The organism is Flavimaribacter sediminis (assembly GCF_019492055.1).
Classification (GTDB): domain Bacteria; phylum Pseudomonadota; class Alphaproteobacteria; order Rhizobiales; family Rhizobiaceae; genus Flavimaribacter; species Flavimaribacter sediminis.
On the sequence record NZ_JAICBX010000001.1, the window covers coordinates 1 to 56849 of the forward strand.

Annotated in this window: 54 protein-coding genes, 1 tRNA gene, 2 rRNA genes and 1 pseudogene (1 of these 58 running past the window's edge); 31 read left to right on the forward strand and 27 right to left on the reverse strand. The window is 58.1% G+C overall.

The window, feature by feature from the left end; translation table 11 throughout:
* From K1W69_RS00005 to K1W69_RS00015, 3 genes are all read left to right on the forward strand, one after another.
* Nucleotides 1-105: ribosomal RNA gene (locus K1W69_RS00005) — 23S ribosomal RNA — on the forward strand; the annotation flags it as partial.
* A 319-nt stretch (nt 106-424) separates the two neighbouring features.
* Nucleotides 425-539 (forward strand): 5S ribosomal RNA (gene rrf / locus K1W69_RS00010).
* 111 nt (nt 540-650) lie between these two features.
* Nucleotides 651-727, forward strand: a tRNA-Met gene (locus tag K1W69_RS00015).
* A 207-nt stretch (nt 728-934) separates the two neighbouring features.
* Here the strand turns inward: K1W69_RS00015 and K1W69_RS00020 are convergent.
* From K1W69_RS00020 to K1W69_RS00035, 4 genes are all read right to left on the reverse strand, one after another.
* Nucleotides 935-1174: a hypothetical protein gene (locus tag K1W69_RS00020; protein ID WP_220226287.1), complete on the reverse strand. Its 240-nt coding sequence runs from the start codon at nt 1172-1174 to the stop codon at nt 935-937.
* On the reverse strand, nt 1174-1830 hold the full coding sequence (locus K1W69_RS00025) for a ParA family protein (RefSeq protein ID WP_220226288.1): 657 nt from the start codon (nt 1828-1830) through the stop codon (nt 1174-1176). Before K1W69_RS00025 ends, K1W69_RS00020 begins: the two co-directional genes overlap by 1 nt.
* Nucleotides 1831-1890: 60 nt before the next feature.
* Entirely contained in the window at nt 1891-2355 is a 465-nt protein-coding gene (locus K1W69_RS00030) for a replication/maintenance protein RepL (protein ID WP_220226289.1), read from the reverse strand.
* A gap of 485 nt (nt 2356-2840) precedes the next feature.
* On the reverse strand, nt 2841-4847 hold the full coding sequence (locus K1W69_RS00035; RefSeq protein ID WP_220226290.1) for a type IV secretory system conjugative DNA transfer family protein: 2007 nt from the start codon (nt 4845-4847) through the stop codon (nt 2841-2843).
* 517 nt (nt 4848-5364) lie between these two features.
* Between K1W69_RS00035 and K1W69_RS00040 the strand changes: the two genes are divergently transcribed.
* Together K1W69_RS00040 and K1W69_RS00045 are read left to right on the forward strand one after the other, a co-directional pair.
* Nucleotides 5365-6273, forward strand: a complete 909-nt coding sequence (locus tag K1W69_RS00040) for an ArdC family protein (RefSeq protein WP_220226291.1) — start codon at nt 5365-5367, stop codon at nt 6271-6273.
* Nucleotides 6274-6471: 198 nt separating this feature from the next.
* Nucleotides 6472-8433, forward strand: a complete 1962-nt coding sequence (locus K1W69_RS00045) for an AAA family ATPase (RefSeq protein WP_220226292.1) — start codon at nt 6472-6474, stop codon at nt 8431-8433.
* A gap of 251 nt (nt 8434-8684) precedes the next feature.
* On the opposite strand, the gene K1W69_RS00050 is transcribed toward K1W69_RS00045, so the two are convergent.
* The gene (locus tag K1W69_RS00050; RefSeq protein WP_220226293.1) at nt 8685-9881 is read right to left on the reverse strand and encodes a DUF3644 domain-containing protein; all 1197 of its coding nucleotides are present in this window, start codon (nt 9879-9881) and stop codon (nt 8685-8687) included.
* A gap of 300 nt (nt 9882-10181) precedes the next feature.
* Between K1W69_RS00050 and K1W69_RS00055 the strand changes: the two genes are divergently transcribed.
* Nucleotides 10182-10412: a DUF2958 domain-containing protein gene (locus K1W69_RS00055; RefSeq protein ID WP_370688152.1), complete on the forward strand. Its 231-nt coding sequence runs from the start codon at nt 10182-10184 to the stop codon at nt 10410-10412.
* A 370-nt stretch (nt 10413-10782) separates the two neighbouring features.
* Here K1W69_RS00055 and K1W69_RS00060 read toward each other — a convergent pair whose 3' ends face one another.
* The 3 genes from K1W69_RS00060 to K1W69_RS00070 all read right to left on the reverse strand — a co-directional run bounded on the left by K1W69_RS00060 (nt 10783) and on the right by K1W69_RS00070 (nt 13177).
* Nucleotides 10783-11274, reverse strand: coding sequence for a DUF1993 domain-containing protein (locus tag K1W69_RS00060; RefSeq protein ID WP_220226295.1), 492 nt, complete (start codon nt 11272-11274; stop codon nt 10783-10785).
* A 127-nt stretch (nt 11275-11401) separates the two neighbouring features.
* Nucleotides 11402-12259, reverse strand: a complete 858-nt coding sequence (locus K1W69_RS00065) for a nuclear transport factor 2 family protein (protein WP_220226296.1) — start codon at nt 12257-12259, stop codon at nt 11402-11404.
* Between the two features lie 39 nt (nt 12260-12298).
* Nucleotides 12299-13177 carry an SDR family oxidoreductase gene (locus tag K1W69_RS00070; RefSeq protein ID WP_220226297.1) on the reverse strand — a complete coding sequence of 293 codons (879 nt, stop codon included), beginning with the start codon at nt 13175-13177 and terminating at the stop codon, nt 12299-12301.
* Nucleotides 13178-13267: 90 nt separating this feature from the next.
* Between K1W69_RS00070 and K1W69_RS00075 the strand changes: the two genes are divergently transcribed.
* From K1W69_RS00075 to K1W69_RS00110, 8 genes are all read left to right on the forward strand, one after another.
* Nucleotides 13268-13873 carry a TetR/AcrR family transcriptional regulator gene (locus K1W69_RS00075; RefSeq protein ID WP_220226298.1) on the forward strand — a complete coding sequence of 202 codons (606 nt, stop codon included), beginning with the start codon at nt 13268-13270 and terminating at the stop codon, nt 13871-13873.
* Nucleotides 13870-14142, forward strand: a complete 273-nt coding sequence (locus K1W69_RS00080) for a hypothetical protein (protein ID WP_220226299.1) — start codon at nt 13870-13872, stop codon at nt 14140-14142. Before K1W69_RS00075 ends, K1W69_RS00080 begins: the two co-directional genes overlap by 4 nt.
* 367 nt (nt 14143-14509) lie before the next feature.
* The gene (locus K1W69_RS00085; protein ID WP_220226300.1) at nt 14510-14737 is read left to right on the forward strand and encodes a hypothetical protein; all 228 of its coding nucleotides are present in this window, start codon (nt 14510-14512) and stop codon (nt 14735-14737) included.
* The gene (locus tag K1W69_RS00090; protein WP_220226301.1) at nt 14734-15096 is read left to right on the forward strand and encodes a DUF2958 domain-containing protein; all 363 of its coding nucleotides are present in this window, start codon (nt 14734-14736) and stop codon (nt 15094-15096) included. The genes K1W69_RS00085 and K1W69_RS00090 overlap by 4 nt, the downstream gene beginning before the upstream one ends.
* A 67-nt stretch (nt 15097-15163) precedes the next feature.
* Entirely contained in the window at nt 15164-17002 is a 1839-nt protein-coding gene (locus K1W69_RS00095; RefSeq protein WP_220226302.1) for a ParB/RepB/Spo0J family partition protein, read from the forward strand.
* A 75-nt stretch (nt 17003-17077) separates the two neighbouring features.
* Entirely contained in the window at nt 17078-17263 is a 186-nt protein-coding gene (locus tag K1W69_RS00100; protein ID WP_220226303.1) for a hypothetical protein, read from the forward strand.
* 464 nt (nt 17264-17727) lie between these two features.
* Entirely contained in the window at nt 17728-18024 is a 297-nt protein-coding gene (locus K1W69_RS00105; RefSeq protein ID WP_220226304.1) for a DUF736 domain-containing protein, read from the forward strand.
* 75 nt (nt 18025-18099) lie between these two features.
* Nucleotides 18100-18606, forward strand: a complete 507-nt coding sequence (locus K1W69_RS00110) for a hypothetical protein (protein WP_220226305.1) — start codon at nt 18100-18102, stop codon at nt 18604-18606.
* Between the two features lie 219 nt (nt 18607-18825).
* Here the strand turns inward: K1W69_RS00110 and K1W69_RS00115 are convergent, their stop codons facing one another.
* Nucleotides 18826-19089, reverse strand: coding sequence for a hypothetical protein (locus K1W69_RS00115; RefSeq protein WP_220226306.1), 264 nt, complete (start codon nt 19087-19089; stop codon nt 18826-18828).
* A 498-nt stretch (nt 19090-19587) separates the two neighbouring features.
* Here K1W69_RS00115 and K1W69_RS00120 point away from each other — a divergent pair, with 498 nt between their 5' ends.
* The 4 genes from K1W69_RS00120 to K1W69_RS00135 all read left to right on the forward strand — a co-directional run bounded on the left by K1W69_RS00120 (nt 19588) and on the right by K1W69_RS00135 (nt 23616).
* Nucleotides 19588-19818 carry a hypothetical protein gene (locus K1W69_RS00120; RefSeq protein WP_220226307.1) on the forward strand — a complete coding sequence of 77 codons (231 nt, stop codon included), beginning with the start codon at nt 19588-19590 and terminating at the stop codon, nt 19816-19818.
* Between the two features lie 574 nt (nt 19819-20392).
* Entirely contained in the window at nt 20393-20962 is a 570-nt protein-coding gene (locus tag K1W69_RS00125) for a plasmid mobilization protein (protein ID WP_220226308.1), read from the forward strand.
* Nucleotides 20952-22643 (forward strand): relaxase/mobilization nuclease domain-containing protein, encoded by a 1692-nt coding sequence (locus K1W69_RS00130; RefSeq protein ID WP_220226309.1) that lies wholly within the window; start codon nt 20952-20954, stop codon nt 22641-22643. The genes K1W69_RS00125 and K1W69_RS00130 overlap by 11 nt, the downstream gene beginning before the upstream one ends.
* A gap of 34 nt (nt 22644-22677) precedes the next feature.
* Nucleotides 22678-23616 carry a hypothetical protein gene (locus tag K1W69_RS00135; protein WP_220226310.1) on the forward strand — a complete coding sequence of 313 codons (939 nt, stop codon included), beginning with the start codon at nt 22678-22680 and terminating at the stop codon, nt 23614-23616.
* 69 nt (nt 23617-23685) lie between these two features.
* Here K1W69_RS00135 and K1W69_RS00140 read toward each other — a convergent pair whose 3' ends face one another.
* Both K1W69_RS00140 and K1W69_RS00145 read right to left on the reverse strand, forming a co-directional pair.
* Entirely contained in the window at nt 23686-24024 is a 339-nt protein-coding gene (locus K1W69_RS00140) for a hypothetical protein (RefSeq protein ID WP_220226311.1), read from the reverse strand.
* 12 nt (nt 24025-24036) lie between these two features.
* The gene (locus K1W69_RS00145) at nt 24037-25500 is read right to left on the reverse strand and encodes a type IV secretory system conjugative DNA transfer family protein (protein ID WP_220226312.1); all 1464 of its coding nucleotides are present in this window, start codon (nt 25498-25500) and stop codon (nt 24037-24039) included.
* A 464-nt stretch (nt 25501-25964) separates the two neighbouring features.
* Here K1W69_RS00145 and K1W69_RS00150 point away from each other — a divergent pair, with 464 nt between their 5' ends.
* The 5 genes from K1W69_RS00150 to K1W69_RS00170 all read left to right on the forward strand — a co-directional run bounded on the left by K1W69_RS00150 (nt 25965) and on the right by K1W69_RS00170 (nt 32581).
* The gene (locus K1W69_RS00150) at nt 25965-26516 is read left to right on the forward strand and encodes a recombinase family protein (RefSeq protein ID WP_220226313.1); all 552 of its coding nucleotides are present in this window, start codon (nt 25965-25967) and stop codon (nt 26514-26516) included.
* Nucleotides 26517-26666: 150 nt separating this feature from the next.
* Nucleotides 26667-26879, forward strand: coding sequence for a ribbon-helix-helix protein, CopG family (locus K1W69_RS27365; RefSeq protein ID WP_220226314.1), 213 nt, complete (start codon nt 26667-26669; stop codon nt 26877-26879).
* A gap of 51 nt (nt 26880-26930) precedes the next feature.
* Nucleotides 26931-29066, forward strand: a complete 2136-nt coding sequence (locus K1W69_RS00160; protein WP_370688153.1) for a site-specific DNA-methyltransferase — start codon at nt 26931-26933, stop codon at nt 29064-29066.
* Between the two features lie 3 nt (nt 29067-29069).
* On the forward strand, nt 29070-31664 hold the full coding sequence (locus tag K1W69_RS00165; protein ID WP_220226315.1) for a DEAD/DEAH box helicase: 2595 nt from the start codon (nt 29070-29072) through the stop codon (nt 31662-31664).
* A gap of 26 nt (nt 31665-31690) precedes the next feature.
* A complete protein-coding gene (locus K1W69_RS00170) occupies nt 31691-32581 on the forward strand; it encodes an abortive infection family protein (protein WP_220226316.1) in 891 nt (296 codons plus the stop codon).
* A 152-nt stretch (nt 32582-32733) separates the two neighbouring features.
* Here the strand turns inward: K1W69_RS00170 and K1W69_RS00175 are convergent, their stop codons facing one another.
* From K1W69_RS00175 to K1W69_RS00205, 7 genes are all read right to left on the reverse strand, one after another.
* Nucleotides 32734-34428, reverse strand: coding sequence for a hypothetical protein (locus K1W69_RS00175; RefSeq protein WP_220226317.1), 1695 nt, complete (start codon nt 34426-34428; stop codon nt 32734-32736).
* 586 nt (nt 34429-35014) lie between these two features.
* A complete protein-coding gene (locus tag K1W69_RS00180) occupies nt 35015-35236 on the reverse strand; it encodes a helix-turn-helix domain-containing protein (protein ID WP_065702215.1) in 222 nt (73 codons plus the stop codon).
* Nucleotides 35237-35288: 52 nt separating this feature from the next.
* The gene (locus K1W69_RS00185) at nt 35289-36410 is read right to left on the reverse strand and encodes a site-specific integrase (protein WP_220226318.1); all 1122 of its coding nucleotides are present in this window, start codon (nt 36408-36410) and stop codon (nt 35289-35291) included.
* 707 nt (nt 36411-37117) lie between these two features.
* Nucleotides 37118-37795, reverse strand: a complete 678-nt coding sequence (locus K1W69_RS00190; RefSeq protein WP_220226319.1) for a LysE family translocator — start codon at nt 37793-37795, stop codon at nt 37118-37120.
* A 22-nt stretch (nt 37796-37817) separates the two neighbouring features.
* A complete protein-coding gene (locus K1W69_RS00195; RefSeq protein ID WP_220226320.1) occupies nt 37818-38834 on the reverse strand; it encodes a DMT family transporter in 1017 nt (338 codons plus the stop codon).
* A gap of 331 nt (nt 38835-39165) precedes the next feature.
* On the reverse strand, nt 39166-40902 hold the full coding sequence (locus tag K1W69_RS00200; RefSeq protein ID WP_220226321.1) for a bifunctional helix-turn-helix transcriptional regulator/alpha/beta hydrolase: 1737 nt from the start codon (nt 40900-40902) through the stop codon (nt 39166-39168).
* Between the two features lie 164 nt (nt 40903-41066).
* Nucleotides 41067-41366 carry a rhodanese-like domain-containing protein gene (locus K1W69_RS00205; RefSeq protein WP_220226322.1) on the reverse strand — a complete coding sequence of 100 codons (300 nt, stop codon included), beginning with the start codon at nt 41364-41366 and terminating at the stop codon, nt 41067-41069.
* 498 nt (nt 41367-41864) lie between these two features.
* Between K1W69_RS00205 and K1W69_RS00210 the strand changes: the two are divergent.
* Nucleotides 41865-42044: pseudogene (locus tag K1W69_RS00210) on the forward strand (IS3 family transposase); the annotation flags it as partial.
* Nucleotides 42045-42124: 80 nt separating this feature from the next.
* Here K1W69_RS00210 and K1W69_RS00215 read toward each other — a convergent pair.
* The 4 genes from K1W69_RS00215 to K1W69_RS00230 form a co-directional block, all read right to left on the reverse strand.
* On the reverse strand, nt 42125-43237 hold the full coding sequence (locus K1W69_RS00215) for a zinc-binding dehydrogenase (RefSeq protein WP_220226323.1): 1113 nt from the start codon (nt 43235-43237) through the stop codon (nt 42125-42127).
* 129 nt (nt 43238-43366) lie between these two features.
* Nucleotides 43367-43570, reverse strand: coding sequence for a hypothetical protein (locus tag K1W69_RS00220; RefSeq protein ID WP_220226324.1), 204 nt, complete (start codon nt 43568-43570; stop codon nt 43367-43369).
* A 274-nt stretch (nt 43571-43844) separates the two neighbouring features.
* Nucleotides 43845-44063 carry a tautomerase family protein gene (locus tag K1W69_RS00225; RefSeq protein WP_220226325.1) on the reverse strand — a complete coding sequence of 73 codons (219 nt, stop codon included), beginning with the start codon at nt 44061-44063 and terminating at the stop codon, nt 43845-43847.
* A gap of 398 nt (nt 44064-44461) precedes the next feature.
* Nucleotides 44462-45388: a LysR substrate-binding domain-containing protein gene (locus K1W69_RS00230; RefSeq protein WP_220226326.1), complete on the reverse strand. Its 927-nt coding sequence runs from the start codon at nt 45386-45388 to the stop codon at nt 44462-44464.
* Between the two features lie 128 nt (nt 45389-45516).
* On the opposite strand from K1W69_RS00230, the gene K1W69_RS00235 reads away from it, so the two are divergent.
* Genes K1W69_RS00235 through K1W69_RS00260 form a run of 6 tightly spaced genes read left to right on the forward strand, consistent with a single transcriptional unit; the run spans nt 45517 to nt 51142 of the window.
* On the forward strand, nt 45517-45987 hold the full coding sequence (locus K1W69_RS00235) for a TRAP transporter small permease (protein WP_220226327.1): 471 nt from the start codon (nt 45517-45519) through the stop codon (nt 45985-45987).
* Nucleotides 45984-47282 carry a TRAP transporter large permease gene (locus K1W69_RS00240; RefSeq protein WP_220226328.1) on the forward strand — a complete coding sequence of 433 codons (1299 nt, stop codon included), beginning with the start codon at nt 45984-45986 and terminating at the stop codon, nt 47280-47282. Before K1W69_RS00235 ends, K1W69_RS00240 begins: the two co-directional genes overlap by 4 nt.
* Nucleotides 47283-47310: 28 nt before the next feature.
* Nucleotides 47311-48303, forward strand: a complete 993-nt coding sequence (gene dctP / locus K1W69_RS00245) for a TRAP transporter substrate-binding protein DctP (protein ID WP_220226329.1) — start codon at nt 47311-47313, stop codon at nt 48301-48303.
* Between the two features lie 59 nt (nt 48304-48362).
* Entirely contained in the window at nt 48363-49463 is a 1101-nt protein-coding gene (locus K1W69_RS00250; RefSeq protein ID WP_220226330.1) for an NAD(P)/FAD-dependent oxidoreductase, read from the forward strand.
* Nucleotides 49456-49746, forward strand: coding sequence for a (2Fe-2S)-binding protein (locus tag K1W69_RS00255; protein WP_370688154.1), 291 nt, complete (start codon nt 49456-49458; stop codon nt 49744-49746). The genes K1W69_RS00250 and K1W69_RS00255 overlap by 8 nt, the downstream gene beginning before the upstream one ends.
* Entirely contained in the window at nt 49739-51142 is a 1404-nt protein-coding gene (locus K1W69_RS00260; protein WP_220226332.1) for an NAD(P)/FAD-dependent oxidoreductase, read from the forward strand. Before K1W69_RS00255 ends, K1W69_RS00260 begins: the two co-directional genes overlap by 8 nt.
* A gap of 26 nt (nt 51143-51168) precedes the next feature.
* Here the strand turns inward: K1W69_RS00260 and K1W69_RS00265 are convergent, their stop codons facing one another.
* The 3 genes from K1W69_RS00265 to K1W69_RS00275 form a co-directional block, all read right to left on the reverse strand.
* Nucleotides 51169-52167 (reverse strand): serine hydrolase domain-containing protein, encoded by a 999-nt coding sequence (locus tag K1W69_RS00265; protein WP_220226333.1) that lies wholly within the window; start codon nt 52165-52167, stop codon nt 51169-51171.
* A gap of 160 nt (nt 52168-52327) precedes the next feature.
* Nucleotides 52328-53323 (reverse strand): LLM class flavin-dependent oxidoreductase, encoded by a 996-nt coding sequence (locus K1W69_RS00270; RefSeq protein ID WP_220226334.1) that lies wholly within the window; start codon nt 53321-53323, stop codon nt 52328-52330.
* 86 nt (nt 53324-53409) lie between these two features.
* The gene (locus tag K1W69_RS00275) at nt 53410-54591 is read right to left on the reverse strand and encodes an alpha/beta hydrolase (protein ID WP_220226335.1); all 1182 of its coding nucleotides are present in this window, start codon (nt 54589-54591) and stop codon (nt 53410-53412) included.
* Nucleotides 54592-54732: 141 nt separating this feature from the next.
* Between K1W69_RS00275 and K1W69_RS00280 the strand changes: the two genes are divergently transcribed.
* On the forward strand, nt 54733-54957 hold the full coding sequence (locus K1W69_RS00280; RefSeq protein WP_220226336.1) for a hypothetical protein: 225 nt from the start codon (nt 54733-54735) through the stop codon (nt 54955-54957).
* Here K1W69_RS00280 and K1W69_RS00285 read toward each other — a convergent pair.
* On the reverse strand, nt 54936-55424 hold the full coding sequence (locus tag K1W69_RS00285) for a hypothetical protein (RefSeq protein WP_220226337.1): 489 nt from the start codon (nt 55422-55424) through the stop codon (nt 54936-54938). The two genes, K1W69_RS00280 and K1W69_RS00285, sit on opposite strands and share 22 nt — an antisense overlap.
* Before the next feature lie 167 nt (nt 55425-55591).
* Nucleotides 55592-56849 carry the 3' portion of a DHA2 family efflux MFS transporter permease subunit gene (locus tag K1W69_RS00290; RefSeq protein ID WP_370688207.1) on the reverse strand. Its footprint extends 263 nt past the window's final position, so only the last 1258 of its 1521 coding nucleotides appear in the window; its start codon lies off the right edge, out of view; the stop codon is at nt 55592-55594.

A 56849-nucleotide genomic window follows, 5' to 3' on the forward strand; every position in this document is an offset into this window, starting at 1 on the left:
TAGTCCCCATAGAGCCGTGGAAGACGACCACGTTGATAGGCTGGATGTGGAAGTGCGGTAACGCATGAAGCTGACCAGTACTAATCGCTCAATCGACTTGATCGTTCCCATTGATCAATGCGTATCATTATATCAGTCCTCACGCCGTGAGCGCCCAATGGGCGCTCGCTGCGGACGGCGCGCCGCACAAGCGGCGACGGCCAGTCGGCCTTGCGAAGCTCTCAGAGCTTCGAATTCCTTTCCCTTGCAGACTTTGTATGGGAAAAAAGGACGGCGCGAAGCGCCGCAAGTGCGACTGCACGTCGGGCCTGATGGCCCGCCCAGTCCGGAGGTTAGTCCCGACAGTATCCCAAGGATGCTGGCGCGTACGCTCAACCGTGAGGACATAACAAATCTCCCAGCTTCTCAAGTTGCTATTCTCCGACCTGGTGACTATAGCGGGGTGCCCCCACCCGTTCCCATGCCGAACACGGCCGTGAAACACCCCTGCGCCAATGGTACTTCGTCTCAAGACGCGGGAGAGTAGGTCATCGCCAGGTCTGAAAATAGCAACACATAAAATATCTTCTCTTTACACATGCCCGAACTTCGAGGCTTCGCACATCGTGCGGCGGCCCAACCGTAACGGATCGTGCAGAACCGCGTGTTGACGCGGGGTGGAGCAGCCCGGTAGCTCGTCAGGCTCATAACCTGAAGGTCGCAGGTTCAAATCCTGCCCCCGCAACCAAATAAGACACTGAAAACGCTGATTAAATCAAAAAGCCCTGATCCTCACGGACAGGGCTTTTTACTGTTTTGGCACACTCTTGGCACACTCAAAACCAACCGACTGCCCCAAGGGGCAACAAATCTCAACAACGGAAACGCTCTGGAACTAGATTCGCAACATGCCAGCATGCGAGGTGGCCAGCATGCTAGCAGTCTGGCATGCCTGTCACTGAGGACCGTTTCTGCGGTAGTGTTCCCAGATGATCCGGAAGAGTTTATTCAGCTCAAGATCATGATCTGCGGCAAAGGCTCGATACTCGCGTCGAAGCTCCGGTGAAATCTTCAGCTGTAGAGGCACGTTCGAACCCCCGTCAGGTTTATGAAGGTTTCCCACTCGTCGCGGCTTGGTTGGTGGCTCGGGAAGACGCTTAGGGCGCTTTGGCTTGGCCAGCTTGATATCGACCATCACGCTACCTCCCGGTCCATCACCAAGCCTGCCAATTTGTCGGCAATATCCTGGGCTACAGCTTCCGCCTTTTCATTCAGTGAGCGGTGCGTCGTCTCAGTTGCGGCAAATCCGGCGTCCATGGCCCGCTGATAGCCTATGCGCTCCGGCAACTCCGCAACACCGACGGCGTAGCCCGCCCGGTTGATGAACTGTCTCGCGTCTTCTATGGCGGCGAGGCTGTCGCCGACCCGTGTCAACACGAAGACCAGCTTGTCAGCCTGAACCCCCTTCTCGACCAGCTCATGGGCAAGCATCACCCCAGGACGCAAATCATCCAACGCCAGCCCTGTTGGAATGATGACCAAATCACTCGTGCGGGCAATCTCAAGCGTGGCTGCCGTGGCATGCGGTGCTCCATCGACGACTACGAGATCGAACCGATCCGAATCCGATATCGCTTGCGCGACGCGCCCAAAGGTCTCGACGCGGATGTCCGGCTCTATGCCGTGCTGTTGGCGTAGGCGGCACCATTCAGCACAGGTGCCTTGTGACACGTCCATGTCGGCGATTTTCACGGCCCAACCTTGCCCCGCAAATTCACAGGCGATTAGCCGCGAAAGTGTGCTTTTGCCGACCCCGCCCTTTTGAGCGATAAGTCCAATAATATGCGCCATTTTAGGAAACTCCTTTGGCGCATGCCAGCATGCGAGCATTCCAGCATGCTGGCATGCTCGTTAATCTGTTGGGAACAATTCCACCTGTTCAGCCTGCCCAACAATATGTGTCAGGCGCTTGCGAAAACCCCGGTTCTCGGCCTTGCCAATCAGTGCCCGAGCCGTAATCGCATGATAATTCTTGAACTCTTCGCTCGCCTTCCAAGTCTCATGCGGGTTCAGGATATAGACGTTCGCCGTCCCCATTTTCGCGACGATGAGCGCACCTTGCTCGGAGAGATATTTGATCTTCTTGGATATGGTCTTCCGATGAAGGCCAAGCTCTTCTTCCAAGACCGTCATGCCACATGCCAGCACATTGTCATGTCCGGCATTCTCAACGAGGAAAACCCACACGCGGGCGGCGGTTGCGTCACCCGACAATAGGTCTTTGATCCGATCCCAGCCGGGACGATAAACTTTGGTGAAGGGTGGGTTCTTTTCGCGCGACGTTCTTTCGTCGCTAAAATTGGTAGCGGTTTGCATGGGTATGTCCCAATTTATTGTTATTTTTAGTAATGTACCTGAGAAGTACAAAAGATGGAAATAAAATTCCAAAAATCGGAAACTAAAGCGCTCCATTGGAACTGAAACACCACCTATATGTAACCTTCTGGGGGTTACATATATGTAACCTCTAGGGGGTTACATAAGGTCCGCGGTTTTCCTTGGTTTTTTGATTTTCCTTTCTTAGTCTTACATATGTGTGGACTTATCCACAGGCTCCGAGCCGCAAGTGGCAGCCCAAATACTGCATGCGCAGCGGCGAGGGGTGACTGTGGGTAAGTCAGCTGAACCCTTTGCTCTTGATCGTCGTTTGCGAACGACAACTGAACACACGCAGCTCGGTACATCGGCATTTATTCGGTCACCACCCGTAAAACCTCTCTGGCGGCAGGGGGCTATGAGAGGAGTTCGAGTGGATTGATGCTCCGAAGGTATCCCATAGGCCGCGCAGGAGCCTCACCAGATCAATTGTCGAAGTCTGGGGGTGTCGGTGGACGCTTGTCGGCGTCGGATGATTTTGCCGAGCTCTCAGACGGCTTGATGGTGGTGTCAGCCTTGCGGGCACGCATCCTTGCCTGAAGGGCAGCAAGCTCAGCCTGATATTCGGGATCATCTGACAGGTCGTCAGTCTCACCATCAGGGCTAGGTTCTTTTTGTGAGGCTGCTAATCCCGCGCCGCCGTTGTCGCCTGTTGCGAAGGTTTCGTCTTCCTCGGGTTCTGGCTCAGGGGGCGGGACGTCCGGACGCTGCGCGCGCAATACGTCTGTCCCGTAAGACGCTTTTAGGGAGCCCATTGCCGTTTGAGCATTCTGATCGGCATAAAGCGGATTAAACATGCGGGCTCGCACAGACAGCCCATCCTGAAAGATGACGCAATCTTCCCTAAAGTCCGGCCCCATAAGCTGTTGGGGTGTGGCTACCCAGTCATCGCCGCCCCAAATATCCTTTCTGCGGCCCAACCGCATGGCGATATGTTCCGCGGTTCCAAGATCGTTTGGGCGGAAGAAAACCTGGCTACGGCAGTTCGCAATCAGGCTCTCCCACTTAGGATAGACTTCCTTCAGCTGTGCCAGATCCTGGGTAAACAGCCATAACCGAATTCCATAGCTGCGGGTTATTGCAACCGCATCCTCGATAAGTCGCATATAGCCAAGTTGCGGCAGTTCATCGAAAAAGAAGGTAATCGGCCAACGTGGGTAGTCTATGGGTAGATCGTCGATCTCGGCATTTTCCGCTTCGATGACACCGCGATGTTCGATCGCACCGCTCAGAAGCTGGCCGAGAATGACGCGCAATACAGATCGGTAGCTGCCGATTTTCTCCGGGGGAATGACCAGGTAAACAGAGGCGGCGAGACCGCGTTCAAGCTGACCGTCATCTCGCTCATAACAGCCCGGTATCGCGCCGCCTCGTGCCGCATAGACCAGTTCAGAATTGTCAGAATCCAGAATCCGGTCTGCGGAAAAGTCCGGGGTCGAGGTTGATGTCGTGTTGACAACGCCCTCTGATCGCCAGATTTCCAATTGGGTACGGAGTGTCGTTCCGATGGACGCACTCAACGCCTCCGATTGTCCTTCGAGAACATTGCCTAATTCCCGGAGGCGCTCATCACCATCATTCTGGAGGGTCTCGATCATCGCCGCCATGTCGGACTTGCTACCAGCCAGCAGACGGCACACTTCACGCATATTCCGGCGGCTCGGTTCCCGTGTGCGAAGCACATAGAAAATCAGCCCCGTCAGCAGGTCCTTGGCGGCATTATCCCAGAAAGGTTCCTTGCTCTGCGGCACGATCAGCAGCTCTGCAAGCAGCCGCGCCTCATCCCAGCTATTCACACGGTCCAATGGATTGTAGCAGTCGGAGTCGGCCTCAAATGGCGACCATTTGAACACCTGACCAAAATGGGAGCGTCGCCACGCTGTCTCGCGATAGTTTTCGCCCTTTGGGTCAAGCACAACGACGGGACCCTCATAGGTCAGCAGATTATGCAGGATGAACCGTTGACCCTTGCCAGCCCCGGTCGGCGCTACGGTGAGAAGATGTCCTTCACCCTGAAACCACAACATGATGCCAAGATCGTCCTCTTCAGGCCCGTCAACAGGCAGGCGCCCCAGACGCATCTTATCGATAATGAATTCCCGCTTGGCCTTCGGGATAATGATCCCTGCATCCAGTAGCTGTTGATCGCTTGACCAGTGCTCCATCTGGCCAGCGGACTGTAATCGCGCTTGACCGCCTTCCGTCATGAAGGGCAAGCATTCCCGGAGCTTGGCCCGTGCCTCTTCAAGGTTGCCGTTTTGCAGGGCGTGTCGGAATACGTTCTTGAAGGCCTCATCGAGTTTGGAATCGCTTGAGATGATCTGCACCGCATCTCTCCACATGGGGTCGAGACTGTTCAGCCAAGCCGCATACGCATTACTCCCCGGAGCGCCGTCCTTTCTCGCCTTCCCGAACAGTTTTCCGAAGACCATGCCGTTCTTCCTTTCGCGCGCCCCTGATTGCTTGTTCTGAAACTAACAATAGCCCCGGAATACGATCTGTCAGCCTGCTTTGTGCTAAGGACAGTTGAATGGCCGTGACCCGGCGGCGAGTTCGGTGCCGGGTTGGGGTGCGGTCCATAAGCACCTGAAACTCATCCCAGAGGTTGCAGAGCAGTCAGCGCCCCCAATCCCTATGGCGGGGTCGTTGTCGTTTTGGGGCCGCGTCTACGGGTTGATTTCCCGGCCTCACTTGCCCTTGTCGCTGACCGCTGCCCACGAGCCGTCCTCATATCTGGCTTGACCTGGCAGGGACGCCGTGCGGCGCAACGGTTCCCGGTCAGTTTCTTCCCCGGCTAAAGCCTTCCTCGCGAAGCAAGAAACAGCCCGCTCTCCGTCCTTCGTTTCTCTCCGGCCCGTGCCGGGTGCGCCGCCCGTCTTTGCCCCTGCCTTTCCGGTCGCCATCGGACGGCCGCGATGGGCGCGGCCCGCAAAGACAAGGAGAGAGACCATGAAGACCGAACGCCAAGACGTTTACACCCAAGTGACCAACACCATCATCGCCGCCATCGAAGCCGGAGCCGGCGACTGGCAGATGCCCTGGCACCGCTCAGGCCAAGGCTTGAACCGCCCCGTCAACATCGACACCACCAACGCCTATCGCGGGATCAACGTCGTCAGCCTCTGGGCCTCAGCCCAAGCACGCGGCTTCTCGACCGGCACCTGGGGCACCTATCGCCAATGGCAGAACAAGGGCTGTCAGGTCCGCAAGGGCGAGAAATCCAGCCTCGTGGTCTTCTACAAAGAATTCGACGTGGAAGAGCAGAAGGACGACGGCGAAACCGAACAGGGCAAACGCCTCATGGCCCGTGCCAGTTACGTCTTCAACGCCGACCAGGTGGACGGGTTCGAGGCTCCGCCCTTGCCGGAACCGAAAGACCCGGCGCAAACCCACGATGCAGCCGAAGCCTTCATCGCAGCCACACGGGCCGATATCCGCCACGGCGGCAACCGCGCCTACTACCGCTTCCCGGATGACTTCATCCAGATGCCGGAGCGCGAGCGCTTCATGGGCACGGAAACCAGCACCGCGACCGAAAGCTACTACGGGACTTTGCTCCATGAGCTAACCCATTGGACCGGCAGCGCCATGCGTTGCGACCGCCAATTTGGCAAGCGCTTCGGCGATGACGCCTATGCCGTCGAAGAGCTCGTGGCGGAACTGGGCGCTGCCTTCCTCTGCGCTGACCTTGGGATCACGCTGGAACCGCGTCCCGATCATGCCGCCTACATCGACAACTGGCTGAAGGTCCTCAAGGCCGACAAGAAAGCCATCTTCACCGCAGCCAGTGCCGCTGCTAAGGCAACCGACTATCTGGCAGGGCTGCAAGCCACTGAGGTTACCGAGGCCGCCGCTTAGGCGGCCTCTTTACGATTATTCGTCCTACGGGCATTCTGCCGACGTCATGCGAGAGTCGTGTTGGCGGTCGCTGATCACGCAAGTCCTTATCTTTGGGACTCGGCATGCAGTATGCGGAGTACACCGAGGGGCAAATTGTTGTTGAGTGCAGTTACTTGTTGTACTCTGCTTTAGTTGTAATAGATGCAGGACAATGACATGAAACTGACCCATATCAGAATACAGAACTTCAAGTCGATTCTTGATACGGGAAAGATTTCCGTCGGGGAACTGTGCTGCCTTGTCGGTAAAAACGAAGCTGGGAAGACCGCCACTCTATCGGCTCTACAATCCATCCGCCCTTTTGGTGCGCCTCAAACAAAATTTGACGTGACCGAGGATTATCCTCGTCGGTTTGCTACTCGCTACAAAGAGCGCCATTCCGATGAAGATGCGGTCGTCGTCGAAACGTGGTGGCAGCTGTCTGATAAGGGTTTCGAGCGTCTGGCGGATGAATTCGGTGAAGACGCCATCACTTCCCGCGAATTCAAGATCAGCAAGCGATACAACCAAGAAGGCACATCATGGTCGGTACCAATTTCTGCAAAAATAGCAATTGCCAATGCTGTTGCAGCCCAGCGTTTGAACGCCGCAGAGAAGAAGGTTGTCGAAAAGGCAGAAACTTCAGCAGCTTTGATTGCCGCCATAGCCGGGCACGAGGAAAAATCTGAAAAACTGGCTGCATTATCCAAGCGGTTCTCGGACTATCGGGATCAGTCGATCAACCTTCGTGGCATTGATCTGATTTCTGACCTGGTTCCTACGTTTTTCTATACATCACATTATGACCGGATGAGCGGTCAAATTTCGGCACAGCAAATTGCGCAAGATAAGCAAAATAATAAGATTGAACCGGGCGATGAGATATTCATGAACTTCCTGCGGCTCGCCGGAACCGATTTGGACGAATTGAACCAGTCTCCACGATATGAAGAATTGAACGCCAAGTGCGAAGCCGCGTCAGCCGACATTACCGACCAGATATTTCAGTATTGGTCACAGAACAAATATCTGGAGGTCAAAGTTGAGCTGAATGAGGGCAGGCCGCAAGATAAGCCCCCCTTTAACGCAGGCGCTGTAGCGCGAGCACGTGTTTATAATCAACTCCATCGGGCAAGCGTTCCATTTTCGGAGCGAAGTGCAGGTTTCGTCTGGTTTTTCTCTTTCCTCGTTCAGTTCGCCATGATGCGCCGAACAACCGACAATGTGATTATTCTTCTTGATGAGCCGGGATTAACGCTGCACGGAAAAGCTCAGGAAGACCTGCTTCGCTACATTGAGGAAAAGCTTCTGCCTACCCATCAGGTGATTTTCTCAACTCACTCTCCGTTCATGGTCCCGCCCAAGAGGCTGGCTGACTGTCGCGTCGTCGAGGATGTCGTTGACCTGAAAGAGCCCGCCCGCCCGCAATCACTCGGAACAAGAATAACCGAAGATGTCATGAGTACGGACAAGGATACGTTGTTTCCGTTGCAAGGGGCGCTTGGTTATTCCGTTACGCAATCGCTTTTCGTCGGCGAGAATAGCCTGTTGGTCGAGGGGCCGTCGGATATCCTCTATCTGCAAGCCTTCTCAAATGAACTTGAACGACGGGGAAGACAGGGTCTTAATCCCAAATGGACCATGTGTCCTGCAGGCGGCATCGACAACGTGAGGCCCTTTGTGTCGCTCTTTCATGGTAACCACCTAAATGTGGCCGTCCTCTCTGACCAAGGACAAGGCGACAAGGGCAAAATTGAACGTTTGCGCCGAAGCGAAGTTCTTGCCGCTGAACGTCTTCACACGATCGCTGAATTGCTCGACCAGTCTGAGGCGGATGTTGAGGATCTTATGCATCCGGAACTCTTCTGTAAGATTATCAATGGATGCTACGATCTGAAAGGTAAGCATGCCGTCACAGCCGCAAAACTCGCCGCTACGGAAGGTGCCCCGCGTCAGGTGAAGCAAGCCGAAGCCTACTTCCGGCTACTACCTGCCGACATGCCCGAGTATAGTCACTACCGCCCTTCGGATTGGTTGATCCGCAATCCACAAATGCTCGACGGCGACAACGCTGAGGTGCTTGAAACACTGGAGCGGGCGGAGAAGGTGTTTGCTGTTTACAATCAGATGCTCACATAGGTTGTTTGCATAGGATTAAATGAGGGGAACGCCGTCCCCTGCCTGCAACCGCCTTCGGCGGTTTCCGTCACCCCTTCGAACGGGATTGCACCCCGTAGCGCCCTTTAATGTGGGGCGCCGCCTACCTGACAATTGGTTGACGGCTCTGAAGGCATCTTCACCGCCAGTGAGGCCGCCAAGGCGGCTGTCTTTCTGGCAGGGTTGCAAGCCGCCGACGTCACCGAGGCCGCCGCTTAGGCGGCCTCACTTCCTCACTTGTAGCGTTCGCCTTGCTCCTGACAGTGGGCACGGACTCGCTCAATCCATTTATCGTACCAGACCCAAGTGCCCTTGTAGTCGCCATCGCGGCCATAGCCGTGCGCAGGGTTCTTGGCGTCCAATTCTTTCCAGAGTGCCGTGTGAGCTTGCTGATTGAACTTCGGGAAGCCTTCAGCTTGCATCATTTCCCAAACCTGTTTGGCCGTATATCGGCGTTTGTCCACTTCCTTGAGAAGAACGCGGTTGATCTCTTGGCCTTCATCGGAGTCGCCCTTGACGAACTCGACTGCCGTATCCGCACTTGACGCGCGGTTTCCGGCAATCGGTACGAATGCGACCCGATAGCGATAGGCCGGGTCCACGTACTCTGCTTCGGTCAAACCGTGCTCAAAAGCATCGATAAAAGTCTCAATGTGTCCCGGCAGATTACTGCCCTTCTTGAGCACCGCTAGCTGGTCAGCAGCGAAGGTCACGAACTGAAGCGCGATCGGTAGCCGCCGTTCCAATCCATATTGGGAGCCGAATAACGCTTTGATGGCATCATTGAAATTCAGGCAGCAGGCTTGCAGCTTGGCGCTGACCGCCTCGTCGATCCGGTTCGTTGACCGGTGTTCGATCTCATGGCGTAGCTCCAGGACGAAGTCGAGGTTCTTCACCACGCCACGGGGAACCGGGCAGCGCGCATGGCGCAGGCATTTGCCCAACTCCCAATAACAGTCCGCTCCTTGTTTCGTTTTCTTGATTGTGCCGTCGGCGTTTCGATACCGGTAGTCGATGCCCTCACGCCGGAACCAGGCGTGCATGAGATAGGTCCAGCCGATGATGCTGGTGACGATAAAGAGCTCTGCCCGAAAGATAAGCCCCGCACCATTGAAGGTATGCACGGCAGCGATCATCGCCTCTCGTGCCTTGATCAGCAGCTCGTCACCCCGGAGACTGAGACCTGTTTCAGCGTCCACATCCGGCCAATTGATCAGAAAATCATCCAGCTCGTCCGTGGACGCCGCCTTGAGGGCCTTGAACTTTGCCCCAATACGGATTTCTGCGATACGCGCATGGTTGATCGAACGTGTCGGACGGGTGAAATACGCCAATATATCCTGGTCGTTGTAACCGCCGCGATTCAACATCGCCTTGATCAGGGCGATTTCCCATTTTTCGAGCGTATTACCCCGTTTTCTGGCTGGCATATTATCCCTGAATTTAGCTTGGATCGGCTTAACTGATCGCCGTGTGCCAGTGTAACGGGATTCATCAGGGGGAAAAGCCTTTCCCCTGGCCTCAGCCCGAGGTCTTCGGCGCACCCCATTCTAGCGGGAGTGCCCGCAACGCCCCATAATGTCGTCCCTTCGGGACGGCGTTGATCTGTTGGGTCGCGCTTCGCGCTTGTAACCTCTCTAGCCAGCTTGTGCCGACCCCGCCGGTCTTTCCCAATGTCGCCGTCCGGCCCGCCCGCTCCGTTCCCCCCGATCAAGTCGGGGGGGGGCGTGTTGGCCAATGGCAAAGCCAATGCCGAACGCATGGCAGACGATGGCAACACCCAGGACTTCTGGCCTGTGGTCAAATTGTTCTGCCCATGGGGTGCTGCAACGTGGCTGCTTTCGGAGCTGGACCCGAAAGACACGGATTTTGCCTTCGGGCTTTGTGACCTTGGTTCCGGATGCCCCGAGGTGGGAACCGTGCGCCTTTCAGAACCTGCTGTGAACGGCGTCGGCAGTTGACCCCAATCGGCGTCAGATTGACCCCCTGGCCGCGATTATAGGTTAATGAAAACAGGGCGCTAAACTCAGTAACCCCTCACCGATAGGGGGTCATTCTGATGCGCCGATTCGCGGCCCAAGGCAACAAATCGAGAATTGGCGCCGGCAGGGTAAATGCGTCATCGGTCATCTGCGGGTCCATCAATGCGCGCATCAGTTCGCGGACAATCGGATGATAAGAAGAAGCTTCGGCGATGCCACGAAAACAGGATCACGACAATTGATCGGCCAGCAGCAGCTTGGCCACCGTGCCTCATAGAGTCTCCCAGTCTTCGCCCGTCAAGGTCGGTGGATCGGCCTTCAATTCGCGAGCCGCTGCAGCAAAGGGCCACTAGCTGACCCAGAGAAAATCTCGCTTTCCCAGAACGACACCATTATGGCGCAAGATGTTGTAGGCCGTCGCCAGATGAAAGTAGAAGTTCGGGAATCCGTAGCGTGCGAGATATGTCCGCCCGTCGTGCGCCGTACCTTCAGGCGCGAGCGGCACTGCCAGCTCGCGTGTTTCGGCAGTTGCGAAAGCGGTATCTGCAATGGTCTCCAGGAATGCGATTGTCTTCGCGATGCGGACTTGAAGCTCTGAGAATGACGCTTCATTGTCCTCATATCTTGGCGGTTCGGTCTGCGACAAGCGGGCGGCGGTGAATTTTGCAGCATCGCAGGCTGTGGTGACGTTGCGGGTCAAATCGAACATATCCGGAAACAGCCGCGCCTTGAGAAGCGCCTCGGGGGTAATCTTGTGACTTTCGCAATGGGCCTCTGCCTTGGTCAAGTTGGACGACAGGCAGCGCAGCCCATGGATGAGATCGGGAATAGGACTTTCCATCGTTTTACTCCGGTCGGGTGATAGGGTCTCGTTTGTGGCAGGCGGGAATTTTCAGTCTCGCCTGCAGGGTCAGAGATAACGGGCTGCCGTGTTTCGCGGTCCGGCGTTCAGACCGACCTTGCGGCCCTCAGTTGTCGAAGCCGGTGAACATGCCGTTGGTGTTGGCCAAGCCCTCGGTCGGGACCGGCTGGATCACGTCCCAATGCTCGACGATCATTCCGTCTTCCATGCGGAACAGGTCGTAGAAGGCGTTGGTCGTGCCGTTCCATTGGCCTTCGCTGACGGTCAGGACAAAGTTACCCTCGCCCAGCACCGCGTGGATCTCGGTGTATAGGAACATGTTGTTCTGCGCGGTCAGTGTCTCAACGGCCGCCATGATCCCGTCCAGCCCGTCCGCGATCATCGGGTTGTGCTGGGCGTAGCTTTCGGCGTTGATGTAGTCGGTGATCCGTGCCGGGTCGCGGCCCATCAGAACATCCTGGACCAACGCGACGGCCAGAGCCTTGTTTGCCTCGGTCTGGTCGAGGTCGGTGACTTCGGTCGGGCCATCGGTCTGCGTCCGACCGCTGACCGTGTCCGAGACCAGGGGCTGCAACGCATCCCAATGCTCTGCGACCTTTCCTTTCTCGTCCACCCGGATGATGTCGAAGGACACCATCGTGTCGGCGCCGAACGGCGCGGCATTGCGCCAAATGTTGTGCATGAAGACATAGTTGCCGTCCTCGAACATGCGGATATTTTCGGCGGTGGTGCCCGCCTCTTGCAGCACCGGCAGCATGCCGATGAAGGGCTCCAGCCCAGTCGGAATGAACGGGTTGTGCTGGATGTAATCCACGTTCGCCAGGTCGCGCATCGTGTCGACGTCCCCTTGCAGGACGGCGCCCAGAAACTTGCCGACAATCGGCTTGATCGACGTGGTGTCATCGGCAAGGGCGCTGGTGGCAAGCAAAGCGGTGACTGCGGCAGCAGTAAGGGTCTTTTTCATTGGAGTGGTTCCTTTTTCAGGGGAGGCATATTAAGGTGGTCAGGCGTCGGCACCGCCCAGCAGAGTGTCGAGCTGCATTTCTTTCAAAAGCGCGTCCTGGCGCGGCTGGGTGAAGGCGTTCACTTCGTCCACGCCCCATGTGATGCCGACGACCGTGCGGGTCGGGCGTTTGCCGGGGGCGGCATCGGCCAGCGACAGGTAGGTTTCCACCACCAACTGCGGATCGGGGGCCTGATCGCTGGCCAGCATGTCGGCAAAGCCCGCCACCATCGCCGTGGGGACGTCACGCAGATCGCCGTAGGACGCCAGCACATCTGCGCGGGCGGGCGGCTTTCCGGCGGCCAGCAGGTTGGAGGGGAAGGGGCCTGGTTCGACCAGCGCTATGTCGATGCCGAAGGGGGACACCTCATAACGCAGGCTTTGGCTGTAGGCTTCCAGCGCGTGTTTGGTCGCGCAATAGGTGCCGAAGAAGGGCACAGACACCCGTCCGGCGATGGAACTGGTGTTGATGATCAACCCGCCGCCTGCCGCGCGCATGGGCGGCAGAACCGCCTGCATGGCGCGCATTGCGCCGAAATAGTTGGTGTCCATCTGTTCCGCGGCCTGCGCAACGCTGTAGGCCTCGGTCATGCCGATATACATGATGCCCGCATTGTTGATCAGGATGTCGATGGGGCCATCGGCCAGAATGGCGGCGAAACCCTCGGCCACCGACGCGTCGCTCGTAACATCCATCTCGGCGATTGTGATGCGGGGGGAGTAGCCCTCAAGCTCCGCCTTCTTGGCGGCGTTGCGCCCCGCGGTGTCGCGCATCGTGCCCCAAACGCGGTCGCCCCGGTCCGCGAAGGCCCGCACTGCCGCCGCGCCGAAGCCGCTGCTGACCCCTGTGATCACGATGGTTCTTCCGGTTTTTGCCATGGTTCATGCTCCTGCTTGTAAGTTTTGTTACCAACTGGTACCAATATCTGGGATACGTCGTCAAGATATAAAATACCGGATAGTATAAAAATGAGTGATGCCGATCAAAGACCCGCGCGCGGACGACCGCGGACGATGAACGCCGAAAGCGTGCTCGACGTCGCCATGAATGCTTATTGGCAAAGCGATCCGGCTGATGTGTCGGTCAATGCGATCTGTCAGATGGCGGGTATCTCGAAACCCTCGCTTTACCGCGAGTTTGGCAGCGAAGACGGGCTGTCGCGCGCGGTGCTTGACCGCTACGCCGAACAGGTGCTGTCGGAGATGTTCGAGATCCTGCACGGCGGGAAGGGGCTGCGTGGGACGCTTGACGCGCTCATCGACTTCGCGAGCGACGATCCCCGGATGGAAACCGGCTGCCTGTTCTACAAGATGCGCGCGGGCAAGCATCGGCTGGGGCCCGAAACGCGGGCGCGGGTGGAGGAAATCGACGCGGCAGCGCGGGCTGCCTATGTGGCGTTCCTGCAAGCTGCCCGCGATTCCGGTGATTGGCCGGATAGCCTCTCGGTCGAGGCTGGAGCGAAATACCTCGGCGAGCAGATCGCGCTTGCCATCACCCAACGCGCCTCCGGCGAAGAGCCTGCCCGCGTCCGCGAGATGCTGACGCTGGCTCTGTCGGTTTTCAGCCGCTCATGACCGGGTCGCCGCACGCCCTCATGCCCAATTATCTGCGCCTCTTCGCGCTGTTCGGCATCGTCGTCGTCAATGTTCAATACATTGCGTTTTCGGCGCTCTACAGCTTCGCCGACCAGGGCGGAGAGACGGGTGCTGGACGCGATCACCTTGTGGCTGGTGAACGGGCTGGCGCTCTTGAAGACCTATGGGCTCTTCTCCTTCATGTTCGGAGTGGGCCTCGGGTTCCCCTGCCCTCAACCGCCTTCGGCGTTTTCCGTCACCCCTTCTAACGGGGATACCCCGCAACGCCCCATAATGTCGTCCCTTCGGGACGGCGTTGATCTGTTGGGTCGCGCTTCGCGCTTGTAACCTCTCTAGCCAGCTTGTGCCGACCCCGCCGGTCTTTTCCAAGGTCGCCGTCCGGCCCGCCCGCTCCATTCCCCCCGATCAAGTCGGGGGTCCCGTGTTGGCCGGATACCGCCGCTTTGCGGCGCGGCTCTCTTGGAGCCCGTCGGATGTCGGCGCTTCGCCGCCTGAACGCCTTTTCCCAATTCAGTCACTGGTTTGTCGTCGTCGCTCGCCGCTGGGCAGAGGTTCATGCGCGGGGCGTGGGTGTCCTTCGCAGAATGTAACAACTCGACGGAAGGACAAACCGACATGAGCCAAACCAATATCACCCCAGAGCATCGCAGCGCCTTTGAGGCGCTGACGAGCGGGGATTATTCCAACTTTGCCTTGTTCAGCTGCTTTGCGGACGGCGTACCCGCCGCCGCTATCTGCGCCGTGAACAGGGACGGGGAGGATTTCACCATCCGCCCGCTGTTCGTCTCGGTGACGGACAGCATGAGGCTGACAGACCATGACGGACGGGAGGCGGCACAATGAGCACGCTTCTCTTGGCTGACCAGCATGCCCGCATGCTGAAAAATGGCAAAGCCAATGCCGAACGCATGGCCGACGATGGCAACACCCAGGACTTCTGGCCTGTGGTCAAGCTGTTCTGCCCATGGGGAGCGGCAACGTGGTTGCTCTCGGAACTCGACCCCGAGGACGAGGACATTGCCTTTGGGCTTTGTGACCTGGGCTTTGGATGCCCCGAGCTTGGCAGCGTCCGTCTGTCGGAGCTTGCCGCTGTGCGCGGCCCCGCAGGGCTGACCATCGAGCGCGACCGCCATTTCAAGCCAACCAAAAGCCTGACGGCCTATGCCGCCGAGGCATCCGACAAGGGGCGCATTGTCGCCTGACCTGACCCATGCCCCAGCCCTGACGGTCAGGGCTGGGGACAACCAAACCAAAATGAGGAATACGAAAATGACCATTCAAACCATACCGCTGACCAAAATCACCGCAGCCGAGGGCAACCCCCGCCGCAGCATGGACAGTGCCGCCCTTGAGGGGCTGGCCGCCTCCATCCTGTCGGATGGCCTTCTGCAAAATCTTGTAGTCCGCAAAAAGGGACGCAAACTTGAGATTGTTTCGGGCGAGCGGCGGTATCGTGCGCTCTCCCTGTTGGTCGAGCGCGGCGATATCGCCAAGGATTACCCCGTGCCCGTCGAGGTGCGAGGTGATTTGAGCGAGGCCGATGCCTTGCGGCTCGCCACCGTCGAGAATATCCAGCGCGAACAGCTTGCCCCCATGGACGAGGCCGAAGCCTTCGCCACCCTGTTGGGTTCGGGCGCATCCCTTGAGGATGTCGCCGCGAAGGCAGGGGTGTCGGTGCTGACCGTAAAACGCCGTGTGGCGTTGGCCTCTCTCTGTGACGAGGTAAAGGTTCTTGTGCGGGACGGGGAGATTTCCCTTGGTGCCGCCGAGGCCCTGACTCTTGGCACCCATGACCAGCAACGGGCACTCATCGAACGGCTGGAGCAGGGCTATCACTATGACAGCGATGACCTGCGTCACCTGCTGACAGGCGAGAAGCCCGCCGTATCGCTGGCCATCTTTCCGCTGGAACAATACGAGGGCACCTTCACCGCCGACCTGTTTGCCGATGATGACAATACCGTCTTCGATGACGTGGAGCAGTTCTTCACCCTGCAAGAGGCGGCAGTCGCCGCCCTTGCCAAACACCATGGGGAGACCGCTGCCTTCGTCGAGGTGCTGACCGAAAGCTATGCCCCGTGGTGGCAGTATCGTGAGGCCGAGGAAGACGAACAAGGCGGGGTGGTCATTCACTTCAAGCCGTCTGGCCGTGTCGAGGTGCGGGAAGGGCTGGTGCGCCGTGACGTGTCCCCGTCTGTTGCCGAAGAAACCGCAGACGCACCGACCGCCCCCAAGGAGCGGCCCGAATATTCTGGGCCTGTCATCCGCATGATGAGTGCTCATAAGAGCCTTGCCGTGATGGAGACCTTGCTCGCCAATCCCCGCAAGGCCAAGGAGGTGGCCGTCATCAGCCTTTTGAACGGCTTTGACTGGACAGGACGGGTGCGCCTCGATGCCCATCCAGCCCTTGGCTATTTTGTAGGGGAAGACAATCAGCCAACCAGCTACACCGCCCTCGAGCGGGAGGCCGAGGATATGGTGACGGCGCTAGGCATGACGGATAATCGCCGCCCGTCTTACGTCCGACCCGTGCGAGGCGCATGGGAGACGCTGCTTGCCGAGGTCAAGAACCCGACCGCTCTTTATGAGGTGGTGCAGGGCTATTCTGATGAAGAGCTTGACCAGCTGCATCTGTTCCTGACGGCGCTGACTTTCGGGCAGGGCAATATGGATGCGCTCGATACGGGCGACAGCCTGTTCAACCGAGTTGCCGCCGATCTGGACGTATCGATGCGGAATCATTGGACACCCGACGAGGCGTTCCTGACCCGCCGCCGCAAAGACCAGTTGGAGGCCATCGCCAAGGAAGGCGGGGCGGTAACCCGTCTCGGACGGATGAAGGATTACAGCAAGAGCCAGCTTGCCGCTGCCCTTGCCCGTCACTTCCAGCGCTGCGTCGAGGACGATGCGACCTTACCCGAAGAACTACGCAAACGGGCGAATGCATGGCTCCCCGATGCCATGCGGTTCCCCGCCGTGACGGAGGGGGCAGACCTGCCATGGCAGGAAGGGGAGGCCGAGGCAGACGATGTCAATGCAGACGACACGGACGGCGACCCCACGCCCGCCGTCTCGGGCGAGGGCGATACCACGCAAGTGGCCGCCTGACCCCGTCTGCATCCGGGGCGGTGCGGGCAGTCAGCCCGTGCCGCCTTTCTTCTTCATTCTCGGGAGGGTTTCCCCATGCACATCATCGCCGCCATTCTTCTTATCGCCGTGGCCGCATACGCTGCCAATGTCACGGGCAATATCGACGCCGTGGGCTGGGTGCTGCTCGGTGCGCCGTTCGTCATTCCAGTCGGGATGCTTGTCCTGTGGCTGACAGGCAAGCTGTTCGGAGTGCTCTTCGGCGGGACGCGCCGCGACTGAGAATTGGACCGTTTGCCGCCTGTTACGGTGACGGCCACACATGCCGATTACAGCCCGTCTTGGCCTTCAGCCAGGGCGGGCGTTTTCTTGCGCCGTTTCACACCAGCGACAGGGTGATTCAGGTCACGGGGATTGCGCGCGGGCGGCCTCGTGTCGGGTGTGGCGGGCGAGGCCGCCATGGTGAGCCTCCTAAGTGTTTGGTGCGGTCGCATCCCCTCACGTCCTTTCCTGATATGGCCACATTTGAGCCCGTCGCCCGCGCCTGCAACGGCGCGCGGTCGGTTTCTTCCCCGGCCTTCGGCCTTCCTCGCGGACGCTTCGCTTCAAGAAACAGCCCGCTTGCCGTCCTTCACTGCGTTATGGCCCTGCGGGTGCAGGCCCGGTCTTTGACGGTCTCTGACATTGGCCATGGAAAGGTCGCGAAGGGCGCGACCCCCAGACACCAAACTAAGGAGACTATCACCATGGCAACCATCGGCACCTTCACCAAAACCGACAACGGCTTCGCCGGCACCATCCAGACCCTTGGCCTGAAGGCCACCAAGGTCGCCGTGAGCAGCGTCGAGAAAACCGCAGACACCGCCCCGGACTTTCGCATCAAGGCGGGCACGATTGAGCTCGGCGCGGCCTGGCACCGCACCAGCAAGGGTGGCAACGAGTACATCTCGGTCAAGCTGGACGACCCGAGCTTCGCCGCTCCGATCTACGCCAACCTGGTCGAGCAGCAGGACAAGGGATTTGCCCTCATCTGGAGCCGCTAAGGACGACACCATCGCCGCCCGCCACCACGGCGGGCGGCCTTAACCCCAAGGCATTTTTATCAAGGAATTTTGACCATGACGATTATTTTAACCGACGACCAACTGACCATGCTGCATGCGGAAACCGCCCGCCTGACTGAAGAAGCTGAGCGCCTTCTGACAGCCGCCGAAACTTCCGACGATCCCGATGACTGGGACGCATGGAAAGAGGCGGACGGCATTGCGGCAGGCCATACACTTGCCATCCAGTCCATGACGGACGGCAGCGACAAGCTGCTCACCGCCATGAAGGGCCATGCCGAACACCTCGATGCTCGCACGGATGCCATGTGGGAGATCTTCCCTAGCCTGAACTTCGGTGACGAGCATGTCGATGTCAGCTATCGGGCCGAGGGCAGAGCCGAAGGCTACGCCGCCGCCTTGCGCCACATCGAGAACGGCATGACGCCAACTGTTCCCGCGATGTTCGACGTTCCGTTCGATGTCTGGCGGGAGACGTTCAGGCCGCTGGCCAATCCGCACCGCGACCATCCGGACGCCCCTTCGGCGGGTATCTCTTCGATACCTCCGAACCTGAACTGAAGACACTGGCTGAAGCGGATGCCGATTGCATCTGGACGCTCATCGCCGGAGCCGATGACAGCCTTGTCATCGGGAGCGGTTTCCGCAAAGCGGATGCCCTCGGATACTTCATCACGGATCACTGTCCCTACATCGTCGAACCCGTACAATATCCCCTCAACATGGCTGAGTGACAGGTCATCCGGTCAAGCCCAGCGCTGGCGGCAGCGTCGGGTTCTTTTATTCGGTAAATGGCGGAGGAACAGGTCTTCCATCTTCGTCGATCTCCAATGAATAGGTCATCCTGATCGCGTCCCAGATTTCTCGAACGGCGTCCGTGAAGGATGCCCGCTGTTCGTGCGCTTGGGGTTTTGCCCTATTGGGTGGATTGACCGATAGCAGATACCCCAGTCCGGCGAGCAGCGGCAGCATGATGAACAGGAACAACCGGAACCGCCGCCGCTCCGTCTTTCTGGCTCCGAAGTTTGCGTCGTATTTTGCCATTGTGGCCTCTCCGTTTGTTGTTCTTGTTCGGATGCAAGCGGGATCAGGCTAGTCGCACGGTCATGCTCCTGCCTGCGTATTCGGTCGGCGATGCCGTCCTGCAATCATTGTGCGATGGCTCCCTCAATTTATGGACGCGCCCACCAGCGCCCCCGCTGACGTGCCCAGCTTGCCGAAGAGACCGGCATGCTCAATCGGGGGCTTTCCATCCTTCCAGCTGGCCGTGACCGCCGGGCCTTCCTCATTGGGCAAACGTGGCGTCGGCGTCTCCCGCCGCAACGGCGCTGTCCGACTTTCTTCCCCGGTCTTCGACCTTCCTCGCGCAACAAGAAAGACGGTCCTCGCCGTCCTCCACTTCGTTCCGGCCCACTTCAAGTCCCGGTCGGGGCCTTGCCCCTCCGCGCCTCTTGGGGTGCGTCCGGTCGCCTATGCCGCCGCCTTCCGTTGCCCATGGAAGGCCGCGGTCGCGGCCAGGACAAACCGGAAGGAGGAAAGACCATGACTCGATTGAGCAACACCGAAAACCAATTCGACCTGAGCTGGGACGAATACGTCATCGCCGTGGAGGACAGCTACTTGATCGAGGCGGAAGCCGATCTCACCGATGAACAGTATCGGGATGTTAGCACCGCCTTCGACATCGGCATGACCCCGATCGGCTGCGCCATCGCCCTGATGGAAGCCCGCCGCCCGAGACGACCCGCCACGGACTGGCGCATGGCCGCCTGATCCACATTCAGCACTTCGCCGCAAGCACCCCGCCGTTACACCGGCGGGGCTTCCCTTGCGTTCGCCGCCCTCCCGAAACCTGCATCCGCGTGATCATCGAACTCGCCGCCGCCGAGTAGCTGACAGGCCGCAAAGGCAAGCCCGCAAGGTCCCCTCGGCGGGGGGCTTCGCATGTCCGTTACCACCATCAGGCTCGCAGAACTACACCTCGCATAGGCTTGTTGCTGGTTGTTGGGATGTGTTGAGACTTGCAATCGCACCCTGAAAACCGTAGAGTGATGTTGAGATTTTCTGGCGCTAATTGCCTGTTCTGTCATCTTGAATCCTTCACCCACTGGCGGGCGACCCCATAAGAGGGGGAGCATTTTTGAACGACAGGGGGGAGGCAAGATGGATGTTGATCGACAAAAATACCTGACGGGCAGCCTGCGGCCCGCCCTGCCGGACAGCCCCCGAGAGGCGTCCAGCGGGTATTTTCGTGCGTTCAACAGCTCTGGCATTCGACCCCCTTGCGGGGTCTCAAGCGCAGCCCTCTTGCTCTGCGAGGCGTCAGGACAAGGGGAGGCATAGCCCCATGGCCGGACGGCGTCCCAAGGCTCCTGAAGAGCGTCGCACCAAGGTCTGTTATATCCGCCTGACCGAGGCTGAGTGGCGGAAGATTCAGAGCGACGCCATCGATGCCGGACTGCCCTTCGCCACCTATGTCCGCAGCCGCGCGCTCGGTATCAAACCACGGGTCAGACCACAGCGCGACAAGGTCATGGACGCGCTGCTCTACGAGCTGACTTCCATGGCAACGAATCTCGGTCAGCTGGTCGAGGCGACCGGCGACGAGACGTATGGCCCCTGGGCAAACTATGTTGGCGGCGAGCTGGTCAACCGGGTTACTGACCGCTTCGATCTGGCCCCGCTGATCGAGCGGGAGATCGAGGCCATCAACGGCATCGGCCACGCGATCAACGCCATGGCGCGGCGGGCGAACATGGGCAAGGAGATCGACCCCGCCGACCGGGACGAGACGCTCACCATCATGCGCCGGGTGCTCGATCCGCTCCATAAGGCGGTCGCCAAAAAGCCCGTCCAGATCGACGAGGACCCCGACACCGATGCGTCCCCCGATGAGGGGGGCGGGGATGCGCTTTAAGGTTCCACGCCGACAGCCAGAGAGCTTCCGGGCATCCGCCCTTTACCTCGCAGGCGAGATCAAAGGGCTCAGCCCCGACCGGGTGGAATTCGTCGAGGTGCGCAATCTCTTCACCGACAATGCCCGTGCTGCGTCTTCCGTGATGGAAGCGACGGCAGCCAAATCCGTCCGCTGCAAACAGCCCGCCTATCACTTCATGATCACCTTCGATCCGAAGGATGCGGCGGCGGGGAAGGTGACGCCTGAGCTGAAGCGCAAGGTCGCCCAGCAGGTCATCGAGCGGATGGGCCTGACCGAGCATCAGCTCATGGTCTATTCCCATCAGGACACCGAGCATCCGCACATGCATTTTCTGGTGAACCGCATCCATCCGCAAAAGCACGTCGCCTATGACCGCCATCAGGACGGCAAGCGGCTGACCGGGATTGTCCATGAGCTCGCCCGCGAGCACGGGCTCAACATCCTGCGCAATCGGGAATACGAGCGCCAGCTTGGCCGGGACGTGGATGACCTCGCGCCTGCCCTCAGCGATGGGGAATACTGGAAGACGAGACGAGAAGAGCGGGAAGCGCTCATCCCCCTTGGCAAGGATGCGACCGCCGATCTGCGCCGCCGCCTGAAAGACGATTTTTACCAGTCTCAGACCTGGGCCGAGCTGAACCATCGGCTAACCCAGAAGGGTATCACCATGGAGCGGAAGGGGCAGGGCCTGATCCTGTCCGACGGCGAGCGTTTCGCCAAGCTGTCCGACATGGGCAAGGGGGTACGGTTCAACACGCTGGAGGAGCGGTTCGGGGAGCGCTTCGATGACTTCATGGCGAACCGTGCGGCCGAGATCGCCCGCGACGACCGGGAAGGACAGAAGGCCCTCGATACCAGTGACCTGGAGCCGGAAGAGCGCAGCACCGTCGAAGGCATGCTCGCGGGCGACATCGACACCTCGCCCGAAGGCGATGCCGTTCGCCGTGCCGACCAAGCAGACATGGATTATCGCTACTGGATTCAGATCGAGGCCGCCTATCGCAGTCGCAAGGGCCGCGTCCGCTATGCCGAGCAGCAGGAAGTCTGGCATGCCAGACAGGCAGAACGGGAGGCAGGCTGGATCACGAAGCGGGAGGCCAGTTTCCTCGAAGGGCTGAGCAAGGTCTACAAGGATGCGAACAAGGCCCGCACCCGTTGGGATGACCTGGAGAAAAAGCTGGGCATCAAGGAGGCTGAGGACGCCATACGGAAAGACCCCTTCCTGTTGGGCGCGGTCAAGGGGGTTCGGATCGGTGATTACCGCACCCGTGACCGGGCGGAGGCCAAGAAGTCATTCCGCTACATCATGCAGCGCCGCCAGAAGCTGCGGGACGCGCGCCTGAAACACGGTCAGGCCCATCATGAGATCGAGCAGGCCCGCCGCCGCACTAAGGCCGCCGTGCGGGATCTGGAGATCATCCAGAATATCGCAGGCAGTCCCGCCGAACTCCGCAAGCGCCTGGCTGCCAAGATCGCAGCCCGTGCACGTGCCCTGGAGCGGCTGAGCGAGAAGGCGCTCAAGCGTGCCAACCTGGCCGATGACCGCAAGGAACAGTTGGAGCGGGCATGGCGGCTGCACAAGAAGCGGCAGCTGGAGCGGGAACGCACCAAAGAAAGAGGCCGGCCCTTCGGGCTCGACCTCGATCTGTTTGATGATTGATGAAAACATTCACTTCAATATTGGGGGAAGGGAAATGACCGACACAAAGATAGTTTTTGCTTGCGATGAGTCTGGTGCGAAAGGCTATGCCGACCAGGCGGAATCATTCCCGGGAGAGGTGGGAGTGTTCGCTGGTGTATTGGTTCCAGAGGAATGCGAAGGCGTCGCGAGGCAGGAATTTCAAGCAATTCTCGACAAATATGCACCGAAGTCTGGGAAGTTGCATATCGCCGATTTGCCCGAGGGACAACAAGAGGGGCTGCGGCGAGACGTTTATGCAGCCATACGAAAACTGAACTTACCTTGTTTTTGGTATGCAATCCACGTGGAGGGATTGCGTACTTGGCATGAAATGCAGCGCAAAATTATTGAAGAGGCGAGGATGTCTGCGTCACTTCACCGGCCAGAACCACGAGTAAAGCAGGGCAGTGTTCGAGACAAGCCGCCTTCAATGCACGAGGAGTTGTTTGCAGGTTTGTATTCTCACATCATCGCGTTTTTGGAAGAACGAAGCCGCAAGAAAGTTTCGGTAGAAATTAGGACTGATCAGATTGACAGTCCAATTGTAAAAAATTTCGAATCTGTTGCGAAACGGCTATTGAGCGATGACCCGTACCTAACAACCGTCAAAGGCTGGGATACCATTACTAAAAAAGTTGTTGAAGGCAGGGTTGAGGTCGGCGTCAATATTCCGCCGAGCTTGAAACTAGAAGTAGTTGTGACAGAGCTCGCCATCAACGTTGTGCGTGAGGGAGACGGATATGTTCTCGCAGCTGATGTACTCGCCAATAGCCTAAACTACCTCTTCAAGAATCGAAGTTCTTCGGAGCTCTATAAGCCATTGAACCATCCTGACGCGGTTATCGAACATCCAATCGCGGAAAACCTTGCGGCATTCTGCGATTGGGGTTCAGGCGACCCTATCGGCGATAAGCTCTACAGCCATCCCAAAGCCCAAGAGTCATGTCTATGACTTTGACTGGGTGGGTTGCTGAATGAGGTCTCCATAGTATGACCTCGGTCTGTTCAATGATAGAGGCTATTATTCCAGCAATCCCCGGAAGTAGGGGATGCCGTTGACCGGATCGTGCCATCCGATATCGAACGTGACGGGGCGCTGATCCCTATCCGTTATGGCCGTCCCCCGGCACTTTCGCTGCGCATCGGATTGTCCGGCAACTTCGGTGACATCGACAATATCGATCACCGGCACGGGACCGGCGGCGTGGAGCCCGTCGCGCACATGGTAGACCGTCATCGGTGCGTCACACCTAGGCAACTCGTCGAACAAGGCTCCCGCATATGCAGTGGAGGGGATGAATGGCGCCGACATCATGAAGGTCGCAGCTATCAGAATCTTTGCATCTTTGAAAAATTGCATGGTGAAATCCTTTCATTGAATTTGGGGGACGGCGGCGCTGACACTCGGATCAGCGCTTTCGCCATTGTTGGAAACGCTCGCGTCGAAGCGCTTGCGGAAATACCGGTCGGTAAAATACCTGACCTTCTCGGCCAGGATCGGTTTGCAGCCCTGCACGAAGACCAGCATCTGGTTCTCCGGCAGGAGCATGATCTCGGCTGGTGACAGCAGCGGGCGTCCCGTCTCGGCCACGGTCTCGTTGAAGTTTGTCGCCATCCAGAGCCATGGGAACCGCCCTGATCGACTGCCGCTTCGGGTGCGCACGGTGCGTTGCCCCAGCATGCCCGACAGCAATTCCGCCGTTTGCGTGTCCTGCACGTTGAACGCCTGTCTGACCGCGCAGTTGGCGATCATGGAGCGCCATTTGACATAGGTCTTCTGCAGCTGGTCGAGGTCCTGCACGAACAGCCAGAGGGTCGCACCATAACCGGCGAGATAGCCGATGCCGTCTTCGATGGGCCGCATGTGCCCAAGGGCGGGCAGCTCGTCGAGCAGGAACAGCACCGGATGCTTAGGGCGCTTCGCTTCCCGTGTCATGGCGGCAGTGGCAAGGCCCACCATGAGCCGTAGAACCGGCTGGTAGACGGCGACATATTCCGGCGGGATGATGATGAACAGCGATAGCGTCTCACGCTTCAGATCTTCCATCTTGAACGAAGAGTGGTTCGTCGCCGCTTGAAGCAGTGGGCTATCGAACGGCTCCAGGCGACTTTGCGCTGTTGAGATGACAGCGCCGCGTTCCTTGTCCTCTTTCTGGGAAAAGCCCCGTCCAATCGTGCTGATCACGATATGCGGGGATTGCGCCATGGCATTGATGACGGCTTCGAAGCCTGACCGATCCCGCATCAGCAATGCCCGGACACGATGCAGATTCCGTTCCTGAGGTTTGCGCTCAAGCGCCACATGCAGCAACAGGCCAGTCAGCAGAGTCCGCGCTTCCCGTTCCCAGTGATTGGCTTCCTTCCCATCGGGAGCGACCAGCATCTCTGCGATCATGCGGGCGTCGTCTACCTCGTTCGGCGTGAAGGTTCGAATGAAATCCAGCGGGTTATAGCCGTGACCGCCGAGGGTCGGGTCGAAGGGCGCGAAGGCGATAACCCGTCCCTGCGTTTCGCGGTACGCTCGCGTGACGGCGTGGTTCTCGCCCTTAATATCCGTCACAACGACTGAACCAGGGTGGTCCAGCAAGTTCGGGATGACGGCGCCGACGCCCTTGCCGGAACGTGTCGGGGCGAAGGTTAGAAGGTGACCTGGTTTGGCGTGACGGATGAAACGCCATCTGGACTTGCCGATAATCAGGCCGCGCCTAAACAGTCCTGCATGACGCAAGTCCGACGTCCTGGCGAATGCGGCTGTGCCGAAAACCTCGGTCGCGGCGCCAAAAAGTCTGTGAAGCCCCACTGCGATCAGAACCAGCACGGCCGATATTGCCAGCATGCCAATCCAGACGAGCGGTCCGCCAACGATCATGTAATAAGCTAGAAGGCCAAGGCCCGTCAGCGCAAAAAACCAAACTGGAAAGCGAAAGAGCATAAAGCGCGAAAAGCGCACAAAAAACGTCAATAACTCCATAATTGAAGCCCTCAGTAAACTAATATCGAAACCAAAAATTTATGGCTTCTAATAAAAATTCTTAACTGACGGCTGAATCATGGATGAAAATGCACTACAATAAAGACGTTGCCAGCCTCCCTGTCTTCTACTCAGTTGACTTGATCGAAACCAATAGAGGCTGGCAACGCCTATGTTTATGTTAACTCGTGCAAATTTTTGATTGTCACCCAAAATAATGCAATCAAAATCCAATTGATATGTGTTTTCACTGGACCCAGCAGCAATGCTGAGATGCCGAATTCTTCTGCGGATACTTGCTGCACAAAATAATGGAGCGAATTTGACGGTTGATTTACGGCTATGCCCGCGTCTCGAAATCTGAAGGTCAGGATACGGCCGCACAGATTGCTGCGCTGAAGGCAGCGGGTGCCGAGACCATCTTCGAAGACGCAGCCTCCGGAGGGCGCTTCGATCGGCCAGCACTGCAAAAGCTTCTCGATGCGGTTGCGCCGGATGACGTTGTCATCGTCTGGAAACTTGACCGCCTTTCCCGTTCCCTCATGGACCTTCTGCGCATTATGGACCGCCTCGAAAAGGCAGGTGGAGGCTTCAGATCGCTGACCGAGGCCATAGACACTACGACGCCGGCCGGCCGGATGATGATGCAGATGCTGGGCAGTGTAGCGGAATTCGAGCGGGAGATGATCAGGGAGCGCACCCGCGCTGGCCTTGCCCATGCCCGTGAGCAGGGCCGCCAACTTGGCCGTCGCCGTGCCCTCACCAGCGATCAGCGCCGCAAGGCGCTGCGCTGGATTCAGGAAGGTCAGAGCCAGGCTGAAATCGCTCGTACCTTCGGCGTTCACCGTTCGACAATCAACCGCCTCACCACAACAGAGTAGTGGGTGAGGGCCTTGGCGCCTCACCGTCCGAGTAACGTGTCACTCCTGTGAGATCCACTTTCATAATGACGCCTACGATGAAAACTGCATCACTTTGTTGATGTTCGGTGCAAAGCGCTGTACCCCTTGGGTAGATTCCATGGAGCCGAAATGTCCGAGCGCCGAAAAAAGACCACCAGACTGACTGTAAGCCTCGATGACGAGGATTACGCCGCCCTGACAGCCATCGCTGAGAAAAGCGATGTTTCCCTATCGTGGGTTATCCGTCAGGCGATCCATCGGTTTGTCCAGGAGCATGGAGCACATCCTGAGTTGCCTCTTAGGCTCGCTGGAAGTGGCGGAAAAGAGGGCCAAAGTACATGATCCCCACCGCCACAGCCCTCATCGATTTTCTTGCCGGAAGAGGAACTATTCGTGTCACGCCTCACTGATCTGATTACGCAGGCGAAAGCCAAGGACCCGTCCCTTGGGCAGGAGCTGGAACGGGAATTCAAGGTATTGTCCGCCCGCCGTTCGTTCGGCCTCAATTTCGAGCGTCACCGCCCCGAAAGCGTCGAGCTGCCAGGCCGTCCTGTGCGCAAGGGTGACAAGGTGCGCATCCTGCCGCCGCGCGGCGAGACTAAAAAAGGCGACCAGCGGCTTTGGAAAGTCCGGAGCCTGTCCGGGAAGGGCGCAGAGCGGAAGGCCCTTGTTGAACTGATCGGCGCGGAAGAGCCGGAAACACAAGAGGTGCCGGTTACCGACCTCGTGGTTGTCGCGGAATTTCGCGACTACATCTACCCTGGGCTCGTCAGCACGGGAAAAGTCGAGCGTGGAGTCGATAAACCTTTCCACACCGTGATCAATGGCGAGAATTTCCATGCACTTGAAGCACTGACATTTACGCATCGGGGTAAGATTGACGTCATCTACATCGACCCACCCTATAATTCTGGGGCGCGCGATTGGAAGTACAACAACGATTACGTTGGAGAGGAAGATCTTTATCGCCACTCTAAGTGGCTCGCATTTATCGAGCGCAGACTTAAAGTCGCTCGCGACTTGCTTAGCGCCGAGTCTTCAGTGCTTATTGTCACTATAGATGAGAAGGAATGTTTGCGACTGGGGTTGCTTCTTGAGCAAACCTTTCCAGAGGCGCGAATTCAGATGATATCGTCCTCTATTAACCCTGCTGCCCAGGCTCGAACAGGTTCATTTGCTCGGATTGATGAATACGTCTTCGTTGTGATGATTGGGTCAATCGCACCTGCGCGCCTTCCGCTTAGCCGCGATTGGGTCAGTTCAAAAGGTCGCACCCACACCGGCAAAGCCCGTTGGGACTTGCTGAGGCGCTCTGGCACAGCTGCGCAACGCAAGGACTCGCCTGGGGGATTTTACGCAATCTACGTGGACCAGGAAAGCAAAGCTGTTGTTGATATAGGCGAACCGCTATCGCCGGGTGACTCAACTCCGGCTCCCGGCCCAATAGGAAGCACACCGATTCTCCCAATACGGAAAGATGGGACCGAGGGACGCTGGCAAGTGTCGCCTGACACCCTGAGAAGTTATCACGGCCAAGGGCGCGTAAAGATAGGCGGAGATCAAGATAAGGGATTCACAGTCTATTATCTGAAGCCTGGCGAGTGGAAGAAAGTTCAAAGCGGTGAGTACGAGTCGCTAGGAATCGGGCCGGATGGGGCTTTGATGCTCTCTGAAAATGAAACATCTGGTGAAAACGTACTGGCGATACCTTCAACTCAGTGGTCTATCCCATCACATGACGCAACACAGTACGGTAGTCGCTTGCTTATAAAAATTATTCCCCAAAGGCGATTTCCGTTCCCTAAGAGCTTGTACGCAGTCGAAGATGTCCTGCGATTTTTTATTGTCGAAAGGAAACGAGCGGTAGTTCTGGATTTTTTCAGTGGGTCCGGCACAACAGCTCACGCAGTCATGCGGCTAAACCGGCAGGATGGTGGTCGCCGCCAGTGTATCTCGGTAACAAACAACGAAGTTGCTGCCGACGAACAGACTTCGCTACGAAGGGATGGTTTGCGACCCGGTGATCCCGATTGGGAGAAATGGGGCATTTGCGACTACATCACCAAGCCTCGCATCGCCGCTGCGATCACTGGGAAGACGCCAGACGGCGATCCCATCGAGGGCGATTACAAGTTCACGGACGAATTTCCCATGGCCGAGGGATTCGAGGAGAACGCCGAGTTCTTCACCCTGTCCTACGAAACGCCGGTCTCGGTCAGCCACAATCGCGCGTTCGCGCGCGTTGCGCCGCTCCTGTGGATGCGGGCGGGCAGTGAAGGTCGGCGGATCGATGCAATCCCAGCCGACGGTTGGGAAGTGGCGGACACTTACGGCCTGCTGACTGACTTGGACAAAGCGACCGCCTTTTGCAAAACAGTCGAGGCCAAGGGCACCATTCGCATTGCGTATATCGTGACGGATGACGACCGACGTTTCCAGGCTGTCACGCGCCACTTGCCCGATGCCGTCGAGCCGGTACGGCTCTACGAGTCGTATCTGACCAATTTCCGATTCTCGATGGGGCGCTGAGTCATGAAGTTTACGCTGAAGGATTATCAGGACGAGGCCGTCAAAGAGGTTCTGGACCGGCTGAAGAAAGCCCGCAAACGCTGGCATGAAGACCGTGACAAGCACGCTTTCTCCCTGACTGCGACGACCGGCGCGGGCAAGACCGTCATGGCGGCGGCAGTCTTTGAATCCCTTTTCTATGGTAACGACGATTTCGACTTCGAGGCTGATCCAGGTGCCGTGGTGATCTGGTTCAGCGATGACCCGTCTCTGAACGAACAATCCCGCTGGCGGCTCCAGGAAGCGTCTGACAAGCTCACCATCTCCGATCTGGTCAGCGTCGGGAACAGCTTCGCTGGAGAGAAATTCCAGCCTGGAAAAATCTACTTCCTGAACACGCAGAAGCTGTCCAAGAACAGCCTTCTGGTGCGCGGCCACGACCCCAACGACCCGGCGCTGGAAACGGCGGACGGCCAGCGCATCATGCCTGACATGCGGTCGCATACGATCTGGGACACGATCCAGAACACCATCGAAGACCCCGACCTGACCCTTTACCTCATCCTTGATGAAGCTCATCGCGGTATGAAGGAAGGTGGTCGGTCCAACGGCGACGGCAAACCGACAATCGTCAAGCAGCTCATCAACGGTTCGGGCGCGGTGCCCGGTATCCCGATTGTCTGGGGTATCTCCGCAACGGTTCAACGATTCAACGATGCCGTTTCCGGTATGCAGGACCGTAGCACCCTGCCCAACGTGATTGTCGATGCAAAGAAGGTTCAGGATTCGGGCCTTCTGAAAGACACGATCAACCTCGATGTCCCCGACGAGACCGGCGATTTTTCAACCGTGCTTCTGCGTCGCGGCACGGCCAAGTTGAGTGATATCTCGAACGCCTGGGCGGAGTACGCCAAGCAGCAGGACGACGCCGATACCGTTCTGCCCCTCATGGTGTTGCAGGTTCCAAACTCCCCGGACCACAACGAAATCGGCCTATGGCTCGACACGATCTTCGAGCAATGGCCAGAGCTTCAGCACGACTCTATCGCCAACGTTTTCGGTGAACACAAAACCGAGACCTTTGGCCGACATACGGCCCCCTACATCGCACCGGAACGAGTTCAGGAATCCGATTGGGTACGCATTCTGATTGCCAAGGACGCCATCAGCACAGGCTGGGACTGCCCGCGTGCGGAAGTCATGGTTTCCTTCCGGGCGGCAACGGACAAGACCCACATCACCCAGCTTCTCGGTCGAATGGTTCGCACGCCACTGGCACGGCGGATTCCCGGCAACGACCGGCTGAACGCGGTCGATTGCCTGCTTCCTCATTTCGACAAGAAATCGGTTGAGGCCGTTGTCACGGCACTCATGTCAGGCGGCGAGGCCGGGGAGGAACTGCCCGGTCGGCGCGTGCTGATCAATCCGCGCGAGATGAAGCCCAATCCGGCAATCTCCGAGGACGTTTGGCAAAAGCTGCTTTCCTTGCCGTCGCAAACCTTGCCGAAGCGGCAGGCTCGCCCGGTCAAACGGCTAACGGCGCTTGCCCACGAACTGGCTGTTGACGGCCTCCTCGCGGACGCCGGCAAGAAAGCCCATGCCGAATTGCACAAGGTTCTGGACGGCGCACAAGTCCGGTATGCCGAAGAAATCAGGAAAGCCCGCGACTCAGTGATGACCGTTGAGGGAAAGACGGTAAAGGCTGATGTCGAGACCAAGGAAATGACGTTTGACGATTTTGTCGAAGCTGCCGACTACGCCGTCATCGAAGACGCATACAAGCGCGCGGCCCGCGTTATCAGCCCTGACCTTGCTACGACCTATAGCGAACATCTCGCCAGCAAAGCGGACGAGGATGAAGATCCCGAAGACGCGCTGGTCGAGGCGCATACCGTCATCGCCGCGCTTGGCCTTGTTCCTGATCTGAAGGATGATCTTGAGATCGCTGCGGAGAAGCTGTCAAACCAGTGGCTGACCAATTACCGGGTTCAAATCAAGAGCCTTTCCGATGAACGCCAGGATGTCTATCGCCAAATTCGCGAAATGAGTGCCGATCCGTTGGACGTTGATCTCGCACGGCCCAACACTTGGCTTCAGATGACCACGGCCCGCAAGGCCGACGGCACCGAAGAGCCGCTACCACGCTTCGAAAGGCACATGCTTTGCGATGAGGATGGCCTTTTCCCTGGCGACTTCAATTCATGGGAAGGCAAGGTCGTCAAGGCCGAGCTGGAGCGCAACGGCACCGTCGCCTGGTATCGAAACCCAGCCCGTGCCAGTCAGGATTCCTTGGGCGTAACCTATGAAGAAGGCGGCGACATAAAAATCGTTCGGCCAGACTTCATCTTCTTTGCGCAGCTGGACGACGGCACGGTGGTCGCTGATATCGTCGATCCCCATGGAATTCAGTTTGGTGACGCTCTTCCGAAGCTGCAGGGCTTAGCGGAGTACGCTGAAGCTAACGCGGGCACATACCGGCGCATCGAGGTTGTCGCCGAAGTTGGAGGGACCTTTCGCACTATCGACCTGACGGAGGCTTCAGCCCGAGCGGCGGTCAAGTCCGCAGCGACTGTGAAGGAGGTTTACGATAGCGAGGTGGCGCATGATTACGTCATGTAGCTATTACCAGTTTGCAGGAGGACGCGGTGCCTTTTCCGCTTTCGCCGCAGAGCATTGACGCCATAGCTGAAGTCATCAGCGGCGGCGGTGGGAACGACCCGACGCCGCCAATTGGAATCTATCGCAGCGGCCCCAAAATTGAAAAATTCATGCGCGCCTGCAACGTTGATTTTCGCGTGAGCGGTTCCCGCGTGCCGTCATTGGTCGATTGCCTTCTGGATATCAATCGGGGCTTCGAGCCTTCAGCGGTTTTCCCGAGGGTCATTGAGGCCGCTGCCGACCCCCGAGATTTTGCCCACGACCCTCCACGGCATACCGCTGTCCTCGAATATCTGAACAACGCGCTGCGCTATGACGGTTTTGAGCTTCAGCAGCAGGGCACCAAGGTCCGACTGGTGGTCGCAGGTCACTCCACACCAGTCATCGCAACGCTCTCAGGCGTTGCGGAGACCATCAGCTTTGACACAGTGAAGCTCGATCTTGAACGCGCCCTGGGCAGCATCGACTCCGATCCAGAGGACGCAATTACGGCGGCTTGTTCGACAATAGAAAGCGTGTGCCGCTCAATCTTGATCGAGTTAGGGCAGCCGCTTCCGGCAAAGAAGGACGTCTCCGGGCTTTTCAACGCGGTTAAACAACCCTTGGCATTGAGCCCTGACCGGTCTGACTTGGACCCACAAATCGCGGCAGATGTGCGGACGACTTTGGGCGGGCTTGCAACGGTCATTCAAGGGGTCGGAGCACTGCGAACACACGCTGGCGATGCGCACGGTCGGGAGAAAGGGTATGCTCGCGTCGATGCCCGTATCGCAAGATTGTCTATTCATGCGGCCAGCACGGTCGCGCTATTCCTGATCGAAACTTGGCAACGCAAATTTCCAACTCGGACGCTGCACCGCCACGACGAACCCACCTGAAAGCTTTTGCAACAGGTATTTGCAACAGGATTACACAATAAGGCCAATGGCGTGCCTCTTGTTGCAAAAACGGTCCTCTGAACGACAAAACCCCGCCGAAGCGGGATTTTGCATCAAGTCAATTGAACTTGATTAGAAAGAGTTGGGAAAAATTAGTTACCCAAATCCGCTGTAAGTGTTTTAGCAATCAATACAGTGTTTGTTGCTAATGTGTGTCCACCGCTAGCCAGAGCTACGTCTGTACTGCTGAGTGTAGTCGTATCTACAGCACCGAGGGCAGTACCCTCTGGGTCATTCGCCTGAATTTCAACATCAAGCGAATAAGTCCCATATGCGGCTGTACGGTCGATGGTAGTTATAGTAGCCAATGGCACTGGGCTAATTTTAATAATGCCAACACCATTACCATCGTTGCTGTATGTCATAAGTGCATTATTTGAAATAACCGTTTCAGCATTTGTCGTTACAGCAAGCTTACCAATATCAGCTGCGTTTATCGTATTTCCGCCTGCGGTAGATGTGTTGTCATCATCAATAACAAGGCTAATTGACGGAAGCGCAACGCTACCGACTGTCAAGGACACAGCAGCAATTGCTGTTGCCGGATTTACACCAGCAACACCACCACCGATAGTTACAGTCAAGCCACAGTTCGCAGCACAATCATCGGCATCGTTCGCAAGCGTAACCGAGGCTGCCGGAGTTGCAGCTAAAGTCACAGAGATTTCACGGGCCGGGAACAGATAGGATGTTTCCGACTCACCAAGGAAACCATTTGCACTTGCGCCAAATGTACTACCCAGACCAGTTGTTGAACCAGTAAATGCAGCAGATGTAGCACTCACTGTTCCGGCAGTGCCCGAGCCAAATAATGTCTCCTTGTTAATAGTCAACGTATTTTGGGTGTTCGAAAAAAGAGTGTTGGTAGAATCGACCATAATTGCAGATTCACCAGAGTCCAACAGACCGTCGTTATCAGAGTCAATCCAAGCGAGAGGCAAATACGTCCCATCAGCTACGTCAAGGAACGTGACTTCGGTGATTGTTTTGCTTGTTACGCTAGTGTTTGACACCAACGTAGCGGTGCCAACGTAAATTGGCTTCATGTCAAGCGCAGATCGGAAGAGACCGACTTTCGCAGCAAATGGGCCAGATGCTGTCGGCACAGACTTAAACGCGATGTCCTTAACGCCGATTGTTACGTTCGGTACAGATGCCGAATCGACATCGGTACGAGCCACGGCGAGTGGTACAGGCACGGATGTCACGTTAATGATTCCAGACCCGGAGGTGACAACTTTGGATGCAGGTAGAAAGAAATCAAACGCTGGGAGTGACACTGTTGCGCCGTTCGATACAACCGGCTGCATCACAGGCACCGTTGCAAAAGCGACACCGTTGTTGAGGTCGGCAGAGATAGAAGCGGCGCCTGTGCCTGGATCACCCATAATCAACACGTTACGGCCTTGCTCACGGCCAAAGCCCTGCGTTGTGCCCAAGGAAGCCAACAGAGATTGGGTTGCAGAAACAGAAGCAGTCCTGGCACCAACAGAAATCTCGGAGAAGGTTACCAACATTGTGTTGTATGTACCGGACTTGGGTGCAGTTACGGGCAGTGTTGCGCCAGTTTTGTTTGCATTGAGCAAGTCAAGAGTTGAAGTAGCAGACGCGCCGATACCTGCGGCTGGGTTGTAAATTACGAAACGGTCAGTTGAGTTGCCGTTTGGCATTAGTTCGATTTTATCGATCACAACTGTGAACGAAACTGCCGAAGCAGAAGCCGCACCCAGCACGACGGCACCAGCCGTTGCACCAGCAATTGCGAGATTCTTCAGCCATTGTTTCATTAGAAGGCACTCCTAAAATTTATTGATAGAATTCGAATTCGATAGATTTGTTAGCCGCTGTTACCAACGGAGAATGAGTTGGATGTCGCGCTCGCGTCGTCATCATCGCAAGCGGTCAGGCCAAGGCTTGCAGCGAGGGCAAGCGTCATCACGAAAGCAATTTTCGAGAATTTATTCATTACAATATTTCCTATAATTTGGTTGTGTTTTTATAACAACGAACAAATAATAAGGGTATAATTTCAAAATGAGAAATGTTCATTTAATGAACGAGTGAAATGGCAAGAAGTCCCTATACAGGTGTGTTGCTAATTCGTCGCAGTGATATAATCAAATCGCGCGATGTATTTGATGAATTTGAACGTCGAAGGGTCGGCACGGGTGTGTCCATCGCCTTATTATGCAGAGAAGCGCGTACCACAAGGCAGGCGTATCACAAGTGGAAGCGTGGAGAGGGTGGGGTCATGCCCGAGACATTAAAGGCACTAAATACCGCCTTAGCCGCGTTGTCCGGTCAAGAAGTAGCGCCCCCAGCAAAGAAGCCCCGCCATCGCTGACGGGGCTTCGGTCGAGGAAAGGGGCCTTGTCAGGCCGCAGTCTTCAACGGCTTCGGAGCCATGCGCTGACCCTCCAGCCATTTGTTGAATTCGGCGCGGTCGATGTAGACGCGGCCACCGATCTTCAGTAGCGCAGGCTTCAATCCATTCGTTTCCGCATGGAATATCCACCAGCGAAGCGTGGCTTCCGTGATGAACGGTGCTTCCACCGCTACCTGCTTCACGGTCGCCAGGTCCCTGTAATCCACCATGGTAAACCTCATGGTCTCGGGGCCTATAAAGAGCAGGAACCTAATTTATGCCTCAGAAAAGCTTTTCATTCAATTGCGTCACGACACCCTTCACGTGGCTCTCGGACAAGTGCGCATACCGGCGCACCATCTGAAGCGTCCGATGCCCGAGGATGTCGGCAATCTCCACAAGGCTTGCGCCGTTCATGGCAAGGTAGCTTGCCGTGGAATGGCGCAGGTCATGGAAGCGGAAGTCTTCCAGCTTGGCCGCATCTCGCGCGTTCTCCCAAGCCTTGCGGATATCCATGGGCTCCAGCCCATCCCGACGAGGGAAAAGCCAGCGGGTTTTGGGTTGATTTTCCAAGGTGTCGTAGAAGGCGTCTGTTTTGGCGAGTTGCTCGGTCAACACGTCGCGAAGGTGATGCACGACCGGCACAGCGCGCGTATCGCCGTTCTTGGTATCCCGCAGGATGGCCGTATCGCGAGCCAGGTCGAGATCGCCAAGTGTCAGGCCGAGGATTTCTCCCTTCCGTGCGCCCGTTGACAGGGCAAACACCACGACGGGGTAGAGGTGCTCGTTATCGCTGGCCTTGCAGGCGTCGAGCAGTCGCTTGCGCTCATCATCGCTCAGGAACCGGGCACGCTCGTTCCTGATCTTCGTTATCCGATTCACCCCGTCCAATGGGCTTGAGCCGGTCCAGCCCCACTGCATGGCATACTTGAACAGCATGGCCAGCGTGTCGCGGTAATGCTTCAGCGTCTTTGGGCTCTTGGGGCGGGGCGGCTTTTTCGGCTTTTCGTCATCGGTCAGCTTGCGGCGACCATCGCCCGCCGCTGCCAACTCACCCATCTTCTCGCTGATCAAGTCCGCCGTGATGTAGGCCAGTGCATAGCCCCCAAGCTCTCGTTCCCAATGGGCGACGAATGAGGCTTCCGCGCGTTTGGTCGTCTCCGCACGATGGACGAACACTTCCTTGCGGAACCGGTCGATCACGTCCTGAAGGGTCTTGCTCGCTGCCGTGCGCACGACGTTCTTGAACTCGCCCTTGCGGATGCCCGTCTCAGTTTCTTGCGCCCATTGCTTGGCGTCCGTCAGGCGCTTGAAGGTACGCACCTGGTCGGGGAACCCCTTCATCCGAACCATGACCCGATAGGATGGGCCTTTCTTGCCTTCGCGCTTCTGGATAGTCGCCATGTGGTGCCTCGGGAGCCTGTGCGGGCGAATGTGCCCAAAGCGTTTTTGGCACATTTTTGGCACAGTGACAATCAACAAACCTCAATAATGACCAAGCGTGCGAGACAAGAAATATCAGCAAAAACAGTAATATCAATGTTGAGAATTGTTGCGATGGTGTGCCAAAAGTAGGTTTTCGCTTGGCTCATAACCTGAAGGTCGCAGGTTCAAATCCTGCCCCCGCAACCAAGAACGACCCGTTCATCGCAAGATGAGCGGGTTTTTTCGTTTTCCGCGCCCGCAGTCCGCTGGAGCTGTCTCGGTCGCAGCAAAGCCTTCATTTCCGCGCGGCCACCGATAGTGCATAGCTTGGCGAGCATTTGCGTAACCGGAAGTCTGTAGCTTCAAGCGAGCGCAGCAAACATACATTAACCCGCTATCTCTATGAGATGGCGGGTTTTTTGTGTCCCGATTTTGAGACCCGCTTCGACGTTTGCCAGTCTTGTCTGCGTTTCTATCCGCCGATCACCTAAAGATGCACAGGTAAGAAACCGCTGACAACCATCCACAGAGGACAGTTCCATCCGTGCCGATGGGTCTAAAAGGTCATGAAACGTGTTTTGCCCAGCCTGGATTGTTAATGAAGTTGATACGTTTGCGGGGCGGGGCACTCGGCGCTGCAAAGCGCATTCGCATCATCCGATGCCCCCTTTCGGGCGCCAGGGAACTTACAGAAAGCCTTGCATTGCGGTCACCACGGCGATCAAAAGGAGGCAACTGCCGCCCGCTCTCTTAAGCTTTGGAAGCAAAGATTGCATCGTAGTCCACCGGCTGAGTCGTCTGACCAGAACCGTATAGCAAAACGTATTGACCGCTGCCAGGGTCGCGAATGTCGCCACAAGCACGGTAAATTGTAGCGTCATTCGACCGGCGGGCTCTACGAAGATCGGTACGATCGCGAAGAAGAACGAGATGGATTTAGGGTTGAGCGCCGTAACCAGCGTTATGTCGAGAAAGACCCTGCGAACGGAGAAGGCAGTGGCGTCAGTTGACAACCGCCCGGCTGGTACTGCGGCCGCGCTTATGGCTGCCGCATTTGCTGATTCTGTGAATGACGGTTCGAGGGGGGTACGCAGAAACTTTATTCCGAGATGAACCAGGTAAATTACCGCAGCCGCTTTCAGCAAGGTAAGTGCCCGCGGCGACGACAGCATCAAGGTCCCTACACCGGCAATCGAGGCCGACATTGCCGCAATATGTCCCACGGCAACCCCTGCGATAAGGGCGACGGTGACATTTCGGCCTTTATGAACGGCGTAACTGAGAACCAGTAGCACCGTCGGCCCGGGAATAATGAGAAGCGGGATCGCCGCCGCGACGAACGTGAGCCAGACCTGAAGTTCCATGAAAATTGCCGGGCTTCGAGACTTAGTCGGCTTCGGCGCGGGAAAAGCAGCGCCGCGTGGATGACGGTGAGGGATTGAGAGGCACCGACACCGGTTGCCCGGTTGCCCTGGTGAGGATGATCGCCAAGACAATTAGCGCCATGCCAAGCCATTGTGCCGCGTTGAGAGTCTCACCGAGGAGTATCCAGGCCAGCAGAAGGCTCCAGACCGGAATCAAATTAGTCGCTGCCCCCGCCAGCGATGCCGGCACGGATTTGAGCGCAAACTGCCAGCAGAGAAATCCGGCGGCGGCAGCGAATATGCCGATATATCCGAGAGCCAGCGCTTCGCGCGTCGAAACGCCCTGCGGCGGCGGTACATCGAGGATGAGAAGGGCAAGGGGGATCTGTATGAGAAGGCCGATGACGATCTGGGCCATCAGGGAACTGAGCGGAGATGCTTTGAAGGTGAGTTTCTCGACGGCTATCCAGTAGAGCGCCCAGGCTACCGCCGCACCCAGAATGAACATTTCGCCCAGATTGTCGGCTGCACGAGAGCTGGCCGGACCATTGTAGTGCTGGACAAGCCAGACACCGCACATGGAAAGGACTGATAGGAGTATAAGCCGGCAAGCCGGGAAGCGTTTTTCGATGACCGTGGTGAAGAACACGGTGAGTAGCGGCACGGTGGAAAACAGAATCGCGGCCACGGATGCGCCGATATATTGCAGCGATGCATAGATGAGCGTGTTCGCGCAGACGATGCCAAGAATCGATAATATGATCAGGCGCGGCCAGGCTGCGAACAGCTGGCGGCCATCGCGAATCAATCCGCGCAGGCTCACGGGGAGCAGGACGATGGCGGCAATGCTCCAGCGGCCGATATTCATCCAATGCGGTCCGATATCCGGCCCGACATACCTCCCGACGATGAAGTTTCCGCCCCAGAGCATAGGTGCGAAAGCGAGCAGAGCGAAGGGCAGAGCCGATGGGGAAGCTGCTGCGGCGCACCTCGGACCCATCATCGCTATTCCTGCGCCGAACACGAAAAGTTCCGGCAAGGGGGCGCAGCATCCGGGTATGCACTGCACCCGCCTGTGGTTTCGGCGTTGCGGTGAGCAAAAGCGGTGACTGCACCGCACTGTCCTGTTTGTAGAAAGAGAGTCATCGCCAACACCTATCTCAGGGAAGCAGGTCAGCACATGTCCCAAATGGGCTACCGACTACCGGAGGGAACATTTCCGGTCGGTGGGGCGCGCTTTGTCATGACTTGAGCAAAGTAGCTGCGGGTTGGGGGGGCGCCCAAGCCTGTTCGCTTCGCAGTCGCTTTCGATATGCTGCATCAGGAACCAAGCGACGTTCCGGTTCGCATCGTCGATCAGAGGGCAACTGCTAGCCGCGCTCCGTGATCATTTCATCGAGGGCAGTGAAGACCGGGGCCGGTTTCTCAAAAAGCAGGAGTTGACCGGCCTCTTTGACTTCCGTCACGGTTACATGGGGAAATGGCTCGAGAAACGCCTTGACTTGAGTAGTCGGGGTAACGAGGTCCTCGACGCCATGGATATGTTTGATGGGCAGGTTATTCCGGCATACTTCGTCAACCAGACCGGACCAGTTCCAGATGAGGTGAGACGTATCTGTGAATATCCCAAAATAGCCCTGCGCGATGGAGAAATGCACGCTTCGTTTGAGTATGTCGGTGAACTCCCGACGTACCGTCACCGCATGATCCCGTGAGCCTTCACGATAAAGCGTTTCCAGAAACGGCAGTTCCCCATTGGCGCGGATCTGACTGATTCCGGAGAGGTATAGCGGCGGCAGAAAATCCGGGGCGAAGCGCATCAGGAAGAGCAAAAGCCTCTGGGTGGGCGGCAGGCGGATAAAGTGGCGAGGCGTCAGCGCCGGGAGAATGGCGCCTGATACGACGAGGCCAGAGATGCGGTCCCGCAAAGTTGCGGCGACCGAGTAGCCGTAAACCGCACCGCCCAGAACCGCCAACAGCGGTACGGGACCGGTGTCATAATGTTCCATCACAAAGGCGATGTCCTGCGCGAGCCGGATATGTTCATGCTCCGGCGGTCCCGGCGGCGGACTCGATGCGCCGAAATTCGGCCTGGACGGCGTGATGAGGCGGATGTTGCGGGTGTGAAGTTCCTTCAGGACCCGGGCGGGCATTTCCGTGCCGAAGAGTTGACCATGTATCATCAGAACGGGCCGCCCGTCCCTGGGACCCTGCAAACGGACTTCCAACGTTCGCCCGTCCGGCAAGGACAGAAGATCGACTTCCCGTTTCCACAATTGCGGGTTCGGCGCGTGATCCGGCGTCGAGGCGATGCCGCCGGAAACAAGCGCGACGATACGGTTCAGATTGGCGACCGAGCGGGCATTGGTCTTTGCAAGAATGCTCTTGGACTGGTTTCGAACGGTGCCCTCAGACCTTCCTTGTTCGACCGCGATTTCCTTGACAGTCTGTCCCGCGACGAGAGCCTTGGCGATGCGGCGTTCGGCCTTGGTGAGCCCGAATGAGGTGGATAGCACCGCCTCCATATCTTCCGTCCAGACAACATCAAGGGCTTCCAGGACGAGGTATTGAGCGTCTTCTCCATGATCCCGTTCGGCCCTCAGCACCAGGTGAAAGGCTTCGCCTCGAAAAATCCGCATGGGGCCCGATGTGCCGGATTTCGCGAAATTCGAGATACAGGATTGGAGGGCGCGGCCATCATCGGAATGCAGGCGATGAACAAGTTCGGTCAGCGAGGGAAGACCGTCTTCGAAGGTGTTACGCGCTTCGGCGCTTGAGCTTGCGATTTTGCCCCCGCGGTCGATGAGCAACGCAAAACCTGGGGCGTTCGAGACGCGCTGCCGCAGGCCGACCGGCCTCGATCGGCTCGGGTTTGCTTCAAGAGCCGCGTTCATCCGCTCGAAATGCAGTGCCAGGCCCCGGTCGGCCTCCACGACGCCGATGTCGACATTCGCGAAGTCCTCTATCTTCCAGTCATTCGCCGCGGTCTGCTCAAGGTAGAGCCCGAGCTCGTGTATGAATTGCCCATAGGCGGATGGGTCCACTGTGGCCTGGTACATCGCGGCAACGAGGCGATCGCGGTCCGCGATTGGTTGTTTCTCTCTCATTAAGGCTCTTAAAAATCTCCTGGTCTGAATATGTTTTTAAAGTATTTGAGTGCTCAGGGCACCATGACTCTTTCGCAGATTTCCGCGGAATTGCCGGCCAGTTGAAAGGTCGTGGATGATTGCTCCTGCGTGCGGGATAGGGGCTCGGTCGGGGAACACGCCGCTCAATAGGGCCCGTCGACGATGCTGCATTCGGTCCGGGAGCCGTCATGAATGCGCACATCACGATAGTTGAGCAGTTCCGTCGTGGCGAAGCGGGCCAGCGTCGCCCGATGCGCGAGCCGGCAACAGGAGATGACGGGCTGTCCCGGATCGTCCGCCGCCGCGCCGATGATTGCCCTGATGTCCTCGACCGGCTTGAAGCTCATATCCTCGTTCAGCAATGAGTCGAAGGGGAAGTGGCGGGCGCACGGAATCCGGCCATTGCTTTCGGCGCCCGTATCGCGCTTGCCCGGCGGGCGCACGCGCTGCCCCGAATATCCCTCGAGCGACGGTGATCGAGGATCACCGACGCGCCGTTTTCAATAGCCTCAAGCACATCGGAGCGCGCCGCGCGAAGCTCCGGCTATCTGGACGCCACAGCATAGGCGCCCGCGCGGGCCATCGGAAACATCGGTGGTCAGAGGCCGCCCCTCAGCCCGCCACTTGACCAGTCCGCCATCGAGCATGCGCACATCCCCAAGGCCGAAATGTTTCAGTACCCACAACGCATAGGTGCCGAACTTAACGGGCACGCCGTAGAACATGACGGTGGTATCGCTGTTGATGTCGACGCTCGATATGTTCGCGAAACAGGGGCATTGCTCTCAAACAGCCACTTCTAACGAATGTTGGAATCGGTAGTTGCGGGCCCCCGCAACCAAAATAAGGCCGCCAACTCAATGAGTTGGCGGCCTTTTTCTTTTTGGAACAGCTGCTGGCGACCCATCTCCGGAATCATATCGAAACCAGTTGCAAGAAAGTATCGCCTCTACAGGGAGGAACGATTTACCTTCCACAAACGTGGCGCCGGCAAGCGAGTTTTGGGCACACGTGCGCCCATGGCTATCCCGCAGGATCCCAACCAGCGCTGGAGCCTCGACTTCGTGTCGGACATGCTGGTCGACGGACGTCGCTTCCGTATCCTGTGTGTCATCGATGACACCGGGCCCAACGGCTTTTGAAGATTCTGCGGCCGCAATCCAGTGGCGTCGCGAGCAGCTTTTTGGGGATCGTTGAGTGATCACGACCACGGCGTAACCAGGTATTTCTCGCCCGTCCGCATCGCACGATAATCGGTCAGCGCTTCCTTGGTCAGCATTTCTTCAAGATTGACACGCTTCTTGTAACTGCTGGCAAAGGTGGTGGTGAGGTTCTTGAGCACTCGCTGGCGCATACGGTCGACATTTTCCATTCCGATCGATTGGAGGAAGGGGAATAGAAGCCAGCCGGACAGCGTCCAGGCAGTGCCGTAACCCGGCGACAATATCGTTGGACCAAGGTCCAGCCGCCCGTATATGAACATGCGCTTTTGCTGGCTGGAGCCATAGCGCGAGTACTCGGTCATCTTGCCGATCGCGACCTGCTCCATCGCCCTGAAGACAGTGTCAACCGTTTGCCCGCCGCCGATCGGATCGAAGCCGTAGAAGGCGCCCGTGTCGTCTATCGCGGAACGTAGCCGGCCCATGAACTCGTCCTCCGAGGAATTGACGACATGCGTGGAACCCAGCTTCTCGAGCAGTGCGACCTGGCTATCCTTGCGCACGATATTGACCAGCCCTATTCCGTCCTCAGTACAGATGCGGGTCAGCATCTGGCCAAGGTTGGATGCCCCGACCGTGTGCAGGATCGCGTTCTGCCCGTCCATCTTCGCGTTTTCGACGAACCCCAACGCGGTCATGGGATTGACGAATGCGCTCGCACCATCCTCGGCCGAGTAATCGCCTAGCGGCAAGCACAGGGCTGCATCGGCGATGCAATACTGGCTGTAGGCATTGCCCGGCACACAGGCGACGCGCTGCCCTACCAACGCCTTGGCCAAATCGCTGTCTCCGGATGCGACCACTGTGCCAGCACCTTCGTTGCCGGCCGGAAGTTTCAGACCATGGCGCGCTTTCGAACCCGTGTTGAAAGGCTCAGGCACGGTGGCGACGAACTTGCCATTCCTATAGTCGGCATTCTCCAGATCGGCAGCACCGGCCAGAATGACGAGGTCCGAAGGATTTATCGGAGCCGCTTCCATCTTGACCAATACCTGATTGCCCGAAGGGGCGGGAAAGGTCACGTCCTCAATCGCGACGGTAAGCGTGCCATCGCTCTCGAGCGTGGTGAAGAGTTGCTTGCCCGAAGTGCTCATATCAAAATCTCCATTTGTCGGGTCCAGGCTGCCTCCAGGATGTGGGCCTGGCGCAATGGGTTGGAAAACCATACGCTAGGCCGACTCGGTCTCAAACACCAGAAGCGTAGAAATGGCCATTGCGCACAATCAGCCTGCTTCGTCATTCAGTTCAGCCGCGACGAAGGCGACGCGGCTCCCAATCGATTTGATCTTGACTGTTCCCCTTGCCGTCCCGCTCTGGGTGCTGTGCGTAACCTCCGTGAATCCGGCGATGAGATTGCAGATCGACTTGTCCGGGGCGGTCTTCGAAGACAGCGCCTCCGCGCAACACCTCGATGACTGAAATTTCATCCAGGTCACCGATGGCGCCATCAGACCACTGATCGGCCTCCGGAATGGAGTAATGCGTAGAGATTTGAGTGGCCCCCGGGGGGCGTTGATGGGCAGGAAGGGGGCTTCGCCACAACTGCGACATCCCGCGGGACATCATGCCAAAGCAGACATTCAAGTAAACCGAAGCCCGCCCTTTTCGGCACTGCCGCATGACGACTCCGGGCCCATTTCAACCGATGCCGGAGCATGCTCGAACGGCTGCTTTTCCTGGTAGCAGGAGCAACACAGGCTTTTACGCCCCGCGTTTCAGCTCCAACGCGCGTTCGGTGGTCCAGACGCTGTCCGCACCGCCCCAGTGACCATTTCTGACTTCATGGACGCGCACGGAGGTCATATCCTGCATCGGTTTCCCGGCCACCTTTCCGAACGCTCTTGCTGTCTCCGAGATGATTTGCGCTTTTTCTTCGTCCGAGAAAACGCCTTCCATGACGTGTATATCTATGAGGGGCATGCAATCTCCTAACGATTCGATTTGCATACAGATATACCAAAAAGCGCTGCTGATCGCAGTCACTGAGATGGCGGCTGAGACAAAAGGGCCCTTTGATGAAAATTGACAAAGCAGTTGCATTGGTGACCGGAGGGAGCGGTGGACCTGGCAGGTCCATTTGCAGAGCGCTTGCCGAAAGCGGGGTGTCTCTGGCGCATGGTGCATCCGTTGATTCGCATGAAAAGGACGCCCCATCAAAACTTGGGATCAAACATCGTCACGGAACAAAAAACGCGAGCACATACGGGCCTTTTTCTTTTTCTGTGGTAAGAAGTTGATCAATTCATCCCGCGCCTGAAAACGCTTCGCGCGGCGAATCGACCCTTCGACATCACAGAGCGTCAATAGCGCAGCTTTACTCAGGTGTTCATCCTGGCCGGGTCCTGCAGACCTGCGACTTGTTCCTTGAGCAATTTGGTGAACTCGGCCGCAAGCATCGACAGCGGGCGGTTTGCGGGCGTCAAAACCGACATGTTCAGGGACATCTCCGGCTTGAATGGCCTGTACTCAATGTGGTTCTCGTGTCCAAGGCCTTCAGCGTGGCTAATGGCGCTCAGGGTTTCGCAAATCGTGTAGCACAGGCCCTGGGACACCAGACGAAGGGTCGGCGCGAACGTCCTGAGTTCAAAGCGCTGATTGAGCCGAGCGCCAGCTTCCGCAAATGCTTTGCGGCATTGCTGTGTGATTGTATGATCGTCGTACAAAAGTGCCATAGGCAGGTTATCAAGATCCGCAGGCGTCAGTACGTCTTTCTCCAGAAGCGGGTCGCCCGCCGGCAGCGCGCACATGCAGGGAAGAGAGTATTTCTCCGCCTGAACCGTCTTTCTGGCATTTGGCGACTCGGCCAAACCGACGTCGTATTGTTGAGATGCGACCCAATCGACGACAACCGGAGACGAACGCATCATAAGTGATGCTTCGACATTGGGTTTGTCTTTCAGGAACATGCCAAGGACTTTCGGCATGAAGATGCTCGACGCTGCAGGATTGCAGGCAATCCGAAGTTTGCCTTCCTGAAGATTTCCGATGTCGTGGAGCGTGCGCGTGGACTGAGACAGCCGTTCCAGCACGAACTCGGCCTCTTCGAGGAAGTAATGCGCTTCCGGTTTGGCGACCAGGCGCCCGCGGTCCCGCTCGAACAGCGGAAATCCGATCTCCTTTTCCAGCCCAGAAATCATGGCGCTGACAGCAGGTTGCGTCCGACCCAGACTCCTGCCGGCTTCGGACACCGAGCCGACGCGCATGACCTCCACAAATGTCTGCAATTGGCGAAATGACAGGTTCATAAATATTCCATAGGTCAATTCTATGGTTTTAGCAATAATTCTAATTTGTCCTTATGGTATTAATCGCTCATAATGCCCAAGTCTGCAGATCATCAAGGTTCAGAGAAACCTGATCCCAGGGGGTATGATTGGAGAAGCTTACGCAGTATGTGCTGACGGCGCTGATTTGCAGCGTGGCGTTGGGTCAGTTCGTCCAGGTGATCACACGATACGTGCTCCAGGTTCCTTTGATGGGGCTGGAAGAGTCGATCATGTTTCCGACGATCTGGCTTTACATTCTCGGCGCGGTCAACGCTTCCCGCGAGAATACGCATATCCGGGCGAACGTGCTCGAGATCTTTCTGAAAACAGAGCGCCAGCACACGATACTGGCGATTGTCGGCGAACTTATCAGCCTGGCCATCGGCCTGTGGCTTCTGACATGGGCGTGGGAATTCACCACTTACTCCTGGCGCGTATGGAAAGAGAGCCCGACTCTCTACATCCCGACCTTCTGGGCCGACGTGGCGTTGGTCGTCGGCCTCGCCCTGATGATGGCTTACACCGCCTCGCATCTGCTTGCACATGTGCGCAGCCTGAAAAGCGGGAGCGCGCAATGACCGAAATCGCGCTTCTGGCTATCGCGGCTCTTGTTCTCACATTGTCGTTGGGCGTGCCGCTGCCGTGGTGTTTCGGAGCCGCCCTGGCAGTGATGTACTTTATCGGCGATGTGACCATGAAAGGCATGGTGCTGTGGGGCGTCCAGCAATTGGGCAACCCTGTGCTTTTGGCCATACCGCTGTTCGTTCTCGCCGGCACCATCATGTCAGAGAGCGGGATAGCGGCGGCTCTCCTGAGGTTCGTCAACGTATTTATCGGGCATGTGCGCGGTGGCCTGGGCGTGGTCGCCGCCGTCAGTTGCGCGATCATCGGCGCGATTTCAGGGTCCGGACTGACCGGCGTTTCAGCCATCGGGCCATTGCTCATTCCCGAAATGGCAGAGCGCGGATATCCGAGGGAGTATGCTACGGCGCTGGTCGCGAACTCCTCGATCCTGGGCCTGCTCATCCCTCCCTCGGTGACGATGATCCTTTACGGCTGGGTGACGGACACCTCGATCCTCGCCTGCTTCCTGGCGACTTTGTTGCCGGGATTGTTGATCATGTTCAACTTTTCCGTCGTGAACCTTTGGATGTCACGCAGGTTCAATCTGGTGCTTGACGAGAAGCCGAGCATCTCCGAGCTTTCCGTCAATGCAGCCAGGCGAGGCGTCCACGCCTTTCCCGCCCTGCTCATGCCGGTCATCATCCTTGGCGGTATCTATGGCGGGATTGTTACGCCGACAGAAGCCGCAGCCATTTCCGTCATCTACGCCGTTCCGGTCGGGTTCGTGATCTATCGCGGATTGCGTTGGGACAATTTCCTTCTCGCCGGCAAGGAAGCGGCGACGTCCGTCGGCGCCATCATGATCATGATCCTGTTTTCCATGATCCTGGGGCAGATGTTCGTTTACGAAAGCATCCCCCAGCAACTGGTCAGCTCCATCTTCGGCGTCACGGAGAACAAGGTCGTTCTGCTCATCCTGATCAACATTCTCCTGTTCCTGATTGGCATGGTCGTCAACGACGCGACAGCGATCCTTCTGGTTGCGCCTCTGCTGCTGCCGTTGATGCAGGCGCTCGACGTGAGCCCGATCCAGTTCGCCGCGATCATGGGCGTCAACACCGCCATGGGAGGCGTCACGCCTCCCTATGCGTCGATCCTCTATCTCGGAGCCCGGGTCGGCAAGGTGAAGGTCACCAAAGTCATCCCGCCGGCTATGATCCTGATCCTGATCGGCTATGTGCCGGTCGTCTTTCTCACATCCTTCTGGCCAGATCTCTCGCTCTACCTGCCGAGACTGTTTGGCTACTGAACAACTTCAAACCAGCAAAGGGAACACCATGATGAAGAAACTACTCTATACAACCGCAATCACCGCAGTGTTCGGTCTGACCGGCTTCGCGCAGGCGGCCGATTTCAAGATGAGCCATGTGCGTCCACAGGGCGCGACGATCGATGTGGAGCTCAATGCGTTTTCCGACACGGTGAAGGAAGCGACAGGCGGGGACGTCAACATCAAGATATTCCCCGCCTCGGCGCTCGGCGACTACACCGCCGTTCAGGAGCGCGTTTCCGTCGGCGCCGTGGAAATGGCGACACAGCCGGCGGCCACAGCTGCCGACAGGAAGATGCAGATCGCGTCGTTCCCCTACCTCGCCCCGAACTGGGAGGCGGCTCGCAAGATCTACGGCCCGGAAGGCGTCCTGCACGACACCATGGCGGACCTCTTCGCCAAGCAGGGCATCACCATGCTGGCGGCCTATCCGGTCTATTTCGGAGGCATTTCACTGAACACCGATCCCGTTCACCCCGGCGATCCTTCGCCGAACGGCATCAAGGTGCGGGTACCCGGAATCAAGAGCTTCCAGTTGACCGGCGAAGCGCTTGGCTACATTCCTTCGCCCATCCCGTTTTCGGAAGCTTTCACCGCCATCCAGACAGGCGTGGTCGATGGCGTCATCGGATCGGGCGCCGAAGGCTACTACGCCTCGTTTCGTGACGTTACGAAGACCTACATTCCGGCCAATACGCATTTCGAAGTATGGTTCATGATCGTAAACACGGAAGCCTTTGAAAGCCTCGACGCCGAAGACCAGGAGGCCTTGAAGGCGGCTGCGATCGATTTCGAAACCCAGCGCTGGACAGTCGCCGAAGAAGATCAGGCCAAGTGGGAACAGCGGCTCGCTGACGAGTTGGGCGCAAACGTGGTCGAACTGAGCGACGATGAACTCGCCGCCATGGCCGGCAAGGTGCGTGAGGTCGTCTGGCCGGAGGTTCTGGAAGATGTTGGCCAGGAATGGGGTCAGTCCATTCTGGATCAGGCTCAAAACTAGACCAAATCGGGCCGGGTGGCGATCGCCGCCCGGCCAGGATCTTGTTTTCAGGGTGTTGAATGGAATCTGACTTCGCCATCATCGGAGGAGGCGTCGTGGGCCTGGCTGTCGCCTGGGGCCTGCTCAAGCGCGGCCACAAAGTAACTGTCATCGACGGGGATGACGGCAGCTTTCGTGCGAGCCGCGGCAATTTCGGGCTGGTGTGGGTCCAGTCAAAAGGGATTGGCCGTCCCGAATATGCGCGCTGGTCGCAGCGATCAGTGGCGGAATGGCGCCCCTTTTCGGATGAGCTTGAAGGAAACACCGGTCATCGCATCGCTCTCGCACAAGAGGGTGGTTACGATTTCCATTTTTCCGAGGAGACACTCGCTGACACCGTCAGGAAGTACGAAGTTCTGAAGGCTCAACTGGGCGGAAACTATCCGTACGAGATTCTTGGTCACAACGAATTGCGCAAGGAGGAGCCTGAAATCGGGCCCAAGGTCGTTGGCGCCATCCTTCATCACCAGGACGGACACGCAAATCCGTTGAAACTGCTCCTGTCCCTGGCTGACGATGTCAGGCGCCTGGGTGGTAAAATCTGGAATGGCAAAACCGTTCAATCGGTCAAACACGACGGGCATTTCCGCTTGAAATGCTCGGATGGACGCATCGTCGAGGCCGGAAAGGTTGTTCTGTCGGCGGGTCTCGGCGCAGCGACCCTTGGTCCGAAGATGGGTTTCATGGCCCCCGTCCGTCCGCAGAGAGGGCAGGTGCTCATTACGGAGAAACTTCCAAAGTTCATAAACCGACCTTCGTTGATCGCACGCCAGGTCAATGAGGGCGGCGTCCAGATCGGCGCGACCAACGAAGAGGTTGGCTATGACGATAACGTCACCCTGCGCGGACTGGCGGGCCTCGCTCGAACCGCTGTCGAGACCTATCCTCTGCTTGCGCGCGCCAAGCTTGTGCGGAGCTGGGGCGCGCTTCGGGTTCTCTCCGCTGACGGCTTCCCCATTTATCAGGAAAGCAAAAAGATGCCGGGCGCCTATCTGGTGACCTGTCACAGCGGAATCACGCTTGCCGCGGCGCATGCGCGCATTCTCCCCGACTGGCTGGAAGGAAAAGCGAAACCGACGGATCTGGAGGTGTTTGGTGAAGACCGCTTCGTCAGTGCGTAGATTACAGACGCCCGAACAGCTTGTTTCCATTCAATTCGCTGGAGCGGAAGTCAAGGTCCGCGAAGGCGGAAATCTGGCCGCGGAGTTGCTCGCGGCCGGCGTCTCGCCGTTTCGCGAAACGCCCGTTTCGGGCGCGCCCCGCAACCCGTACTGCATGATGGGCGCGTGCTTCGACTGTCTGGTCGAGATTGACGGCGTAGCGCGGCAGGCCTGCATGACGGAGGTTGTGGCGGGGATGACGATTTCTCGTCACTCCGCCGTTCGGGAGTCGGACAATGCTTGAGGCCGATCTCGTTGTGATCGGTGCGGGCCCCGCAGGCATGTCCGCCTCCCGCACAGCGGCGGAAGCGGGGCTGACGGTTGTCTTGCTGGACGAACAATTGCGGGCGGGCGGTCAGATCTATCGAGAGGTCGAAAACGCGGCGCCTGTGCGCGGCGACATACTTGGAGCCGACTTTGTGGACGGGCTGTCCCTGGTCCGCGCCCTCGAGCACCCGAACATCACCCATGTCAAGGGCGCGGTCGTGTGGCAGATCGAAGACCGCACAACGGTCGCCTATTCGATCAACGGCGTCGCCTCGTTCGTCATCGGCAAGCGTTTGCTTATAGCAACGGGCGCGCTTGAGCGGCCAATGCCTGTCGCCGGGTGGACGCTGCCCGGCGTCATGACGGTCGGCGCCGCTCAAATTCTCATCAAGCAATCGGGAATGGTGCTCGATAAAGCCGTTCTTGCCGGGTGCGGGCCGCTGCTTTATCTGACGGCGGCCCAAATGTGCCGCGCTGGCGCGCGCCCGCTAGCGCTGGTCGAGACCCAGTCCATGGCGGATTTGTTTTTCTCCCTACGCCATGGACTGGGGGCCATTCGCGGCTGGCGCGATCTGGCGAAGGGACTGGGACTCCTTGCCGAACTGCGCCGCGCCGGGGTGAAACGCTACACAGGCGCGACGGCGATCGCCATTGACGGCGAAACGTCCGTGGAGGCGTTGCGATTTCGGACAAACGGACAGGAGCATCGTCTGGAATGTGCGACGGTGTTGCTGCACCATGGCGTGGTTCCAAACACACAGGCTGCTCTTTCGATTGGCGCGGCGCATGAATGGCGCGAACAGCAGCGGGCTTTTGCGCCGATTACGGACGAGTGGGGAGGAACACCGATTGACGAAGTGTTCATCGCCGGAGATGGCGCCGGCGTCGGCGGCGCAGTTGTGGCGGCGCTTGCGGGTGAAATCTCGGCCTGTCAGGTCGCCTGCGGGCTCGGCGCAATAACAGACGAACAGCGAGACAAGGCGGCCGGTCCGCTTCGCCGCAGGCTAAGGCGGGAATTGGCCATCCGACCATTCCTGGACAGGGCCTATCCTCCCTATGCGGAAGCCGTGTCGCCCGCTGACGATACGATCGTGTGCCGCTGCGAAGAGGTCACAGCCGGCGCAATACGCCGGTTTGCGCGGCTTGGCTGCATTGGCCCGAACCAGGCCAAGGCTTTCGGTCGGCTGGGCATGGGGCCATGCCAGGGGCGGTGCTGTGGCTTGACCGTGACAGAACTGCTCGCCTCGGAGAATGCTCGCTCGCCGGATCAGACGGGATACTATCGCATTCGGCCGCCAATCAAGCCGGTTACGCTTCAGGAAATGGCCAGCGTGGCGGAAGAAGGCGAACAGGAAATCACCAGAGAAACCTAGATGTGATTGCACGTGTCGAAATCGCGTCACCCCCGCACGGCCTGCAGGATCGGGCCGTCGAGAAACCGCATCAGTTCGCCGAAATATCCGGCCGAGCGCGCCGGACGATCGGGATCGGAGGTGAGGGCGACGGCCAGCTTGCGAGAGGGGTTGGCGGCGATGATCTGGCCCCCGTAGCCGCGCGCGACGATGAATCCTGTCTCTGTCAGAAACCATCCATAGCCGTAATCCATCCCCGACCAGGGCGAACGGGTGCGCGCCTGCGTCGAGGCGTCGACCCAGCTTTTGGGAATAATCTGCTCGCCCTCGAAGCCTCCGCCGTCGCGCATCAGGATCGCGATTTTCAGCATTGCCTGCGGCGAAAGCGCCATTTCGTTGCCGCCGAGATAAAATCCCTTGGGGTCCCGGGTCCATGGAGGGATTTCAATATCGAGAGGCGCGCCGAGACGCGCGCGGGCCAGTGTCAGCAGATCCTCGCCGGTGGCGACCGTCAGCGCTGCGCCCAGAACATGCGTCGAGCCGGTCGAATAGATCATGCGGCCGCCGGGTCGCCCGTCCATCGGTCGCCGCAGGGCGTAACCGATCCAGTCGTCCGAACTGATCCAGGCGCCGTATTCGGGACCGGACGTGGCCGCCAGGCCCGCCCTCATGGTCACCAGGTCTTCAAGCGTGATGTCTTCCACGCCCGGCGTGGCGTCGGAAGGGATGATGGTTGGAGCGACTGCGGCCAGGCGCGCATCGACGCCTGGCGTCTCTCCACGATCGATTGCGGTTCCGAGCAACAGCGAAACGATGCTTTTCGAACAGGACTTGATATTCGCTGGTCGGTCGAGCGGCGGACCACTTAAAGCTTCGGAGAACAACACCTCCTCGCCGTGCTGCACGATCAGCGAGCGCAGTCGATCAAAGGAACGCGCGGCCTCCTCGATACTCTGCTCCTGTGTCCACGCGGGAGGCGCGCGCAGAACCAGAAACGGCGCCGCGAGCCCGGCGGCGGCGATCATTGAAAAATTGCGCCTGTTCATCCCCATCATTCGTTTTGCCTGTTGGGCTGCAAATCCGCCATCCACTGCCATGTCTCGCGAAATCTCGCACCGCGCCGGTGATCGGCTTTACCTTGATTGAAAAATCAAAAATCCCGATACTGGATTCCGTTTCGTGATCCCGGCGACTTCGTTTTCGATGTCAGGCCGGCTCCATTGCTCTCATCAGGCCTGCCGCCATTTCGAAGGATTTGAGCCGAGCTGCGTGATCGTGAATCTGTCCCGTGAAGATGATTTCGTCCGGCCGGTATCGATCGATCACGGAGCGGATCCGGTCGCGCACGGTCGCAGCCGAGCCGACGGCCGAGAAGGAGAGCGCCTGACTGGCGGATTCCAGTATGGCCCGGTCGTAACGTTCATGCACGTCTTTCGCCGGTCTTGGCAGTTTGCCCGGTCGGCCGCTCCGCAGATTGGCGAAGGCCTGCAACATGGTGGAATGAAGGAATTGTCCTTCCTCGTCCGTGTCGGCGGCGAAGACGTTCATCGCCAGCATGAAATAGGGCTTCTCGAGTTGTTCGGAGGGTTTGAAGGTGTCCCTGTAGATTTCCAGCGCGACATCCAGCGCCGCCGGGGCGAAATGCGATGCAAAGGAATAGGGCAGACCCAGATGAGCGGCCAGTTGCGCGCCATAGGTGCTTGATCCAAGTATCCAGACGGGAACCCGCGTTCCTGCCCCCGGGATCGCTCGCACCGAAAAGTTCTGCGCTTCATCCGAGAAGTAAGCCATCAGTTCGACCACGTCCTGCGGGAAGTTGTCTCCGCCGTCGAGGTTGCGCCGCAGGGCTCGCGCCGTAGGCATGTCGGTGCCTGGCGCGCGGCCAAGGCCAAGGTCGATCCGTCCCGGAAAGAGCGTCGCCAGCGTGCCGAATTGCTCGGCAATGACGAGCGGCGCATGATTGGGCAGCATCACGCCGCCGGAACCGACGCGCATCGATGTCGTGGCGCCGGCGATCTGGCCGATCAGCACGGACGTCGCAGCGCTGGCGATGCCCGGCATGTTGTGGTGCTCGGCAAGCCAATAGCGGTTGTACCCCAGTTGCTCGGCGTGGCGCGAGAGATCAATGCTGTTGCGCAACGCGTCTTCGACGCTCGAGCCTTCGGGCACGGGGGCAAGGTCGAGAATGGAATAGGGGATCATGAAACTACTCTGACAGGATGAAAATTGGAGAGAACTGGCTTTGTTTTCTATGTAGTGCCCCGCGATGCATAAGCCAACGGGCAGGGTCAGTCGCCCCGGTTCAGAAATTCCAGTTGCGCGTCGACGATCGTTTTCCACGCCGGATCGGACGGCAAATAGATGTGGTTGTCACTCTCGACCTGAAGGAATTCGGCGTCCTCGATCGCCGCCGCAATCAGGCGTCCCTGCGAAACCGGATGAACCGAATCATTGCTGGCGTGGATGACGAGCGTTGGCGCGCGCACCTTCTCCAGATCGTTCGAAACGTCGATATGGTCAATCTCGACGCGGATACGCGCTGCGTTTTCCGGAGAGGCGGAGGCGAGCTGGATTTCGACCAGATTGTCCAGCTCGGCGCGTGAGGCGCCCGGGCAGAACAGGGTGGTGAAGGCGGTCATGAAAGCGCTCTTCGGATTGCCCCAACCGCTGCGGATCATGGTCAGAAGCGCATCGGTTTCAGCCTCGCCGAAATCGGGATCGCGGTGCGCCCGTCCTTGCGCGAAACCGCCATAGAGCACCATTCGGCTGATGCGGTCGGGATGCGTCGCTGCAGCCCTGATCGCCGCCGGCGCGCCTTGCGAGGATGCGACGATCGGAAACCGCTCCAGCCCTGCGGCGTCCGCAACGGCGAGCAGATCCGACGCATAGGACTCAACAGAGATATCGCCGAGCCTGTCGTCAGAAAGTCCGGTTCCGCGCTGATCATAGCGGATGAGCGTATGGCGGGCGCCGAGCGCCTCGATATAGGGCCGCCATACCGGGCTGCGCCAGTCTTTCTCCAGATGCGTCAGGAAATGGCCGGCCCGCAGGAGAGGCGGTCCGGAGCCGGATGCCGCGTAGGCGATGCGCGTTCCATCAGATGATCGGGTGAAGCGCACCGTTTGCGGCGCTTTCGAGGACGGAACTGGTCGTTCTTCGGCGTCGGTTGTCACGGGGACGATCATTTCCAGGCCGCGACGGGTCACGGTGCGGATAACCTTCTGTTCTTTCCCGGTATCGCCGACAGCCTTTCGGGCAGCGTTGACGCGCGCGCTTATCGTCGCTTCGGAGACAATGCGTCCGTTCCAGATCTCCGCGATGATTTGATCCTTGGTCACCAGGCGCCCGGCGTTGCGCGCAAGCAGCAGCAGGAGATCGAAGACCTGGGGTTCGACCGCGACCGGCTGTCCGTTGCGTGCGAGGCTGTAGCTTTCGGCGTCGAGCACACAATCGGCAAAACTATATTTCATAAGATCTTCAAGTCCTGTGGCCGGTTGCGCGAAGATATCAAGATAATCTCAAGATAATCTCAAGACTATCTCAATATGGTCTTCAAGCGAAGCGACGGCGTGTCGGGCAATCTTGTCTTCACTGGACAAGGAGAGATTGCCATGACCGACACGAACAGCTTACGGACCCGCAAGGACGGATCGATCGATTATGATTATTACATCGCCAGAAGCCGCGCCATTCGCAGCACACAGGCCCATCAGGCGGCGGGCGCCGTTGCGCGCCGCATTCCGGATCCGCTCCTGCCCTTTCGGTATTTGATCAACAAGTGGCGGGCGCCGGGCGGTTCTCGAAACGCCTCACGTTATTTGGATGCCAGCAGGTAGACGGTGACTGCGCCGTCCTCCGTGATCTGCGCGGCCACGACTTTGTCGATGTCGACGGCATGGGAATCGAGCGCATTGTAAAACACGGCGCTGCCTTTCATGGCGTGACGCATGTCCGCGACAGCGCTTTCATTGTCGGCAATCGCCGTTTCGATCTGTTTATAGCCGTCGATGGTCTCGGGTTCGCCGAGGAACTGGATGTCGAAACTCTCGACATTGACGAGCAGCAGGATTTTTTCAGCCGCGTCCCCGGCCTGGCCGATGGCGGCGATCACCGTATCGACGGACCGGATATCGGCAGGGCTCTTTTCCTTGACCTCGGAACCGACGATCGTCTCCGTCTTGTCTTCGCTCATGGTTTGGGCGGTGGTCTGAACGGCGGGCATCGCCGTCAACAGGAACGCCGTGAGCATGGTGGTGTGAAGGAGCCACTGGCTGGCGTTGTGTGAAATCTTGTCGATCATCATGTTTCGCGCGGACACCTGTCTCGAGTTTCTGTCCTGCGACCGATATCCGGTTTTCGTGACGGTATCGGGGCAGAGCTACAGGAGATGAAACGATCGTTGCGGTCTCTCGTTCCGGCTCTTTGCAAAATTGCAGAAAGGCCTTGAGGCAATGGGCTGAGACAGACCCGTCAGTGTCCGCCGCCGGCAGTGGCGTTTTCCGGTTTCCTCATCAGGATCGCAGCCAGCGCAAGGCCCACGAAAAGCGCCGTCATGAACCAGAACACGTCGATGAAGGACATCACCCAGGCCTGTTGCTGCACGATAGCGGTAAGCTGGCTGACCGCGGCGTCATCTCCAGGCAGACCCTGTGTGGAAAAGGTCCGGGACAGGCTTTCAAGCGTGTCCAGCGCGCTGCGATTGGCCCAGTTCACGCTTTCCGCCAGCCGGGCATAATGCATGTCATCGCGGTTGTTGAGGATCGTGTTGATGACCGCGAGACCGACTGCGCCGCCAAGATTGCGGGTGAGATTGAAAAGACCCGATGCGTTCTTCATCCGCTCGGGCGGCAGGGTGCCCAGTGCAAGGTTGTTGATGGGCACCATGCACAGCATCAGGGACACCCCGCGCAGGATCTGCGGCAGAAGTATTTCGTCAAAATCCCAGTCCGCGGTCATTCCCGTCATGATCCAGGTGCCTGACCCGAAACCGACAAAGCCGATCAGGAGCATGAGCCGCAGATCCATTCGGGCCGACAGCGCTCCGGCGACCGGCGCGGTCAGGAACATGCAAAGCCCGGACACGAACATCGCCTCGCCGATCATCAGTGAATCGTAACCGCGCACGGTGCTGAGATAGAGAGGGTAGAGATAGGTCAGTCCGTAAAGACCGACGCCCATCACGAAGGAAAAGACGGAACCGAAGGCGAAGTTGACATCGGAAAAGGCTCTGAGATCGACGACGGGAAGTTTCGCCGCGAAAGCGCGGTAGAAGAACAGGATCGCGCCGATTGTCATGAGAGCGGCGAAGCCGGCGATGCTCGCATCCGACAGCCAGTCATTGGCCGGACCTTCCTCCAGCACATATTCGAGGCTGCCGAGAAACGCCGCCATGCCCAGAAGGCCCCACCAGTCGAACGACTTGATGAGATTGCGTTCCGGCTTGTCGAAATCGATCAGCGTCCAGGCCGCCAGCGTCACTGCTATTCCGGGAACGATGTTGATCAGGAACAGCCAATGCCAGGAGAGCGCATGGGAAATGTAGCCGCCGACGGTTGGACCGATGGTTGGGGCGAGGGTAGCGACCAGCCCGATCATCGGCGATACGATGGGCCGTTTCGACCTCGGAAAGACGGTAAAGGCCGCCGCGAAGACGGAAGGAATCATGCCGCCGCCGATGAAGCCCTGGATGGCCCGGTAGATGATCATCTGATCGATGGTCGTTGCGGTT

Bases quoted from the DNA above. Each gene is read 5' to 3' on its own strand.
- K1W69_RS00115 (WP_220226306.1), bottom strand. From the start codon at position 19,089: ATGGCAAAATACGACGCAAACTTCGGAGCCAGAAAGACGGAGCGGCGG.
- K1W69_RS00090 (WP_220226301.1), top strand. From the start codon at position 14,734: ATGAGCACGCTTCTCTTGGCTGACCAGCATGCCCGCATGCTGAAAAAT.
- K1W69_RS00020 (WP_220226287.1), bottom strand. From the start codon at position 1,174: ATGGTCGATATCAAGCTGGCCAAGCCAAAGCGCCCTAAGCGTCTTCCC.
- K1W69_RS00225 (WP_220226325.1), bottom strand. From the start codon at position 44,063: ATGCCCCTCATAGATATACACGTCATGGAAGGCGTTTTCTCGGACGAA.
- K1W69_RS00060 (WP_220226295.1), bottom strand. From the start codon at position 11,274: ATGGAAAGTCCTATTCCCGATCTCATCCATGGGCTGCGCTGCCTGTCG.
- K1W69_RS00200 (WP_220226321.1), bottom strand. From the start codon at position 40,902: ATGAGAGAGAAACAACCAATCGCGGACCGCGATCGCCTCGTTGCCGCG.
- K1W69_RS00030 (WP_220226289.1), bottom strand. From the start codon at position 2,355: ATGCAAACCGCTACCAATTTTAGCGACGAAAGAACGTCGCGCGAAAAG.
- K1W69_RS00280 (WP_220226336.1), top strand. From the start codon at position 54,733: ATGACCGACACGAACAGCTTACGGACCCGCAAGGACGGATCGATCGAT.
- K1W69_RS00080 (WP_220226299.1), top strand. From the start codon at position 13,870: ATGACCGGGTCGCCGCACGCCCTCATGCCCAATTATCTGCGCCTCTTC.
- K1W69_RS00265 (WP_220226333.1), bottom strand. From the start codon at position 52,167: ATGAACAGGCGCAATTTTTCAATGATCGCCGCCGCCGGGCTCGCGGCG.
- K1W69_RS00215 (WP_220226323.1), bottom strand. From the start codon at position 43,237: ATGAGCACTTCGGGCAAGCAACTCTTCACCACGCTCGAGAGCGATGGC.
- K1W69_RS27365 (WP_220226314.1), top strand. From the start codon at position 26,667: ATGTCCGAGCGCCGAAAAAAGACCACCAGACTGACTGTAAGCCTCGAT.
- K1W69_RS00095 (WP_220226302.1), top strand. From the start codon at position 15,164: ATGACCATTCAAACCATACCGCTGACCAAAATCACCGCAGCCGAGGGC.
- K1W69_RS00085 (WP_220226300.1), top strand. From the start codon at position 14,510: ATGAGCCAAACCAATATCACCCCAGAGCATCGCAGCGCCTTTGAGGCG.
- K1W69_RS00025 (WP_220226288.1), bottom strand. From the start codon at position 1,830: ATGGCGCATATTATTGGACTTATCGCTCAAAAGGGCGGGGTCGGCAAA.
- K1W69_RS00100 (WP_220226303.1), top strand. From the start codon at position 17,078: ATGCACATCATCGCCGCCATTCTTCTTATCGCCGTGGCCGCATACGCT.
- K1W69_RS00270 (WP_220226334.1), bottom strand. From the start codon at position 53,323: ATGATCCCCTATTCCATTCTCGACCTTGCCCCCGTGCCCGAAGGCTCG.
- K1W69_RS00070 (WP_220226297.1), bottom strand. From the start codon at position 13,177: ATGGCAAAAACCGGAAGAACCATCGTGATCACAGGGGTCAGCAGCGGC.
- K1W69_RS00240 (WP_220226328.1), top strand. From the start codon at position 45,984: ATGACCGAAATCGCGCTTCTGGCTATCGCGGCTCTTGTTCTCACATTG.
- K1W69_RS00230 (WP_220226326.1), bottom strand. From the start codon at position 45,388: ATGAACCTGTCATTTCGCCAATTGCAGACATTTGTGGAGGTCATGCGC.
- K1W69_RS00140 (WP_220226311.1), bottom strand. From the start codon at position 24,024: ATGCAATTTTTCAAAGATGCAAAGATTCTGATAGCTGCGACCTTCATG.
- K1W69_RS00130 (WP_220226309.1), top strand. From the start codon at position 20,952: ATGCGCTTTAAGGTTCCACGCCGACAGCCAGAGAGCTTCCGGGCATCC.
- K1W69_RS00220 (WP_220226324.1), bottom strand. From the start codon at position 43,570: ATGAAATTTCAGTCATCGAGGTGTTGCGCGGAGGCGCTGTCTTCGAAG.
- K1W69_RS00260 (WP_220226332.1), top strand. From the start codon at position 49,739: ATGCTTGAGGCCGATCTCGTTGTGATCGGTGCGGGCCCCGCAGGCATG.
- K1W69_RS00190 (WP_220226319.1), bottom strand. From the start codon at position 37,795: ATGGAACTTCAGGTCTGGCTCACGTTCGTCGCGGCGGCGATCCCGCTT.
- K1W69_RS00285 (WP_220226337.1), bottom strand. From the start codon at position 55,424: ATGATGATCGACAAGATTTCACACAACGCCAGCCAGTGGCTCCTTCAC.
- K1W69_RS00110 (WP_220226305.1), top strand. From the start codon at position 18,100: ATGACGATTATTTTAACCGACGACCAACTGACCATGCTGCATGCGGAA.
- K1W69_RS00050 (WP_220226293.1), bottom strand. From the start codon at position 9,881: ATGCCAGCCAGAAAACGGGGTAATACGCTCGAAAAATGGGAAATCGCC.
- K1W69_RS00180 (WP_065702215.1), bottom strand. From the start codon at position 35,236: ATGGTGGATTACAGGGACCTGGCGACCGTGAAGCAGGTAGCGGTGGAA.
- K1W69_RS00120 (WP_220226307.1), top strand. From the start codon at position 19,588: ATGACTCGATTGAGCAACACCGAAAACCAATTCGACCTGAGCTGGGAC.
- dctP (WP_220226329.1), top strand. From the start codon at position 47,311: ATGATGAAGAAACTACTCTATACAACCGCAATCACCGCAGTGTTCGGT.
- K1W69_RS00185 (WP_220226318.1), bottom strand. From the start codon at position 36,410: ATGGCGACTATCCAGAAGCGCGAAGGCAAGAAAGGCCCATCCTATCGG.
- K1W69_RS00145 (WP_220226312.1), bottom strand. From the start codon at position 25,500: ATGCTGGCAATATCGGCCGTGCTGGTTCTGATCGCAGTGGGGCTTCAC.
- K1W69_RS00135 (WP_220226310.1), top strand. From the start codon at position 22,678: ATGACCGACACAAAGATAGTTTTTGCTTGCGATGAGTCTGGTGCGAAA.
- K1W69_RS00165 (WP_220226315.1), top strand. From the start codon at position 29,070: ATGAAGTTTACGCTGAAGGATTATCAGGACGAGGCCGTCAAAGAGGTT.
- K1W69_RS00105 (WP_220226304.1), top strand. From the start codon at position 17,728: ATGGCAACCATCGGCACCTTCACCAAAACCGACAACGGCTTCGCCGGC.
- K1W69_RS00275 (WP_220226335.1), bottom strand. From the start codon at position 54,591: ATGAAATATAGTTTTGCCGATTGTGTGCTCGACGCCGAAAGCTACAGC.
- K1W69_RS00175 (WP_220226317.1), bottom strand. From the start codon at position 34,428: ATGAAACAATGGCTGAAGAATCTCGCAATTGCTGGTGCAACGGCTGGT.
- K1W69_RS00250 (WP_220226330.1), top strand. From the start codon at position 48,363: ATGGAATCTGACTTCGCCATCATCGGAGGAGGCGTCGTGGGCCTGGCT.
- K1W69_RS00125 (WP_220226308.1), top strand. From the start codon at position 20,393: ATGGCCGGACGGCGTCCCAAGGCTCCTGAAGAGCGTCGCACCAAGGTC.
- K1W69_RS00045 (WP_220226292.1), top strand. From the start codon at position 6,472: ATGAAACTGACCCATATCAGAATACAGAACTTCAAGTCGATTCTTGAT.
- K1W69_RS00035 (WP_220226290.1), bottom strand. From the start codon at position 4,847: ATGGTCTTCGGAAAACTGTTCGGGAAGGCGAGAAAGGACGGCGCTCCG.
- K1W69_RS00065 (WP_220226296.1), bottom strand. From the start codon at position 12,259: ATGAAAAAGACCCTTACTGCTGCCGCAGTCACCGCTTTGCTTGCCACC.
- K1W69_RS00075 (WP_220226298.1), top strand. From the start codon at position 13,268: ATGAGTGATGCCGATCAAAGACCCGCGCGCGGACGACCGCGGACGATG.
- K1W69_RS00040 (WP_220226291.1), top strand. From the start codon at position 5,365: ATGAAGACCGAACGCCAAGACGTTTACACCCAAGTGACCAACACCATC.